Raw genomic sequence first — 45,727 nt, forward strand, 5'->3', positions numbered from 1 at the left:
TGCGCCGCTCTCGAGCATGCGTTCGCGCTCGATCTGCTCCACCAGCCGCCGGGCCGCGCGGGCCGCCGCGTCGACATGGGCCCAGCCCTTCTCGATCTGCGAGAACGCGATCGCCGGAATGCCGAACAGGTAGGCCTCCATGGCAGCGCCGACGGTGCCCGAGTAGATGGTGTCGTCGCCCATGTTGGCGCCGTTGTTGATGCCGGAAACCACCAGATCGGGCCGGTAGTCGAGCAGCCCCTTGAGTGCGATGTGCACGCAGTCGGCGGGCGTGCCGGTCACGTAGCGAAAGCCGTTGTGCGCGGTGTGCACGTAGAGCGGCGCCGCCAGCGTGAGCGCGTTCGACTTGGCGCTGTTGTTGTGCTCGGGCGCGACCACTTCGACTTCCGCCACCTCCTTCAGCGCATCGTGCAGCGCAACGATGCCGGGAGCCTGGAAGCCATCGTCGTTCGAAATAAGTATCTTCATGTCGTCTGTGAGTGCGCGCGATTGTAGGCGGCCGATGCGTCACGGCAGGGACAATGCCGGCCTGCCAGCCCGCCTATCATGGCCCGGATTCATTGCCCCAGAGACCTACCTCAAGGAGACACGAGCATGCACGCATGGCTCTGCGAAAACCCCACCGGCGTCGACGCCCTGACCTGGAAAGAACTGCCGACGCCAACCCCCGGCCCGGGTCAGGTGCTGATCGAAATCAAGGCTGCCAGCCTCAACTTCCCCGATCTGCTCATCGTGCAGAACAAGTACCAGATCAAGCCGCCGCTGCCCTTCGTGCCTGGGTCTGAATATGCAGGGGTGGTAGCGGCGGTCGGCGACGGAGTGACTCATCTGAAGGTCGGCCAGAACGTCGCCTGTCTTTCCGGCACCGGCGGCTTCGGCACCCACACGCTGGCGCCGGCCGCCCTTTGCATGCCGCTGCCCGAGGGCTTCGGCCATGTCGACGCGGCGGCTTTCATCATGATCTACGCGACATCGTGGCACGCGTTGATGGACAGGGCGCAGCTCAAGGCCGGCGAAACCTTGTTGGTGCTCGGTGCGGCAGGCGGCGTCGGGACGGCAGCGATCCAGATCGCCAAGGCCGCCGGCGCCAAGGTGATCGCTGCCGCGTCCACCGATGAAAAATGCGAGCTCTGCAAATCCATCGGCGCCGATCTCACGATCAACTACACGACGCATGCGCTACCCAATGGCTTTCGCGAAGCCATCAAGGCAGCAACCGACGGCAAGGGTCCGGATGTCATTTATGACCCGGTAGGCGGCGATTTCGCGGAGCCTGCATTCCGCTCGATCGGTTGGCGCGGGCGCTATCTGGTCGTGGGCTTCGCCGCCGGTCCCATTCCCTCGCTGCCATTGAATTTGATGCTGCTCAAAGGCGCGTCGCTGGTTGGCGTGTTCTGGGGGGATTTCGCCAAGCGCGAACCCAAAGCCAATGCGCAGATGATGGCCGAATTGGCAAAGTGGTACGGCCAAGGCAAGATCAAGCCGGTGATAGACCGCACCATGCCGATGGCGGAGTTGAAGGCCGCCTACGCGCACATGGGTTCGCGCGGCGTCAAAGGCAAGCTCGTGATGGTCAACTAAGGCCTGCTACACACAATAAAAAAGCCCGCACATGCGGGCTTTTTTACGAGGGACCAAGCGAACCGTCTACTTGATCTCGAAGTCCGACAGCGACTTGCCGGCGGCCAGCGCCTCCGTAATCCAGCGCGGCTTGCGCCCGCGCCCGCCCGACCATGTTTCACCGGTGGGACTGCGATACTTTGCAGCCGCCTTGATCGTGACCACCCCCGTACTGCGCTTGCCGCCACGCGTGCCGAGTTTCAGATCGGCCGCAGTCAAACCGTATTCCGCGATCTTCTTGCGCAGTTCCTCGATGACACCCGCGCGCTCCTGATTGCGCAGCTCCTCGGCTTGTTTGCGCAATTGCGCAATCTGCTCGTCGTGCTTCTTGATCTGGGAATTGATGTCGGCAAGGGTTGAGGCCATCGGTGAAATCCTCCGAATTGGAAAGTAAAAATTCTAATTCAAATCCCAATTGCCGCAAGTGAGGCAACTCCAAAAAAAAAGCGCCGATCGAATGATCGGCGCTTTATGTCAAAGGGGTTTGGGGTGGCTGATGGGACTCGAACCCACGACGACCAGAATCACAATCTGGGACTCTACCAGCTGAGCTACAGCCACCACAGAGCCTGCAATTGTAGCGGCAAAAAACTAGCGCCCGCCGACAACGATCGGATCCACCGGTTTCGGCACCAGGATCTGCGCCTTGAACCTGCTCTTCAGCATGTCGTAGTACGCCGCATTCTCTGCCGCGGCCACGGCCTGGGCGACCTGCTGCGTCTCCTGCTGCGCCGCCTCGGGTGCGGACGGCGTCCGCGGCACCGTCTTGTTGACGCGCACAACGGCATAGCCCTGTGCGCCGAGATCGACGCCAACCAGTGAAGGAAGCTTGGCCGGATCGGCCCGCAATGCGCTCTCGATGACAGGCGCCGGCTGCGACTGGGTCTCGAGCCGCGAAACCGTCACCGGCCCACCAAGGCTCGCGTCGGCCGGCTTGGCTTGCCACGCCGCGAGCTTGGCTTCGCCCTCGGCCTTGGCGAGCGCGGCTGCGCGCTCGGCGACAAGCTGCGTACGAACCTTGTCCTTGACCTCTTCGAAAGGCAACGCCCGAGCAGGGCTGTATTGCGTCACGCGCCCCGATGCGAGCTGGTTGGGCCCGATCTCGATCGCCTCGGTGTTGTGCTTGCGCTCAAGCGAATCGGCGGCAAACAGCGCGTTCAGGAAGTTGCGGCTTGCCAGCGCGCCCGCGGCGCCCGGCGCCGGCATGCGGCCGATCTTGCTCGCGGTCTGGATGGTGAGCTTCAACTTGTCGGCGGCCGGCTTCAGGCTGTCGGGCTGCTGGTAGACGATGTCGGTAAAACTCTCGGCCGCCTTGGCGAACTCCTGCGTGGCCTGTTGGCCGCGCACTTCGTTCTCGATGGCGGCGCGCGCCTGCTCGAAGGGCTGTATCACCGCGGGCTTGATGTCGTTGAGCTGGATGATGTGATAGCCGAACTCGGTTTCGACGACATCGCTGACCTCGCCTTTCTTGAGCGCGAACATCGCATCCTCGAAAGGCTTGACCATGGCGCCGCGCGTCACGAAATCGAGGTCGCCGCCCTTTTCCGCCGATCCGGGATCTTGCGAATTCTTGCGCGCGAGGTCGGCGAAAGTGCCAGGCGCCTTCTTGACGTCGGCCAGCAGCTGCTGCGCCTTCGCACGCGCCTTCTCGCGCTCGGCAGCGGGCGCACTCGCGGGCGCACTGATCAGGATGTGGCTGGCACGGCGTTCTTCCTTGGTACCGAAGCGCGCGGCGTTCTGATCGTAATAGCTGCGCAGATCGGCCTCGTTGATCGCGATGTTCTTCTTCGCTGCTTCGAGGTCGAGCACCAGGTATTCGATGCTCGCCTGTTCGGGCACCTGGAATAGCGCGACATGCTGCTTGTAATAGGCCTCGAGGTCGGCATCGCTCACGCTGACCTTTGCTGCGAAGTCACCCGGGTTGAAGCGTGCGACCTGCACTTCGCGGCGGTCATAGAACGCATTGAGCGTGGCCGCTGCCTGGGCGGGCGTGGCGAATGCCGTTCCCGAAATGCCCAGCAGCACCTGCTGCGTTGCCAGATCGGCGCGCACCGAGGCTTCGTACTGCTCGGGTGTGCGGCCCGTCGCACGCATGAAGCGCTCGCGATCGAACTTGCCGTCGGCCGTACGGAAAGAAGCCAGGCCCGTATCTTCGGCGAACAAGCGCGCGAGCCGCTCTTCGGACACCGTCATGTTCGATTTGGAAGCGGCTGCCGCGAGCACGCGGTCGCGCACCATCCGCTCCAGGGTCGCGTAGCGGGCAGCGTCCGAATCGAGCAAGCCCGGTTCGATGTTGGGTGCCTGCTGCCGGATCCTGTCGACTTCGTTGCGGTGCTGCGCATCCCATTCCGGCCGCGTGATGTCGGTGCCGTCTACGCGTGCAACCTTCTCCCCTTGGCCGCCGCCCTGGTAGCGATCCACGCCGAACAGCACAAAGGACGGAATGATCAGCAAGAACAAGAGCGCCATGATGACCTTGTTGTACTTGCGGAAGGAATCAAACATGCTTGGACACTCTCTGCGGGATGAACGAAACAGCAAACAAAAAAGGCGAACTGAGTGTTCGCCTTTGCATCGGGTGGTGGGTGCTGAGGGGTTCGAACCCCCGACCTACGCCTTGTAAGGGCGCCGCTCTACCAGCTGAGCTAAGCACCCCACCGGGAACCAGTGTCTCAGTTCAGCGCGTCTTTGAGCGCCTTGCCGGGACGGAACTTCGGGATCTTGGCGGCCTTGATTTTAATCGCGTCGCCGGTGCGCGGATTGCGGCCCGTGCGCGCAGCGCGTTTGCCGACTGCAAAAGTGCCGAAACCGACGAGCGATACGGAACCGCCCTTTTTGAGCGTGGTACGAATGGCGCCGATGGTCGATTCAAGTGCGCGCGTGGCAGCGGCTTTGGAGATATCGGCGTTTTTTGCGATGTGCTCAATCAGTTCGGTTTTGTTCACAAGGACCCCTTGCAGGAAAAAATTGTTGATCAGGTAACGTCAGAAACAATGCCGGCCCCATGACGGTGCCATGGGGTGTGATGAATGAAAAAGGATGGCAGTTCTGACGCGCCGGCAGCGCACTGCCGACAAGGATTACAACCACTGGTCCACGGGGTGTCAATACGACACTCAGCCGCGCAATCCAGCGAGGACCGCGATTTTAGTGGTGTTTTGCGCCGGCTCTTTTCAGAGCGCTTGTGCGACCGCACGACCCAGGTCAGTCGTGCCCGCGCTGCCGCCGATGTCAGGCGTACGCGGTGCGCCGCTCGCCGGCGCCAGTACTTTCTCGATCGCTGCCAGGATGGCGTCATGCGCAGCCTTGTGGCCCAGGAACTCCAGCATCATCGCGCCGCACCAGATCTGCCCGATCGGATTGGCGATGCCCGTGCCGGCGATGTCCGGCGCCGAGCCGTGCACCGGCTCGAACAGCGAGGGCGTGGTGCGATCCGGATTGAGGTTCGCGCTCGACGCGATGCCGATCGTGCCGGTGCATGCGGGTCCGAGGTCGGACAGGATGTCGCCGAACAGATTGCTCGCCACCACGACATCGAAGAAGTCGGGACGCTGCACGAAGTGCGCCGTCAGGATGTCGATGTGGAACTTGTCGAGCTTGACACCCGGATAGCTCTTCGCCATCGCGGCGACGCGCTCGTCCCAGTACGGCATGGTGATCGAGATGCCGTTGGATTTGGTCGCGCTGGTGAGGTGCTTCTTCGGTCGCGATTGCGCGAGCTCGAAGGCGAACTTGAGCACACGGTCCACGCCGACGCGCGACATCACGGTCTCCTGGACGACGATCTCGCGCGCCGTTCCCTCGTACATGCGCCCGCCGATGCTCGAGTACTCGCCCTCGGTGTTCTCACGCACGATGTACATGTCGATCTCGCCGGGCTGCCGCGGCGTACCGTCCCGCCGGACCACCGGCGCCACGATGCCCGGCATCAGGCGCGCGGGACGCAGGTTGATGTACTGGTCGAACTCGCGGCGAAACAGCAGCAGGGAGCCCCAGAGCGAGACATGGTCCGGAATCTTCTCGGGCCAGCCGACCGCGCCGAAGTAGATGGCGTCGTGCCCGCCGATCTGATCCTTCCAGTCGTCGGGCAGCATCTTGCCGTGCTTCTCGCAGTAGTCCCAGCTCGAAAAATCGAAATGGTCGAAATGAAGATCGATGCCGAACTTGCGTGCCGCGGCATCGAGCACACGCAGTCCTTCGGGCATCGTTTCCTTGCCGATGCCGTCGCCGGCGATGACTGCGATTCGTTGGGTGCTCATGTCTCAGATCCTTGGAGTGGTGTTGAAGAAAGACAGCGCCTCGGCCAGCAGCTCGCGCGGCGCCTCCTCGGGAATGTAGTGACCGCAAGGCAAGGTCGCGCCCGACACGTCGACGGCACGTTCGCGCCACAGCGAGAGCACGTCGAACCAGCGGCCCACCGCGCCATGCTCGCCCCACAGCACGCGCAGCGGCTGGGTCAGCTTGAGGCCGGCGGCGATGTCCGCGCGATCGTGTTCGAGATCGATCGTGGCCGAGGCCCGGTAGTCCTCGCAGATACCTCGCGCGGTGCCCTCGATCGCAGCACACCGCTCGTACTCGGCCAAGGCCTCGGGTGCAAAGGGCGCGAGACCGGCATGACGGCTGCCCATGACGCTGCGAACGTAGCGCACCGGATCGGCCTCGATCAGCGCTTCGGGCAAGGGCGGCGGCTGGATCAGGAAGAACCAGTGCCAGTAGGCGCGCGCAAAGCCCTCCGAGGTGTTCTGGTACATCGCGAGGGTCGGTGCGATGTCGAGCAGCATGAGCCGTTCGACCGCCTGCGCATGATCCGCCGCGAGCCGGTGCGCCACTCGAGCGCCGCGGTCGTGCGCCAGCACGCCGAAGCGTGAGAAGCCGTGCTGCTGCATGGCATACAGCGCATCGAGCGCCATCTCGCGCTTGCTGTAGTGCGCGTGGTCCGCATCCGCCGCAGGGCGGCCCGAATCGCCATAGCCGCGCAGATCGACCATGACGACCGTGAACTGCTCCACCAGCGCCGGGGCCGTGCGATGCCAGATCGCATGCGTCTGCGGGTGGCCATGAAGCAGCAGCAGCGGCGCGCCGTGTCCGCCGATGCGGCCGTGCAATCGCACGCCGTTGCGCGACAGGTCGAAGGTGGAGAACGAAGTGAACACGGGTCGATTGTGCGTTGCGTGCCGCACAGCATCAAGCAACAATCAGCCAATTGATACTTTCCAAAATGGCAGTAATGGACCGTGGAGACCTGGAACTGGTGATCGCCATCCGCGATCGCGGCAGCCTCGCGGGCGCGGCGGCGGCGCTGGACGTCGTGCCCTCCGTCGTCACCAAGCGGCTCGGGGCGCTCGAGGCACGGCTCGGCCAGCGCCTGTTCGATCGCACCACGCGCCGGCTCAACCTCACCGCCGAAGGCGAAGCCGTGTGCCTGCATGCCAAGAGCCTGCTGGCCGGCTTTGCGGCGCTCGAGAACGAGCTCGGAGAGCGCCAAAACGAGCTGGCCGGCACGATCCGCCTTGTTGCGACTTTCGGTTTCGGCCGGCGCTGGCTCGGCCCCGCGCTCGCGGCTTTTCGCGAGCAGCACCCCGCGCTGCAGTTCCAGTTGCAGCTGATGGAGCAACTCCCCAACCTCGGCGCCGAAGGCCACGACGGCGCGCTCTGGCTGTGGCCGGTGCAGCGTCGCCACGCCGGCGACTGGGTCACACGCAGGATCGCGCGCAATCAGCGCGTGCTGGCCGCAGCGCCGAGCTACCTCGAGCGGCGTGGCAAGCCCGCGGATCTCGCCGCGCTGGCCGCGCACGACTGCCTGGTGGCGCGGGAGAACGGCGACGGCAGCGAACGGGAGGCCGCGCTCTGGACGCTGCGTCACGTCAGGGACGGCAGCACGGCGCGTGTGCGCGTGCGCGGCCCGCTGTCGAGCAATTCGGGTGAGATGGTGCGCGACTGGTGCCTCGCCGGCCAGGGCATCATGCTGCGCAGCCTGTGGGACATCGCCCCGCAGCTCGCATCGGGCGAACTGGTGCAACTGCTGCCGCAGTTCGCGATGCCGGACGCCGACATCCAGTGGATCGCACCCTGGCGCCCGAAGACACCAAAACGAGTGCGCGTCCTGGTCGACTTCCTGATCGAACGCTTTCGCGGCGAGCCGTGGAAACCCGAGGGCAAGCGTTCGCGCTGAGTCAGGCCGACGCCGGGCCGCCCCAAGGCGGCCTGCGGCCCCCTCGGGGGGGGGCAGCGAGTACACGCAGTGACGGAGCGTGGGAGCCGGTTTACCTTTCCCCACGCACGACCAGGCTCACGCCGATGGCCGTCATCGCAATGCCTGCCAAGGTCATCGCCGTGATCGGCTCCGCGAAGAGAAGCCATGCCATTACCGCGGTGCACGGTGGCACGAGATAGAGCAGGCTCGTGACCGCCGTCGCGGTGCCGCGCTGGATCAACATGTAGAGCAGCGAGCTGCCGCCCAGCGACAGCGCCAGCACCGACCAGGCCATCGCGCCGCCCGAGTACAGGTTCCACTGGATGCTGTCGGATTCCAACGCCGCGAAGGGCATCGTGACGATCAGGGCAGCGGCGAGCTGGATGGCGCCCGCGCACCGCACGTCGCAAGGTGCGACAAAGCGCTTCTGGTACAGCGTGCCGGCCGTGATGGAGAACAGCGCCATCAGCGCCAGGCCCATGGTCATCGCACTCACCTCCCCGCCCTCGCCGAACTTGCGCGACACCACCAGCACCAGGCCTGCGAAGCCCAGGGCCAGTCCGGCCCACTGGCGGCGCGTGATCGAGCCGCCCCACATGGACAACCAGACGGCGGTGAGCACCGGCTGAATGCCGACCAGCAAGGCGACGAGCCCCGAGCCCATGCCGGCCCGGACCGCAGCCCAGACGCCGCCGAGGTAGCCCGCCTGCATCAGCACGCCGGTGACCACGAGGTGCCGCCACTGCGTGCGCTGTTCCGGCCAGTTCGCGCGCGCGAGCCGCACCCAGATGAGGAAGCAGAACACCGACAGCGCATATCGCACCGCCAGAAACTTGAGCGGCGGGGCATAGGGCATGCCATAGCGCGCGACGATGAAGCCGGTGCTCCAGATGAGCACGAAGACCGCGGGCATGGCGCGCAGCCAACCCGACGGCCGGGCTGTGCCCGTCATTTCGCGCGGGCCCGGATCTCGGGAATGGCCTTCTGCAGGTAATACACCATCGACCAGACCGTGAGCACGGCCGAGATCCAGATCAGCCATTGCCCCCAGGCCCCGGTGTCGATCAGGCCGAACAAGGTGCCGTTGAAAAGCAGGAAAGGGATCGCGACCATCTGCACCACGGTCTTGATCTTGCCGATCATGTGGACCGCCACGCTCTTGCCGGCGCCGATCTGCGCCATCCATTCGCGCAAGGCGGAAATGGCGATCTCGCGGCCGATGATGATCAGCGCCACGAACACGTCGGCGCGGTTCAGATGCACCAGCACGAGCAGCGAGGCGCACACGAGGAACTTGTCGGCCACCGGATCGAGGAAGGCACCGAAGGCCGAGGTCTGGTTGAGCCTGCGCGCCAGAAAGCCGTCGAGCCAGTCGGTCGCGGCGAACACGATGAACATCACCGTGGCGATGAGGTTGCGCATCGGCTCTGCCAGCGGCAGGTAGAACACGCCCACGATCAGCGGAATCGCGACGATGCGCGTCCAGGTCATGATCGTTGGGAGCGTCCAGAACATTGCGGCGATTGTGTCACGGGGCAGGTATGCCTTCGAGTCGACGGTCAATGCAGCGCGCGATAGATCTCTTCGGCCAGATCGAACGCGATGCCGTCGACCGAGGCGATGTCTTCCACGCTGGCCGCCGCCACCCCGCGAATGCCGCCAAAGCGCTGCAGCAAGCGCGCGCGCCGCTTGGGGCCGATGCCCGGGATGTCTTCCAGCTGGCTGCCGCCCACCCGCACCTTGGCCCGCTTGGCGCGCATGCCGGTGATCGCGAAGCGGTGCGCCTCGTCGCGGATCTGCGCGACCAGCATCAGCGCCGCCGAATCGCGACCGAGGTAGACCTTCTCGCGGCCGTCGGCGAACACCAGCTCTTCGAGCCCGACCTTGCGGCCCTCGCCCTTCTCCACGCCGACGATCAGCGACAGCGGCAGACCCAGCTCGCCGAAGACCTCGCGCGCCATCGACACCTGGCCCTTGCCGCCGTCGACCAGCACCAGGTCGGGCATGCGCGCCGCCCGCGTGCCCGGCCGCGCATCGGTGCCGACGCCGCCTGCGTCGCCGGCAGGTGGCGCGTCCGTCTCCGCTGCCATCGCCTCGGCCAGCTTGCCGTAGCGGCGATGCAGCACCTGGCGCATCGCCGCATAGTCGTCGCCGGGCGTGATGCCCTCGATGTTGTAGCGGCGGTACTCGCGGTTCTGCATCGTGTGGTGCTCGAACACCACGCACGAGGCCTGGGTCGCCTCGCCGGCGGTGTGCGAGATGTCGAAGCATTCGACGCGGAAGTTGTCGAGCTCGTCTGGCGCGAGTTCCAGCGCATCGACCAGCGCGCGCGTGCGCGCCTGCTGCGAGCCCTCCTCGGCGAGCAGGCGTGCGAGCTGGAGGCCGGCATTGGTCTGCGCCATTTCGAGCCAGTGCCGGCGCTGCTCGCGCGGCTGGAACACCGCCGTGACGCGGGTGCCGGCCTGCTGGGCGACCGCCTCGATCAGCTCGCGGCTCACGAGCTCGCTCAACACCAGCGTTGGCGGCACCGGCACATCGATGTAGTGCTGCGCGATGAAGGCCTCGAGCACCTGCACCTCGACCGATTCGGCGGGCGGCGCGGCCTCCTCGCCTTCCATGGCGCTCTCGCCATGCTGGATCTGCGTCGCGTCTTCGACGTGCACCGGGAAGTAAGCGCGATCGCCCAGGTGCCGGCCGCCGCGCACCATCGCGAGGTTGACGCAGGCCTTGCCGCCCTGCACCTTGACCGCCAGGATGTCAACGTCCTTGTCGGAGGCGATCTCGACCGATTGCTGGTGCAGCACGCGCGACAGCGCCGACATCTGGTTGCGCAGCTCGGCCGCCTGCTCGAATTCCAGCTTTTCGGCGTGCGCCATCATGCGTGCCTCGAGCTGGGTGAGCACGGCCTGCGTGTCGCCCATCAGGAAGGCCTCGGCGTTGGCCACGTCCTGCGCATAGGCCTCGGGCGTGATGTAGCCCACGCAGGGGCCGGTGCAGCGCTTGATCTGGTAGAGCAGGCAGGGCCGCGTGCGGTTGGCGTAGACGGTGTCTTCGCAAGTGCGCAGCTTGAACACCTTCTGCAGCAGCTGGATCGACTCCTTCACCGCCCAGGCGCTCGGGTACGGGCCGAAGTAGCGATGCTTGCGATCGACCGCGCCGCGGTAGTAGGCCAGGCGCGGGAAGGTGTGCGATGCGATCTTGAGATAGGGGTAGCTCTTGTCGTCGCGAAACAGGATGTTGTAGCGCGGCTTGAGCGTCTTGATCAGGTTGTTCTCGAGCAGCAGCGCCTCGGCCTCGGAGCGCACCACCGTGGTCTCCATGCGGGCGATCTTCGAGATCATGTGGCCGATGCGCGTGCCGGCGTGGTTCTTCTGAAAGTAGTTGGCGACGCGCTTCTTGAGATTGCGCGCCTTGCCCACGTACAGCACGGCGCCTGCCGCGTCGAAGTAGCGGTAGACGCCCGGCAGTTGCGGCAGTGCCGCCACCTCGCTGAGCAGTTGATCGGAATGCGTCTCGGACATCTGTAGAGTATCTCGCGATGCGCTGGGACATCTTCTGCAAGGTCATCGACAACCACGGCGACGCCGGCGTCTGCTGGCGGCTGGCCCGCGGACTCGCCGCCGGGGGCGAAACGGTGCGGCTCTGGATCGACGACCCGTCGGCGCTGGCCTGGATGGCGCCGGGGGGATGCAAGGGCGTCGAAATCGTCACCTGGAACAGGAGGGATGCCGCGCAACGGGCCGCCGCCGGCCCGCCGCCGGATGTGCTGATCGAGGCCTTCGGCTGCGATCCCGAGCCCGAGCTGATCGCGCGTTTTGCCGAGCCCGTGCGCCCGGGCGGCGCACGCCGCGTGTGGATCAATCTCGAATACCTTTCGGCCGAACCCTATGTCGAGCGCCTGCACGGCCTGCCCTCCCCCGTGTTCAAGGGGCCAGGTACCAGCCTGACCAAGCACTTCTTCTACCCCGGCTTCACGCCCGCGACCGGCGGGCTGCTGCGCGAAGGGGACCTGCTCGAACGCCGCCAGCGCTTCGACCGCGCCGCCTGGCTCGCGCAGCAGGGCATCGCATGGCACGGCGAGCGCCTTGTCTGCCTGTTCTGCTACGAGCCACTGGCCCTCGATGCACTGCTCGCGCAGTTCGAGAGCGCCGGCGAGCCCACGCACCTGCTGGTGACCGCCGGCCGCGCGGCCCGTGCCCTGCCGCCGGGCCCGGCCCGGCGCGGCGCGCTTTCCATCACCTGGCTGCCGCATCTGCCGCAGACCGACTTCGACCACCTGCTCTGGGCCTGCGACCTGAATTTCGTGCGCGGCGAAGACTCGCTGGTGCGGGCTCTCTGGGCCGGGTCGCCCTTCGTCTGGCAGATCTATGCGCAGGACGATGACGCCCACCACACCAAGCTGGGCGCCTTCCTCGACTGGCTGGAAGCCCCGCCTTCGTTGCGCCGCTTCCACCACCTGTGGAACGGGATGGCCGAGGGCGAACTGCCGGCGCTGGACGATGCGGCGCTGGCGTCCTGGGGCGCCGCCTGCGCCGCCGCACGCGCGTGCCTGCTCGCGCAGGATGATCTTCTGACCCGCTTGCTGCGTTTCGTCGCCCAAAAAAGCTAAAATTGTGGGCTTTGCGGATTTCCGGCCGGGGTCAGCCCCGTTTGCCGCACCTTCCGCTGAACCCGCCGCGGTGAATGTGTCAAAGGGATATACGAACCCGATGGCACACCGAGCGGCCAACATCCAGAGACCCTGATTATGAAAATCGCTCAAGAAATCCGCGCCGGCAACGTGATCATGCACGGCAAGGACCCGATGGTCGTCCTCAAGACCGAATACAGCCGCGGCGGCCGCAACTCCGCAACCGTGCGCATGAAGCTCAAGAGCCTGATCGCCAACTTCAACACCGAAGTCGTGTTCAAGGCCGACGACAAGATGGAGCAGATCGTGCTCGACAAGAAGGAGTGCACCTACTCCTACTTCGCCGACCCGATGTACGTCTGCATGGACACCGAGTACAACCAGTATGAAGTCGAAGCCGAGAACATGGGCGACTCGCTCAACTACCTCGAAGACGGTATGCCGGTCGAAGTGGTGTTCTACGACGGCAAGGCGATCTCGGTCGAACTGCCGACCAGCGTCGAGCGCGAAATCACCTGGACCGAACCGGCCGTCAAGGGCGACACCTCGGGCAAGGTCATGAAGCCGGCCAAGATCGCAACCGGTTTCGAGATCGGCGTGCCGCTGTTCGTTGCCCAGGGCGACCGCATCGAAATCGACACCCGCACCGGCGAATACCGCAAACGCGTCTAAACGCCTGCTGCGCCGACAAGGAAGGCTCCCGAGGGAGCCTTTTTTGCGTACGCTTCGTGCCATGAGCACAGCTTCCGTTCGCACCGAGATCGACGGCCCCGTCAGCACCATCGTCATGAGCCGCCCGCGGCAGCGCAATGCGGTGGACCGTGAGATGGCAAGGCAGCTGCGCGAGGCCTTCGAGCGCTTCGAGGCCGACGACAGCCAACGCGTGGCGGTGCTCTGGGGCGAACACGGCGTGTTCTGCGCCGGCGCCGACCTGAGCGCGCTGAACGACCCGGCGCGCCGCAACGAGGTGGATCCCGAAGGCGGCGGCACCGGACCGATGGGGCCGACGCGCATGGCACTGGCCAAACCGCTCGTCGCCGCCATCAGCGGCCATGCCGTGGCCGGCGGCCTCGAACTCGCCCTGCTGGCCGACCTGCGCGTGGCCGAAGACAGCGCCGTGCTCGGCGTGTTCTGCCGCCGCTGGGGCGTGCCGCTGATCGACGGCGGCACCGTGCGGCTGCCGCGCATCGTCGGCATGGGGCGGGCGCTGGACCTGATCCTTACCGGCCGGGCCGTGGCCGCCAGCGAAGCGCTCGCCATGGGCCTGGTCAATCGCGTGGTGCCCGACGGCGGCGCGCGGCAGACGGCTGAACAGCTTGCGCGCGAACTGGCGGCCTTTCCGCAGCAATGCATGCTGGCCGACCGCGCATCCGCCTATGCCCAGTGGGACCTGCCCCTGGCCCAAGCCTTGCAGCAGGAAGGCCGACTGGGCGCACCGATCGTCGCCACCGAGGGTGCGGCCGGCGCGGCCCGCTTCGTCGGCGGCGCGGGCCGGCACGGCCGGTTCTGAGCGACCGCGCGCACAATCCAAGAAAAACCCTTCGCCAGACCATGCACAACAGCACGCACGACCTCCACGACAAACGCCTCGCCGACGCCTGGGCCACCCTTCAGTCCCACGCCGACAAGGGCCTTCCCCTCCATTCCGATCCTTCGCGCCTCGCCTTTGCCGACCCCGAGTTCCTGCTGCGCCGCGAAACGCGCGGGCTGCGCATGCAGCTCGAGCTGATGAAACCCGACCTCGAGATGCGCGCGCACGGCATCGAGAACACGGTGGTGGTGTTCGGCAGCGCCCGCTTTCGCAGCGAGGAGGAATCCGGTGCCCTGATCGCCCAGGCCGATGCCGCCGGCGACGCGGTGGCGGCGGCCCGCTGGCGCAGGCTGGCGCGCAGCTCCCATTACTACGAGAAGGCGCGCGCCTTCGGCAAGCTGGTCGCACAGTACAGCGACGACAAGGATCCGGCGGACAAGCTCTTCGTCTGCACCGGCGGCGGCCCCGGCATCATGCAGGCCGCCAACCGTGGCGCCTACGAAGGCGGCGGGCTCTCGGTCGGTCTTGCGATCGCATTGCCGATGGAAGAGGAAGCCAATCCCTACGTCACGCCGGCGCTCAGCTTCAAGTTCCATTACTTCGCGATCCGCAAGATGCATTTCATGATGCGGGCGAAGGCGCTGGTCGCGTTTCCGGGCGGTTTCGGCACCCTGGACGAACTGTTCGAGGTGATCACGCTGGTGCAGACGCGCAAGGCCAAGCCGGTGCCGATCGTGCTCTTCGGCTCGGACTACTGGAAGCAGCTGATCAATTTCGACTTCCTGGCCGAGGAGGGCGTGATCTCGCCCGAGGACGTGAAGCTGATCGAGTACGTGGACGCGCCGCAGGACGCCTGGGACGCGATCAAGCGCTTCTACAAGCTCTGATCGTGCCGGGGCAGTTGCAAGCCCCACACCGCTCGCGCGCCCAGGGCCACCGCCCCGCCGACCAGCCAGAACACGCCCGCGACGCCGATCAGCGCACCGACCGAGCCGAACAGCATCGGCATCGCGACGCTCGAGGCATTGATGGCCATGAGCCGCAGCCCGAGCGCTTCGCCGTGGCGTGCGTGCGGGGTGATCTGGTGCAGCATGCTCATCACCATCGGCTGCACGGCGCCGAGCGCGAAGCCCAGTACCACCGAGCACACGCCCATCGCCAGCGCCGACGACAACAGCGGATAGACCGCGAACACCAGCGCGGTGACGACCGTCGACGTGGCAATCACGCTGCGCTCCGACGCACGCGAGGCCACGAGCGGCAGCACGATCCGTATCACCGCGGCCGCGATCGCGAAGGCGCCGAGGATCGAGCCGATCACCGAAGCGCCCAGCCCGCGCTCGTGGCCGAGGATGGGCAGCACGAAGGCATGCACGTCCCAGGCCGAAGACTGCAGCCAGTTCACGAACAGCAGGCGCCGGAACATCGACTCGCGCAACAGATCCCAGGCACGCGGCCTGGCGCCGCCGGCCGGCAAGGACACGCGCGGCAGCTCGGGGGTCTTGCGCGCAAAGAACCAGCCCGCAAGCGGCAAGAGCGCCAGCGCCGCGAATGCGATGCGAAAGCCTGGCAGGTCGGCCGGGGTTCGGCCTGCATGATCGATCAGCAATCCGGCGCAGAAGGGCCCCACGAAGTTGGCCACGGCCGGCGCGATCGCGAGCCAGCTGAACACCTTCTTGAGCTGCACCGGATCGGCCGCGGCCCGTCCGACATGGCGCTGCAGCGCGATGACGGCCGCACCGGTGGCGCCGCCGGTCATCAGCGCCGCGAGGCACATCACCGAAAACCACGGAACGACGGCCACGAGCGCCGTGCCCACGGAGGCGGCGATCACCGACAGCATCAGCGGCCGCTTGAGCCCATGCCGGTCGGCAAAGCGACCGGCCGGGAGCGCCAGAAAAACCTGCGTGAGCGCGAACAGCGCGATCAGCAGGCCCACCGCCGCCGCGCTGTAGCCCTGCTGGAGCGCGAGCAAGGGGCCCGCCAAGCGCAGGCCGGTCATTGCCGCATGCAAACAGATCTGGGCCGCGATGAGCTTCAGCAGCTCCGGGGTCATGCAGTCTTGGGGCTCACGGGGCTCCGTCGTCGGTGTCTTCGGGCGATGGCAGCAAGGCCTGCGACTGCGCCTCGGGCAGCGCCTCCACCTTGCGCAGCGCCAGGCGCATCTGCTTGGCGCGCGTGTCGGCCTTGTCGAGCGTGTCGGAGGCCTTGGCCACCTGCTCCTTGATGCGCGCGACCCATTCGCCATAGCGCTCGAACTCGGTCTTGACCGCGCCGAGCACCTTCCACACTTCGGAAGCCTGCTGCTCCAGCGCCAGCGTGCGGAAGCCCATATGCAGGCTGTTGAGCATGGCCAGCAGCGTGGTCGGGCCGGCCAGCGTCACGCGGTGCTGGCGCTGGATCGCGTCCATCAATCCGGGGCGGCGCAGCACCTCGGCATACAGGCTCTCCACCGGCAGGAACAGGATCGCGAAGTCGGTGGTGTGCGGCGCGGCCAGGTAGTTCTCGGCGATCGATCGCGCCTCGCTGCGGATGCGCGCCTCCAGCGCCTTGGCCGCGAGATCGGCGGCGCCAGGGTCGACGCGCTCGTGGGCATCGAGCAGCCGCTCGTAGTCGTCGCGCGGGAACTTGGCATCGATCGGCAGCCAGACCGTCGCGCCGTCGCCGCCACGGCCCGGAAAGCGGATCGCGAAGTCCACGCGCTGCCCGCTGCGCGGCTTGGTCTCGACCTGCTTCGCATACTGGTCGGGCGTGAGCACCTGCTCGAGCAGGGCCTCGAGCTGCACTTCGCCGAACACGCCGCGCGTCTTCACGTTGGTCAGCACGCGCTGCAGGCTGCCGACGCCGACCGCGAGGGTCTGCATCTCGCCCAGGCCCTTGTGCACCTGTTCGAGCCGGTCGGCCACCTGCTTGAAGCTCTCGCCCAGGCGCGCCTCGAGCGTGCTTTGCAGCTTCTCGTCGACTGTCTTGCGCATCTCGTCGAGCTTGGCGGTGTTGCTCTGCTGGAGTTGCGCGAGCTGGGTTTCCATGGTGGCGCGGACTTCGGCAAGCCGCCGTGCATTCGACTCGGAAAGGCCCTGCAGCTGGGTATTGAGCGTGTCAGCCAAGCTCTTCTGCAGCAGCGTGAGTTGCTGCGCGAAGGCATCGATCTGGGCGTTCTGTGTGCGCGTGGCTTCAGCGCTCTGCTGCACCAGCGCCTGCTGAAAGGTCGCGAAGGACTGGGCAGTCTCCTGCCGCGCGCCGCGCGAGGACTCGCCGATCTCGTGGCGCAGCTCGCGTTCGATGCGTTCGTTGGCCGCGCCCAGCGTGGCGATCAGCGTGCTGTGGTCGAGCGCCGGCGGCTTGCGCAGCAGCAGCCAGACGACGAGGATGAAAGTCAGGGCCGCGAGGGCCAGGAGGATCCAGGGTTCCAACGGGGGCATTGCGTCTACTTGCTCGCAAGCACTGCAGGGTTGAGCGGCGTCACCGGCGTGTTGTGGACCAGGAAGCCGATCAGGTTGTCCACCGCCAGATCGGCCATCGCGCGCCGCGTCGGCACGGTGGCGCTCGCGATATGCGGCGTGAGCACGACGTTCGGAACCTGGAGCAGTTCGGGATGCACCTTGGGTTCGCCCTCGAACACGTCGAGTCCCGCCGCGGCGATGCGCTTGTCGCGCAAGGCAGCGGCGAGCGCCGCGTCGTCGACGATGCCGCCGCGCGCGATGTTCACCAGCGTGGCCGTCGGCTTCATCAGCGCGAGCTCGGCGGCGCCGATGGTGTGGTGCGAGGCCGGCGTGTAGGGCACCACCAGCACGACGTGGTCGGCGGTCTTGAGCAGCTCTTCCTTGCTCACGTAGCTGGCCTTGCATTCGGCTTCGAGCTTCGCATCGAGCCGCGAACGGTTGTGATAGATCACCTTCATGCCGAAGCCCAAGGCACCGCGACGCGCGATGCCCTGCCCGATGCGCCCCATGCCGACGATGCCGAGCGTGGCGCCGTGGATGTCGGAGCCGGCGAACATGTCGTAGCTCCACTTCTCCCACTTGCCTGCGCGCAGGAAATGTTCGCTCTCGGTGATGCGGCGCGCGGTGGCCATCAGCAGCGCGAAGCCGAAGTCGGCCGTGGTCTCGGTCAGCACGTCCGGCGCGTTGGTGGCGAGCACGCCGCACGCGGTCATCGCATCGACGTCGAAGTTGTTGTAGCCCACCGCCATATTGGCGCAGATCTTCAGCTCGGGGCAGGCCGCAAGCACCTCGGCATCGATGCGCTCGCTGCCGGTGGTGAAGGCGCCCTGCTTGCCCTTGAGCTTGTCGATCAGCTGGGTCTTGCTCCAGCTCTGGTCGCCCTGGTTGGACTCGACCTCGAAGTGTTCTTCGAGGCGTGCGATGGTCTCGGGAAAGATCGAACGTGCAACAAGGATTTTGGGTTTGCTCATGATCAACGGAAGAAGATGAAGGTGGAGACGACGAACAGCGGCACCAGGATGGCACCCGACCACAGCATGTAGCCGAAGAAGCTCGGCATGCGCACGCCGCGGCTTTCCGCGATGGCCTTGACCATCAGGTTGGGCGCGTTGCCGATGTAGGTGTTGGCGCCCATGAACACGGCGCCCGCCGAGATGGCGGCCAGCGTGGTGGCGTAGGTGGTCATCAGCGCCTGCGGATCGCCGCCGGCGGTATTGAAGAACACCAGGTAGGTGGGTGCATTGTCCAGGAAAGAGCTCAGCACGCCGGTGCCCCAGAAGTACATCGCCGGATCGGGCTGGCCGTCGGGGCGGGTCACGGCGGAGACGACTGCGCCGAAGGGTCCATTCACGCCCGCCTTGAGCATCGCGATCACCGGGATGATGGTCAGGAAGATGCCGGCGAACAGCTTGGCTACCTCGGCCATCGGCTCCCAGGCGAACTGGTTGGCGGCGTGCACCTGGGGCGCGGTGATCTTCAGCGAGAGCAGCGTGATCGCGATCAGGCCCGCATCGCGCACGAGGCCCGGCAGGCCGACCTCGGTGCCGTGGACGTCGAAGCTGACGGGCGACTTCCAGAAGCCGCTGAGCAGCACGAAGAAGATCACGCCCGCCAACAGCCAGAAGTTGACCGCGCCGTCGAAGCCGATCTTGCGCGTGTCGGGCGTGGGGTCGATCGTCAACACGCCTTCCTTGCGGTAGTACCAGGTGTCGATCGCATAGAACAACGCGAGCAGGATGCCGACGATGAACAGCGTGTCGGCAAGGATGTTCTGTGCGGTCCAGAAGAAGTCCACGCCCTTGAGAAAACCCAGGAACAGCGGCGGATCGCCCATCGGCGTCAGCGAGCCGCCGACGTTCGACACGATGAAGATGAAGAACACGATCACATGAGCCCTGTGCAGGCGGTTGTCGTTGGCGCGGATCAGGGGGCGGATCAGCAGCATGGAGGCGCCGGTCGTGCCCATGAGGCTCGCGAGCACCGCCCCGATGGCGAGGATCGCCGTGTTCAGCCCCGGCGCACCGTGCAGGTTGCCGCGCACATGGATGCCGCCGGCCACGGCGAACAGCGCGATGAGCAGGATGACGAACGGGATGTACTCGGCCAGCAGCGCATGGACGAACTGCGCCCCCGCCAGCGCGACGCCGTAGATCACGGCAAAAGGCAGCAGGAAGGCCAGCGCCCAGCCGGCAGAAACCTTGCCGTAGTGGTGGTGCCAGAACGACGGCGCCAGCAGCGGCATCAGCGCGATCGACAGCAGGATGCCGGCGAAAGGCAGGCCCCACAGGGGCGACAGCACGCTGCCGTCGAAATCGGCAGCGAAGCTCGTTGCGGGGGCCAGCGCCAGCAGCGCGATGGCCATCGGCCGGTGCAGAACGCCTCTCACCGCGCCGAGCCAGGCCGCTCGGCAGGCTGGGCAATCTCGAACACCTGCCGCAGATAGGCCAGATACCTCTCGTCGTCGCACATGTTCTTGGAAGGCGTGTCGGACAGCTTGGCCACCGGCTGGTCGTTGCAGCGGACCATCTTGATCACGATCTGCAGCGGCTCGTAGCCCAGGTCGTTGGTGAGGTTGGTGCCGATGCCGAAGGCCAGCTGGCAGCGGCCCCGGAACTGCTGGTAGAGCTCGATGGTTCGCGGCACGGTAAGGCTGTCGCTGAAGATCAGGGTTTTGGTGCGCGGATCGACGCGATTCGCAATGTAGTGGGCCAGCATGCGCTCGCCCCACTGGAAGGGGTCGCCGCTGTCATGGCGCGCGCCGTCGAACAGCTTGCAGAAGTACAGGTCGAAGTCGCGCAGGAACGCGCTCATGCCGTAGACGTCCGACAGCGCGATGCCGAGGTCGCCGCGGTATTCGCGCGCCCACGACTCGAAACCGAAGACCTGGCTGTCGCGCAGGCGGGGCCCGAGCGCCTGGCAGGCCTGGAGGTATTCGTGCGCCATGGTGCCCAGCGGGATCAGTCCGAGCTTCATGGCGTACAGCACATTGCTGGTGCCGGCGAGCTGCGGCAGCTTGGCGGCCCGCTGCGGCGGCGAGCTGACGGCGCCAAGCCTGGTAGCGAGCGTGCGCAGCACTTCCTCGTGCCAGTCATTGGAGAAGCGCCGGCGCGTGCCGTAGTCGGCGATCTTGAGGTCCTCGAGGCCTGCCGCCTGCAGCTGCTCGATCTTGGTTTCGAGGCGCCGGCGCCCTTCGGCAATGTCCGGCTTCGGTTGCCTGTTGCGGAAGTAGACCTCGTTGACGATCGCCAGCACCGGGATCTCGAACAGGATGGTGTGCAGCCACGGCCCCTCGATGCGGATGTCGAGCTCGCCCGAGGCCTGCGGGATGATCTTGATGTACTTCTCGTTCAGGCGGAACAGGCCGAGAAAGTCGACGAAGTCGCTCTTGATGAAGCGCATGGAGCGCAGGTAGCTCAGTTCGGGATCCCTGAACTGGAGCGAGCAGAGATGGCGGACCTCTTCGCGGATCTGGGCCGCGAACTGCGCCAGGTCGACGCCGGGGTTGCGGCACTTGAAGCGGTACTCGACGCGGGCGCCCGGAAAGTGATGCAGCACGACCTGCATCATCGTGAACTTGTAGAGGTCGGTGTCGAGCAGGCTTTGAATGATCATGGTGCGGCGCGCTGGTGTCCGGGTTCGGCGTGCGGTCGATTATCACGGGCCGCGTCGGCATGTGCCTACGGCCCCTTCCCCGAGCGTCCTACCGTTCGATCCACCCCCCCCACGCCAGAGTCATTTCACGCCGGCCACAAGCATTCGGGCAGGCGACAAAACCCGCTTATCTGAAGGAGATACGTCGATGAACAAGGACACCGTCGAAGGCAACTGGAAACAGCTCAAAGGCAAGGTGAAGGAGCAGTGGGGCAAGCTCACCGACGATGACTTCGACGTCATCGCCGGCAAGCGCGACCAGCTGCTGGGACGCATTCAGGAGCGGCACGGCATCAGCAGGGAAGAGGCCGAGAAGCAAGTTAGCGAATGGGAGACGCGCGATGGCCGCACGCCCGCTGCGCTGTGGTTCGAGAAGTATTGAGTTCGATAACACCAAAGGAGTACATCCCATGAAAAAACATCTGCTCATGCTCGCGATCGCATCCTCCTGCCTTGTTGCAACGCAAGCCGGTGCGATGAGCCAGGACGAGTACAAGGTCGCCAAGGAAAAGATCGAAGCCGACTACAAGGTCGACAAGACCAAGTGCGATGCCATGAAGGACAACGCCAAGGACGTCTGCGGGAAGGAAGCCAAGGGCAAGCAGAACGTTGCCAAGGCGGAACTCGAACAGCAGTTCAAGCCCAGCGAGAGCAATTCCCGCAAGGTAGCTGAAGAGAAGGTGAAGGCGAGCTACGAAGTCGCGAAGGAAAAGTGCGACGACCAGAAGGGCGCCGCCAAGAACGCTTGCGAGAAGGAAGCCAAGGCCGAGGAAGCCAAGGGCAAGGCCGACATCCGCGCGATGGCGAAGCCCGCCAAGATGCAATAAGCCTTCAAGCCGGTTGCCGGGCCGAGCGGCGTCTGCGGACGCCGCTTTTCTTTGGGCGACTCAGACGCGCAGTTCGTCGAGCACAGCCAGCAGCGCCGCCGGCAGCTTGACCGGACGTTGCGTCGCCCGGTCGACGTACACGTGGATGAAGTGGCCCTGCGCTGCCGCGGTCTCGGCCCCCTCGGCGAACAACGCGATTTCGTAGCGCACGCTGGAGCCGCCCGCATGCGCGACCCTGACGCCCGCCTCCACCGTCTGCGGGAACGCGAGCGGCGCAAAGTAGTTGCACTGGGTTTCGACCACGAAACCGATGGTGTCGCCGCCATGGATGTCGAGCGCGCCGCGCTCGATCAGGAGCGCATTGACGGCGGTGTCGAACCAGCCGTAGTAGACGACGTTGTTGACATGCCCGTACATGTCGTTGTCGGCCCAGCGCGTCGGGATGCTGCGAAAGGCGCGGTAGCTGCTGCGGTGGTGGGGCGTGGGTCTGGCGCTCATGGGTGCGATCTCGGCGCGGCATTCTGCCACCGCCGCCAGTAGTCGAAGGCCACGCGGAAGGTGCCGAGCTGCACCTGCACGGTCTCCGCAATGTCGCTCGCATAGCCGCCGGCCATCGCGAACGCGAGCGGAATCCGGCGCTGCCAGGCAAAGTCGAACACGCGCCGGTCGCGCGCCTCCAGGCCATCGAAACTCAGCTTGAGGCGTCCCAGCCGGTCGCGCTCGAAGGGATCGGCGCCCGCGAGGTAGATCACGAGGCCGGGCGAGAAGCGCCGGTCGAGTTCGTCGAGCGCGTGCTCGAGCGCTGCCAGGTACTCGGCATCGCCGCAGCCGTCGGGCAGTTCGACGTCGAGATCGCTCGCCTCCTTGTGGAACGGGAAGTTCTTCTGGCCGTGCATCGACAGCGTGAACACGCTCGGATCCTCTCGGAAGATGCGCGCGGTGCCGTTGCCCTGGTGCACGTCGAGGTCGATCACCGCCACCTGGAAAGGCAGGCGCCCCCGCCTGCCGTGCTCCGCCTGCATGAGCCGCGCGGAGACCGCCGCATCGTTGAAGACGCAGAAGCCCCCGCCCCTGTCCGCGCTCGCATGGTGGGTACCGCCGGCCATGTTGGCCGAGATGCCTTCCGCCAGGGCCGCCCGGCAGGCGGCGATGGTGGCGCCGGCCGATCGGCGCGAGCGCTCTGCCATCGCCTCGCTCCATGGAAAACCGATTTCGCGCATGGCCTGCGGATCGACACTGCCGTCGCTGATGGCGGCAATCCATTGCGGCGTGTGGGCCAGCGCCAGTTCGCCGTCGCTGGCGCGCGGTGCCTCGAACATCTGCACTGCGGGCAAATGCTGCTGGAGCCGCTCGCGCAGCAGCGCGTACTTCCCCATCGGAAACCGGTGGCCGCTGGGAAGCGGCAGCACGAAATGGCCTGAGTAAAACGCACGCATCGGAACATTGTCGGCGGCGCCTCTGCCTTTTAGAAAGCGCGTTCTAAATTGCTGCATGGCAACAAATTTTCACTTGATCGAAACGCTTGGCTGCCTATACTTCAGGCCATGCTGCACCGCAACAAAATAAAGAGGGGCAGCTCATCCGCGACCGACCTCTTTCATTCATCAACTGGAGCATCCACATGGCACTGACCGCTGACCAACTCATCGCTTCCCACAAAGCCAACCTCGAAACCCTGTTCGGCCTGACCACCAAGGCCTTCGAAGGCGTCGAGAAGCTGGTCGAACTGAACGTGACCGCCTCCAAGGCTGCGCTGGTCGAAGCCGCCGGCACCACGCAAGCGATTCTCAGCGTCAAGGACGCGCAAGAGCTGCTCGCCCTGCAAGCCGGCCTGTTCCAGCCCCTCGCCGAGAAGACCGCTGCCTACAGCCGTCACCTGTATGACATCGCCCAAGGCACCGGCGCCGAGTTCACCAAGGCTTTCGAAGTGAAGGCTGCTGAAGCCCAGCAAGCCTTCGTCGGCCTGGTCGACAGCGCTGCCAAGAACGCCCCCGCCGGTTCGGAAACCGCCGTCGCCGTGATGAAGAGCGCCGTGGCTGCTGCCAACAACGCTTTCGAATCGGTCCAGAAGGCCGTCAAGCAAGCGTCCGACGTCGCCGAAGCCAACTTCCAGGCCGTTTCGACCACGGCCGTGAACGCTGCCAAGAGCACCGCTCAAACCGCTTCCCGCAAGCGCTGATTGTCTCCTTGGGTCCTTCGGGATCCAATTCAGGGCCCTGTTCTCGGACGGGGCTTTTTTTTTGCGCTCTATGATCGCCGGCAACGTTTTTTCAGGAGACATCCCATGCACATCGACGGCAAGGTTTTCATCGTCACCGGCGGCGCTTCGGGCCTCGGCGAAGGCACCGCACGCATGCTGGCGGCGAACGGCGCCAAGGTGGTCATCGCCGACATGCAGGCCGACAAGGGCGAAGCGGTCGCCAAGGAAATCGGCGGCACTTTCGTCAAGTGCGACGTGAGCCAGGAGGCCGACGGCCAGGCCGTGGTGGCTGCCGCCCAGAAGCTGGGCAAGCTGATGGGGCTGGTCAACTGCGCAGGCATCGCGCCGGCCGAAAAAACCGTCGGCAAGACCGGGCCGCACGCGCTCGCCGTGTTCAGCAAGACCGTCACGGTCAACCTGATCGGCAGCTTCAACATGATCCGGCTGGCGGCCGACGCCATGAGCAAGAACGAGCCCGAGGCCACCGGGGAGCGCGGCGTGCTGATCTCCACCGCCTCGGTGGCAGCCTACGATGGCCAGATCGGCCAGGCCGCCTACAGCGCCTCCAAGGGCGGCGTGGTCGGCATGACGCTGCCGATCGCGCGCGACCTGGCGCGCAACGGCATCCGCAACATGACGATCGCGCCCGGCATCTTCGGCACGCCGATGCTGTTCGGCATGCCCCAGGAGGTGCAGGATGCGCTGGCCGCCAGCGTGCCCTTCCCTTCGCGCCTGGGCACGCCCGAGGACTATGCGAAGCTCGCCAAGCACATCATCGAGAACGACATGCTCAACGGCGAGGTGATCCGGCTCGACGGGGCGATTCGGCTGGCGCCGCGCTGACCTTCGAGATCTCGGCCGGCAGCGGAGTCGCGTTGCCGGTGCGCTCCAGGCGCTCGTACTGCGCGATCACCTGGGCACCGAACAGCACCAGCGTGGCGGCGATCTCCAGGCTCAGCAGCACCACGATCGCGGTGGTCAGCGAGCCGTAGACCACGTTCACCTGCGACAGCGTGGCGAAGTAGAGCACCAGCACGCGGCGCGTGATCTCCCACAGCAGCGCCGCAGTCACGCCGCCCAGCAGCGCGTGCCGCAGCCGCAGCCGCCCCACCGGCATCACCAGGTAGAGGGAGGTCAGCATGAAGATCTCGCCGCCCAGCCCGAGCAGGTACAGCAGCACCCCCGACACGCCCGACAGCGACCAGCTGCGGCCGAAAAGCTCGACGCTTTCCTGCCCGATCACCTGCAGCGCGCCGGACACCAGCGTCACCAGCAGCAGCCCGACGCACAGGCACAGGATGTAGATGTAGGGCATCACCGCAGAGATCAGGAAGTGGCGGGAATGGTCGGCCTTGCGGTGGTGGAAGATCACCGCCATGGCACTTTCCAGCACGGTGAAGGCGAGCGAGCTGAAGAAGATCATCGTCACCAGCAGCACCGGCCCCAGCACGTCCCGATGGGCCAGGAAGTTCGACAGCTCGGCGACGATGGCCCGCGACTGGCCCGGCAACAGCCACTCCAGATAGCGTCCGACCGCGCTCAGCAGTTCTCCCTGGTCGATGAAATGCGACAGCGCGATCACGCTCACGATCAGGAGCGGCACGATCGACAGCAGCGCGTAGTAGGCGACCGCGCCGGCCAGCAGCAGGCCCTGGTTGGCCCGGAAGGCCTTGAGCGCCTCCCAGGCGAACCGGAGGGGATGGCGCAGCAAGGGCACTGCGTGGCGGACGGTGTGGCGAATCATGCGGATGCGGCGCGGGATTCGAAGCGACCAGTATGCCGCCGGCCCGCGGTGGCATGAGGTCTTGCGTATGATTTGCCGCTCTCCGCCTACATGACCATCCCCGCCTCTTTCATCCAGGAACTGATCGCGCGCGCCGACGTGGTGGAAATCGTCGGCCGCTATGTCCAGTTGAAGAAGGCCGGCGCCAACTTCATGGGCCTGTGCCCGTTCCATGGCGAGAAGTCGCCTTCGTTCTCGGTCAGCCCCACCAAGCAGTTCTATCACTGCTTCGGCTGCGGAGTGCACGGCAACGCCATCGGCTTCCTGATGGAGCACGCCGGCATGGGCTTCGTCGAGGCGGTGCACGACCTGGCCGGCCAGTACGGCCTGCAGGTGCCCGAGGACGACGCCTCGCCCGAGGAGCGCGCCCGCGCTGCCGGCCAGCGCCAGAAGCAGGCCACCCTGTCCGAGGTGCTCGAGAAGGCCGGCGACGCCTACAAGAAGCAGCTGCGCCAGTCGCCCGCGGCCATCGACTACCTCAAGGGTCGCGGCGTCTCGGGCGAGATCGCCCGGCAGTTCGGCATCGGCTACGCCCCCGCGGGCTGGCGCACGCTGGCCGGCGTGTTCCCCGACTACGACGATCCGCTGCTCGCCGAGAGCGGGCTGGTGATCGCCGGCGAGCCGGACGACAACGGCGACGGCAAGCGCTACGACCGCTTCCGCGACCGCGTGATGTTCCCGATCCGCAACGTCAAGGGCGAGTGCATCGGCTTTGGCGGGCGAGTGCTCGGCGACGAGAAGCCCAAATACCTCAACTCGCCCGAGACCCCGGTGTTCAGCAAGGGCCGCGAGCTCTACGGCCTCTACGAAGCCCGCGCCGCCTTCCGCGAACGCGGCTACGCGCTCGTGACCGAGGGCTACATGGACGTGGTGGCGCTGGCGCAGCTGGGCTTTCCGAACGCGGTCGCGACGCTGGGCACCGCCTGTACGCCGGAACACGTTCAAAAGCTGTTCCGCTTCACCGAATCGGTCGTGTTCAGCTTCGACGGCGACGCGGCCGGCCGGCGCGCCGCCCGCAAGGCGCTCGACGGCGCCCTGCCCTATGCCAGCGACGTGCGCAGCGTCAAATTCTTGTTTCTGCCGGCCGAGCACGACCCCGACAGCTTCATCCGCGAGTTCGGCGCCGATGCCTTCGCGCGCTTCGTGAACGAAGCCACGCCGCTGAGCCGCTTCATGCTCGAAGCCGCGCGCGAAGGCTGCGACCTCGGGACGGCCGAGGGGCGCGCCCACATCGCCAGCAATGCGCGGCCGCTCTGGAGCGCATTGCCGGAAGGCGCGCTCAAGCGCCAGCTGCTCGGGGAGATCGCCGAGATGGTCCAGTTGAGCACCCAGGAGCTGTCTGAACTGTGGACGCCGGCGGCTGCCGCACGCGCCCCGGCCTCCTCGCCTCGCGAGCGGGGCGAAAGCGAGGGCTATGGCCGGCCGCGGGAGGGCCGCCGCGCCTCCGCCCCCCGGCGGCCCTCCCGCGGCCGCACGCTGCCGCCCGGCCGGGCGGATGTGGCCGCGCGGCTGCTGCTGTCGAACATGGCCGAATGGGAGGGGCTTTCCCATGAGCTGCACGGCCTGCTGTGCGACCTGCCGGGCGAGCACGGGCAGCTCTTCGCCTGGCTCGACAGCCAGTTGCACGAGCACGGCGTGCAGCCCTGGGCCGCGCTGCGCGAAGGCATGCGGGGCACCGCCTTCGAGGCCTTGGCCGAGCGCGTCATGACCAGCCCCGACGGAGGGCCCATCGGCGAGGCGGAGGGCGAACAGGCAGCCGATGCCGCCCGGGAACTGCGCAACGTGCTCGACTTCATGCTGGACGACCTGCTCAAGGCTCAGCAAAGCGAGGCCATTGGCGCCGTAGGGAGCGATCCGCGTGCCCTGCAGCGGTACAAGGCGTTGGAGGCGCGCCGCCTGGAACTGCGCGCACGGCTCCAGGCCGGATCGAACCTTGCTTGAAAAATGCGCAACGCGCTATAATTTAAGGCTTCGCTATACGCGAAACGGCAAGAGCGACAGCAGCACCTCCGGGCCGACCCTCCAGCGCAACGCACTTCCCCACGGGAAAAAGGGTCAATACACCGCAAGGACTGCACACCAAATGTTCGCCCGACATCTTGCCTTTTTGAAGCGTGCTTGAGGATTTGCCTCCTCTTCGCTCCATTGTTTGTGCTCCCGCCCGCGCCGGCTTGTTGGCGTCTGTGATTCCGCTTGTTCATTCTTGTTGTACCGAGGTTGTATGCCCAGTTCAAAGAAGCCTGCCGCGTCCGCCGCCAAGAAGCCCATTGCAGAAAAACCGTTGAAAGCGGCCGCCCTGGCGGCAACTAAGTCAGGTGTCGCCGCGTCCAAGGCGACAGCCGCAACGAAAGTGAAAACCGTGCCCACGAAATCGACCCCCATCGCCGAAGCCCCGAAACCCGCCGCCAAGAAGGTCGGTCGTCCTCCCAAGGCCGCCGGCGCGCCCGCCGCTGCAGGCGGCGCCAAGCGCGGCCGCAAGCCCAAGGCCGGCAACGAGGCGCCGGCGAGCGACGTCGACCTGTCCGACATCGAAGACGAGTTGATCGGCGACGAACCGGCGGCGACGACCGAAGAAAAGGTCAAGCCGCTGCGCATGAAGATCAGCAAGGCGAAGGAACGCGCCTTGATGAAGGAGTTCGGCCTCGACGAGACCGTGCTCTCCGAGGAAGACCTGGCCAAGCGCCGCTCGCGCCTGAAAACCCTGATCACGCTGGGCAAGACGCGCGGCTACCTGACGCACGGCGAAATCTCCGACCACCTGCCCGACAAGCTGGTCGACGCCGAGACCATGGAAGTCGTGGTCACCATGCTCAACGACATGGGCGTGGCCGTCTACGAGCAGACGCCGGACGCCGAAACCCTGCTGCTGAACAACACCGCGCCGACGGCGACCACGGTCGAGGAAGCCGAGGAAGAAGCCGAAGCGGCCCTCTCGACCGTCGACAGCGAATTCGGCCGCACCACCGACCCCGTGCGCATGTACATGCGCGAGATGGGCACGGTCGAGCTGCTGACGCGCGAAGGCGAAATCGAGATCGCCAAGCGCATCGAGGGCGGCCTGATGGCCATGATGGAGGCCATTTCGGCTTCGCCCGCGACCATCGCCGAGATCCTGCGCCTGGGCCAGGAGATCCGTGACGGCAAGGTCGTCATCTCGACCATCGTCGACGGCTTCTCGAACCCGAACGAGGCCGACGACTACGTGGCCGAAGAAGACTTCGACGAGTTCGACGAGGAAGACGACGACGACGGCAAGGGCGGCTCCAAGGCGCTGACCAAGAAGCTCGAGGAACTCAAGCGCGACGCGCTGGAGCGCTTCGATCGCATCGCCGCGCTGTTCGAGAAGGTCCACAAGATCTACGACAAGGAAGGCTACGGCACGCCGGCCTACCAGAAGGCGCAGCATTCGCTGTCCGAAGAGCTGATGACCATCCGCTTCACGGCCCGCACGATCGAGAAGCTGTGCGACCTGGTGCGCACGCAGGTCGACGACGTCCGCAAGAAGGAGCGCGAGCTGCGCCGCATCATCGTGGACAAGTGCGGCTTCCCGCAGGAAGAGTTCATCCGCGACTTCAGCGGCTACGACAAGAACGGCAACCGCGTGGCCTCCAACCTGCTCAACCTCAAGTGGGTCGAGAAGCAGGCGGCCGCCGGCAAGCCCTGGAGCACGGTGCTGGCACGCAACATCCCGCCGGTGCAGGAGCTGCAACAGAAGCTGGCCGACATCCAGTCGCGCGTGGTGGTGCCACTGGCCGAGCTCAAGGACATCAACAAGCGCATGAACGAAGGCGAATCGTCCTCGCGCGATGCCAAGAAGGAAATGATCGAGGCCAACCTGCGCCTCGTGATCTCGATCGCCAAGAAGTACACCAACCGCGGCCTGCAGTTCCTCGACCTGATCCAGGAAGGCAACATCGGCCTGATGAAGGCGGTCGACAAGTTCGAATACCGCCGCGGCTACAAGTTCTCGACCTACGCGACCTGGTGGATCCGCCAGGCGATCACGCGCTCGATCGCCGACCAGGCGCGCACCATCCGCATCCCGGTGCACATGATCGAGACCATCAACAAGATGAACCGCATCAGCCGCCAGCACCTGCAGGAGTTCGGCTTCGAGCCCGACGCCGGCATCCTGGCCGCGAAGATGGAGATCCCGGAAGACAAGATCCGCAAGATCATGAAGATCGCCAAGGAGCCGATCTCGATGGAAACCCCCATCGGCGACGACGACGATTCGCACCTGGGCGACTTCATCGAGGACAGCAGCAACACGGCGCCCATCGAGGCCGCGATGCAGGCCGGCCTGCGCGACGTGGTCAAGGACATCCTCGACAGCCTGACGCCGCGCGAAGCCAAGGTGCTGCGCATGCGCTTCGGCATCGAGATGTCGACCGACCACACGCTGGAAGAAGTCGGCAAGCAGTTCGACGTGACGCGCGAGCGCATCCGCCAGATCGAAGCCAAGGCGCTGCGCAAGCTGAAGCATCCGAGCCGTTCCGACAAGCTGCGCAGCTTTATTGATACGCTCTGATCCTTCAGCGGATCTTCGAGCCCGAACGCCCGCTTTGCCTTCACCGGCGGCGGGCGTTTTGTATTCCCGCGCACAACAAGCAAGAACGGAGACCTCTCGCATGAACCCCGACGCAGACAAACTCTGGCACGCCCCGCGCTGGGCGCTCGCCGTGCTGCTGGCGGTGCTGGGCATGCTCGGTCCGTTCTCGATCGACACCTACATCCCGGCCTTCTCGGGCATCGCCAGCAGCATCGGCGCGACGCCGGCCCAGATGCAGCAGACGCTGTCGGCCTACCTGTTCGGCTTCGCCTTCATGAACCTGTTCCACGGCGCGCTGTCGGACAGCTTCGGCCGCCGGCCCGTGGTGCTGTGGGGCCTGGCCGTGTTCACCATCGCCTCGCTGGGCTGCGCGCTCGCGCAGACCATCGGCGAGCTGGTGTTCTTCCGCGCGCTGCAGGGACTGTCGACCGGCGCCGGCATCGTGGTCTCGCGCGCCGTGATCCGCGACATGTTCCCGCCGGCCGAAGCGCAACGGGTGATGAGCCAGGTCACGATCTATTTCGGCATCGCGCCCGCGATCGCGCCGATCGTGGGCGGCTTCCTGTTCGTGCACCTGGGCTGGCACAGCGTGTTCTGGTTCCTGGTGGCGGTGGGCGTGGTGCTGTTCGCCGCCAATTGGAAGCTGCTGCCCGAAACGCTGCACCAGAGCCAGCGCCAACCCTTCGAGGTGCGGCACCTGATGCGCGGCTACTGGGACCTGTGCTCCGATCCGCGCTTCCTGCTGCTGGCGCTCGCGAGCGGCGTGCCTTTCAACGGCATGTTCCTCTACGTGCTGGCCGCGCCCGCCTTTCTCGGCGACCACCTGGCGCTCGCGCCCACCCAGTTCTTCTGGTTCTTCCTGCTGACCATCGGCGGCATCATGGCCGGCGCCTGGGCCAGCGGACGCATGGCAGGCAAGGTCGCGCCCAAGCGGCAGATCCGCGACGGCTTCGTGATCATGCTGGCGACCTCGCTGCTCAACGTCGTAGCCAATGCCTTGTTCGCGCCGCACCCGGCCTGGGCGCTGTGGCCCATCGCGGTGTTCGCCTTCGGCTGGGCGCTGATGGTGCCGGTGGTGACACTGCTGGTGCTCGACCTGCATCCCGAGCGCCGCGGCATGGCCTCCTCGCTGCAGGCGGTGATCGGCTCGACCGCCAATGGCATCGTGGCCGGCGTGATTGCGCCGCTGGTGATGCATTCGACGCTGGCGCTGGCGTTGACCTCGCTCCTCATGATGAGCGTGGGCCTGGTTGCCTGGGTCTGGCTGCACGGGCGCTGGCCCGAGATCGGGCGCAGGTTCGCCGGCGAGGTGGCCTGACGACGATGCGCTGGGACGATCTGCGGACTTTCGCGCGCGCCTGGCTGCCGGCGCGCACCAACGTCAACGCACGCGAAAGGCTGCGCGCCGTCGCCGGCGCGGGGCTGGGGCTTCTGCTCACGGCGCTGCTCTCCCAGATGACAGGCTCTTCCATCGACAGCCGCTGGCTGGTCGCCCCGCTGGGCGCCAGCGCAGTGCTGGTGTTCGCGCTGCCGGCCAGTCCGCTGGCCCAACCCTGGTCCGTGATCGCCGGCAACACGTTCTCGGCGCTCGTCGGCGTGGCCTGCGCACGCTGGATGCCGGACCCGGTATGGGCCAGCGCACTCGCGCCCGCGCTGGCCATCGCGCTGATGTTCGCGATGCGCTGCCTGCACCCGCCCGGCGGCGCGGTGGCGCTGTTCGCCGTGCTGAGCCACACGACGCATTTCCCTTTCTCGCTCTATCCGGTGCTGGCCAACTCCGTGCTGCTGGTGCTCGCCGGCGTGCTCTACAACAGCCTGACCGGCCGGCGCTACCCGCATGTGCAGCTCGCGCCGCGCGAACCCAAGGCCGATGCGCGCTTCAGCTCGGCCGACATCGATGCGGTGCTCGCGCGCTACAACCAGGTGCTCGACATCAGCCGCGACGACCTCGAATCGCTGATCCGGCAGACCGAGCTCGAGTCGTACAAGCGCCGCCTCGGCACCGTGCGCTGCGCCGACATCATGTCGCGCGACCCGGTGATCGCCGAGTTCGGCACGCCGCTGCAGGAGGCATGGTCCTTGATGCAGCAGCGGCGCATCAAGGCGCTGCCGGTGATCGACCGCACGCGCCGCGTGGTCGGCATCGTGACGCAGGCCGACTTCTTTCGCCACATCGACCTGGAGCATCACGAGGGGCTGGGCGGACGGCTGCGCGATTTCGTCCGCGCGACGCGAACCGTGATGTCGAGCAAGCCCGAGGTGGTCGGCCAGATCATGACGCGGCAGGTGCGCGTGGCGAGCGAGGAGCGGCCGATGGTCGAACTGGTGCCGCTCTTCTCCGAGGGCGGCCACCACCATATCCCGATCATTGATGGTGAAAGGCGGCTCACCGGCATGATCACGCAGTCCGATTTCGTGCGCGCGCTGTACCGCGCCGTCGGCCCGGAAAGCTGAGCCGACTACTCCAGCGTCACGTTGGCCTTCTTCACGAGCGCAGCGTACCTGTCGGCCTCGCTGCGGAAGTACTTCGCGGCCTCTTCCGGCGTGCTCGGCTTGATGATGTTGCCCTGCTTGGCCATCGCCTCCTGCACCTCGGCGCTGGAGAATGCGGCCACCACCGCATCGTGCGCGCGCTTCACTTCCGCCGCCGGCAGCTTGGCCGGTCCGATCAGCGCGAACCAGCCTTCGACGCTGTAGTTGGGCAGCCCCTGCTCGGCAATCGTCGGGATGTCGGGCGCGGCCGGCGAGCGCGCGGGCCCGCACAGGCCGATCGCGCGCAAGGCGCCGCTCTTGATGTGCTGCTGCACCGCCGGCAGCGCGACCACGCCGATCTCGACCTGGCCCGCGATCATGTCGGTCACCATCGGGCCGGTGCCCTTGTAGGGGATGTGACGCGCCTTGACGCCGGCCTCGTCCATGAACATCTCGCCGGCCAGGTGAATGATGGTGCCGTTGCCCGAGGACGCGTAGTTGTAGCCGTCGGGCTTGGCCTTGAGCAGCGCGACCAGTTCCCTCACGTTCTTCGCCGGCACCTTCGGGTTCACCAGCAGCACCAGCGGCGTCGCGCCGACCACGCTGATGGGCGTGATGTCGTTGATGGCGTCGAAGGGCATCTTCTTGTAGACGCTCGGGTTGATCACGTGGTTGTTCGACACCATGCCGAGCGTCTGGCCATCGGGCACGGCCTTGACGACGACCGAGGCGCCGGTGATGCCGCCGGCGCCCGGCAGGTTCTCGATCACCACCGGCTGGCCGAAGGCCTTGCCGAGCGCCGGTGCGGCGGCGCGCGCAATGGTGTCCACGCCCGAGCCGGCGCTGATCGGCAGGATGATGCGCACCGGCTTGTCGGCGCCTTGGGCGAATGCGGGAAGCGCCGCGGCCGCCAGCGCGGAAGCGCCAAGGCCGAGCACCGTGCGGCGCGAAAGGGTGGGGTTCATCTTTTGTCTCCTTGGTCTCGAAAACTTATGTCAGGCAGCTTCGCGTGCCGCCAGTTGCGACAGCACCTCCTCAGTGTGCTCGCCCACGCGCGCCAGCGCTTGCCGCACGCCGGGGCGCCGGCCGCCCATCAGCAGCGGCAGCAACACCACCTCGGTCATGCCGCCATCGTCGCACTCCATCGGCACCAGGCCGCCGCTGGCCTTGAGGTGCGGATCGTCCATCAGCTGGTCGGGCCGCACGATCGGCGCGTAGGGAATGCCGGCTTCCTCGAGCTTGGGTGCCAGTTCCTCGACGCGATGCCGCGCGAGGATCTCGCCCAGCCGCTTCAGGAGCGCTGGCCGCACCGCGACGCGCAACGCGTTGTTGGCCAGTGCCGGATCTTGCGCCAGTTCAGGCGCATCGATCACGCGGCACAAGGTCAGGAACTGCTTGTCGCTCACCGCGCCGATGAAGAGCTGCTCGCCTTCGGCCAGCGTGAAGACGTCATAGACGCTCCAGGCCGACACGCGCGAGGGCATCGGCGGCGGCGGCTCGCCGGTCATCGCGAACTGCTGCATGTGCTGCGAGGAGAGGAACACGCAGTTCTCGAACAGGGCGCTCTGCACCTCCTGCCCCCTGCCGGTGCGCTCGCGCTCGCGCAGCGCGGCCAGCACGCCGATCGCGCCGAACATGCCGCCCATGATGTCGTTGACCGAGGTGCCGGCGCGCAGCGGCCGGCCTTCGGGGCCGGTCATGTAGGAGAGCCCGCCCATCATCTGCACCACCTCGTCGAGCGCCAGGCGGTTCTCGTAAGGCCCGGGCAGGAAGCCCTTGTGCGTGACGTAGATCAGGCGCGGGCATTTCGCCGAGAGCGTCTGGTAGTCCAGGCCGAGCTTGCTCATCAGCCCCGGGCGGAAGTTCTCCAGCACCACGTCGCATTGGCCGATCAGCTCGGTTGCGGTCGCCCGGCCTTCTTCCGTCGTGATGTCGAGCACCACGCTCTTCTTGTTGCGATTGAAGGAGCGGAAGAAGCCGATGCCCAGACCCGGCAGCTTGCGCGTCTTGTCGCCGCCGGGTGGCTCGATCTTGATCACCTCGGCGCCGAGGTCGGCCAGGATCATGCCGCAGGTCGGGCCCATCACCATGTGCGTGAACTCGACGACGCGGACGCCGGCGAGCGGGAGCTTGTTGTCTTCAGCGTTCATGAGGGGCTTTCGGTCAGGCGAGCGCGGTTTCGGTGGCAAAGGTCTTGGGCAGGCCGGCGCGCCAGAGCGTGCCGTGCAGCGTCTCGCCGCCGAGCCACTCGGCCACGCGCTGGCGCAGCGCGAGCAGCTCGTCGATGTCGACCCCGGTGGCGATGCCCATGCTGCCCAGCATGTAGGCCAGGTCCTCGGTCGAAACATTGCCGCTGGCGCCCGGCGCATGCGGGCAGCCGCCGATGCCGGCCAGGCAGGCATCGAAGCGCGCGACGCCGACTTCGAGCGCCGCATAGACGTTGGCCAGGCCCAGGCCGCGCGTGTCGTGGAAGTGGCCGCACCAGAAGCGATCGCCCGCGATCTTCAAGGCCTCCTCGAACAGCTCGCGCACCATGGCCGGATCGGCATAGCCGACCGTGTCGGCCAGGCTCACGCGGTCGGCCCCGGCATCGAGCAGGGCCTGCATGAGGCGCAGCACCTCGCGCTTCTCGACCAGGCCCTGGATCGTGCAGCCGAAGGCCGTGCCTACGCCGCCTTCGATCAGCGTCTTCGAGCCGGCCGCGTCGCGCGCCGCGCGGATGCGGGCCACTTCCGCCACCACTTCGTCGGGCGTCTTGCGCAGGTTGGCAAGGCTGTGGGCATGGCTGGCCGACAGCGGCACGATCATCAGGTCGGCCTGGCCGGCAATGGCGCCCTCGGCGCCGCGCAGGTTGGGCACCAGCACCGAGACGAAGAGGCCCGGCAGCGTCTTCGCGAACGCGAGCAGTTCGGCCGTGTCGGCCAGTTGCGGCAGGAGCCTCGCCGGCACGAAGGAGCCGACCTCGATCTCGCGCTGGCCGGCGGCATGCGCCGCGCGGATCCATTCGCGCTTGTGCTCGGTGGGAAGGATGGTCGCGATGCTCTGCAGGCCGTCGCGCAGGCCGACTTCGCGAATGACGGCGGCGCGCGGCAGCCGCGGGTTGGGCATTGGCATGAGTTCTTGTCTCCAGGCGCATCGGCAGGGGCGCCGATGTGATGCGTGGACTTTAGACATTCCGTATTGCTTGCAAAAGCGGTAATCTGGAACGCCCAACATTCCGAACTGGAACTTCATGCGCGACCTGGACCTCACCAGCCTGCGCCTCTTCGTCGCGGTCTGCGAAACCCGCAACATCGCCCGCGCCGGCGAGCAGCAGCACATCGTGGCCTCGGCGATCAGCAAGCGCCTGGCGCAGCTCGAAGACGTCGTGGGCGAGACGCTCTTCGAGCGCCGCCGCCGCGGCGTGACGCCGACCGCCGCCGGCGAGATCCTGCTGGAACACGCGCGTGCCATGCTCGCGAGCGCCGACCGGGTGGCCCGCGACATGGCCGACCATGGCCGCGGCGTGAAGGGACAGGTGCGCCTGCTGGCCAGCATGTCCTCGATCGCCGAGTTCCTGCCCGACGACATCGCGGACTTCCTGCGGACGCCGGCGCACCACGACATCCGCGTCGACATCGAAGAAGCCTTGAGCCGCGACTTGGTGCGCGCGTTGCGCGAAGGCTCGGCGCCGGTGGGCGTGTGCTGGGATGCGGCGGATCTCGAAGGGCTGCAGGCCTGGCCCTACCGGCGCGACCGGCTGGCCATCGTTGCGCATCCTTCGCACGCCATCGCGCGCCGGCGGCGCTGCAGCTTCGAAGAGACGCTGGCGTTCGATCACGTGGGCCTGCCCGCCTCCACCGCGGTCCACACCATGCTGGCGCGGGCGGCCGCGATCATCGGCCGGCCGCTCAGCTACCGCGCGGCGGTGTCGACCTTCGACGCGGCGCTGCGCTGCGTGCGCGCGAACCTCGGCATCGCCGTGGTGCCGCGCGAGGTGATCGATCCGCTCGCGGCCAGCTTCGGCCTGCGCGTGGTGCCGCTCTCCGACGCCTGGGCCGAGCGCCGCTTCGCGATCTGCTTTCGCAGCGAGGCCAACCTGTCGCCCGCCGCCAAGCTGCTGGTTGCGCATCTGCGCGGCCGCGCCGCGGCGTCTGCGCTCAACGCTTCTTCCTGAGCGTCGCGGCTGCGGCCGGCGGCCAGTAGCGCGCGTCGGCAAAGCGCGCCGCCAGAAAGTCGAGCATCGCGCGCAGCGCGGCCGGCATCTGGCGGCGTGAGCTGTAGACGCCGTAGACCCCCATCGTCTGGGGCCGCCAGTCGGGCAGGAGCGCGACCAGCCGGCCGCTTGCGATCAGCGGCGCGGCCGAGTACTCCGGCTGCATCGCGATGCCCGCGCCTTCGAGCACCGCCGTCAGCAGCACCGACGATTCGTTGGCGCTGAGATTGCCGCCCACCGGCACCGCGATCTGCCGGCCCTTGTGCTCGAGCTGCCACAGGCTCTTGCCGAAGTACGAATAGGTCAGGCAGTTGTGAAGGGCAAGCTCCTGCGGCGCGCGCGGCGTGCCGTGCTCGGCAAGGTAGGCCGGCGTCGCGCACACCACCGAGCCGCAGCTTCCCAGCGGCCGCGCGATCAGGTTGGGATCGAGGTCGTTCGTGATGCGGATCGCGAGGTCGATGCGCTCTTCCACCAGGTTGACGGTGCGGTCGCTGATGTGCAGGTCGATGGCGGTTTGCGGATGGCGGCGCAGGAAGTCCGCCACGGCCGCGGCCAGCACGTCCTGCGCGATCGACTGGGCGCAGGTCAGGCGCAGCAGGCCTTGCGGCACATCGGCCTGCGCATCCACGGCAACCTGCATCTGCTCGGCGACCTCGAGCATCTGCCGGCAACGCGACAGGGTCTGCTCGCCTGCGGAAGTGAGGCTGATCCGCCGCGTCGTGCGATGCAGAAGGCGCGCGCCAGCCCATGTTTCCATGTGCGCGAGGTAGCGCGTGACCATGGCGCGCGACATGTCGAGCGCCTCGGCCGTGGCCGTCATGCTGGCGCGCTCGGCGACGTTCACAAACACTTTGGCGGCGGTGATGCGGTCCATGATTTGATCGATTCAAGCAACAAATATTTGCATCGTATGCGGTTTTTTGATCGGATTGAGAAACATAAGATTCCGTCCATTCCCACCCATCAGGCGCCACATGATTCGCAGAACCCTCCTCGCCGCAGGCATGGCCTCGCTCGCAGCCGTTCACACCCTGCCGGCCTCGGCCGCCGAAGCTGCATTGCAGCTCGAGGTCTACAACCCGGGCGACAAGGCCATCTTCCCGGTGTCCTCGGAAATCGTGAGCGGCCGCAACGAGGCCGTGCTGATCGACGCGCAGTTCCAGCGCAACGACGCCGAAGCCCTGGTGCAGAAGATCAAGGCCACGGGCAAGAAGCTCCGCACCGTCTACATCAGCCACAGCGACCCCGACTTCTACTTCGGCCTGGACGTGATCAAGGCCGCCTTTCCCGACGCGAAGATCGTGGCCACGCCGCAAACGGTGGCGGCGATCAAGGCCTCGATGGACGGCAAGCTCGCGTACTGGACGCCGATCCTCAAGGACAACGCGCCCAAGGCGCTGGTGCTGCCCGAGCCGCTGGAAGGCGACACCATCCTGCTCGAAGGCCGCAAGCTCGAAGTGAAGGGCCTCCAGGGCCCGAGCCCGGCGCGCAGCTATGTCTGGATTCCTTCGCAGAAGACCGTGGCCGGCGGCGTGCCCGTGTTCCACAACACCCATGTGTGGGTGGCCGACACGCAGACGCCGGCCGCGCGCCAGGCCTGGCGCAAGACGCTCGACAGCATTGCAGCGCTCAAGCCCGTGACCGTGGTGCCGGGCCACTACCTGGGCGATGCGCCGAAGGGGCTGCAGGCCGTGAAGTTCACCGCCGGCTACCTGGAGACCTTCGAGCGCGAAGCCGCGAAGGCCAAGGATTCGGCAGAGCTCATCGCCGCCATGAAGAAGCACTACCCCGGCCTGGGTCAGCAGTCGTCGCTCGAGCTGAGCGCCAAGGTCATCAAGGGCGAGATGAAGTGGCCGGCGCAATGAGCCGCCGGGCCGTTCCCAAGGCGAATACCGTAGCGCGCAGCGCGGAGGTTGTTCAATGAGCGACAGCCCCATCCTGCACTACCTGTTCGACCCGCTGTGCGGCTGGTGCTACGCGGCCGCGCCGCTGGTCCAGGCGGCACGCACGGTGCCGGGCCTCGCGATCGCGCTGCACGGCGGCGGCATGATGACCGGCGCCAACCGCCGGCCGATCACGCCCCAGTGGCGCGACTACGTGATGCCGCACGACCGGCGCATCGCGCAACTCACGGGCCAGCCCTTCGGCGAGGCCTACTTCGAAGGCCTGCTGCGCGACACCACGGCGGTGATGGATTCCGAACCGCCGACCACAGCCATCCTCGCGGCCGAAGCGCTCGGCGGCCGCGGGCTCGATCTGCTCCAGCGCCTGCAGCGTGCCCACTACGTCGAGGGGCGCCGCATCGCCGACACGGCGGTGCTGCATGAACTCGCGATCGACATCGGGCTCGACGGCGACGCGTTTGCGGCCCTGTTCGCACAACAGGCGAGCGAAGGCACCCGGCAACACATCGCCGACAGCCGTGCGCTGCTGGCACGCGTCGCCGGCGGCGGCTTTCCGACCTTCGCGTTGGCGCGCGGCGACGGCCGCCTCGAACGCATCGACGCCAGCGCGTGGCTGGGCCGGCCCGAGGCCTGGCGAGAGCAGCTGGCGCAGATGACGCAGCAAGCAGCCTGAGCCCTCGACTTTTTCCGTTTTCGTTCAACCAGGAGTCATTTCATGAGCAACATCGCCATCCTCGGCATCACGGGCCGCGCCGGCTCGCGCATCGCTACCGAACTGCTGCAACGCGACCACACCGTCACCGGCATCGCGCGCAACACCGCGAAGGCCGAAGCCAAAGCGGGCCTCAGCCTCCAGCAGGCCGACGCCACGCAGCTCGACGCGCTGGTGCCGCTGCTGCGCGGCCACGACGCCGTGATCAGCTCAACCCACTTTGCGGGCGGCATCGATGCAGCAAGCGCCATCGCTGCCGCGAAGAAGGCCGGCGTGCCGCGCCTGCTGGTGGTCGGCGGCGCCGGCAGCCTCGAAGTAGCGCCCGGCAAGGCGCTGGTGGACACGCCCGAATTTCCCGCCATCTACAAGACGGAAGCGCTGGCGGGCCGTGCGTTTCTCGAGGCACTGCGCGCCGAAAAGGAGCTGGACTGGACCTTCATCTCGCCCTCCGCGTTCTTCGAGCCCGGCGAGCGCACCGGCAGCTACCGCCTCGGCGTCAACCAGTTGCTGGCCGACGCCAACGGCAAGAGCTGGATCTCGATGGAGGACTACGCGATCGCGATGGCCGACGAGATCGAAAATCCGGAGCATCCGCATCAGCGGTTCACCGTGGGGTATTGACTAACCCCCAGGCTTGCTCGCTTCGCGTAGCCGCCAACCCCCTTCCAGGGGGCGCCGCCTGCGGCCCGGCGAAGCCGGCTCCGCGGCGGCTCCCGATGGGAGCGCGCCGCTAAGCCTCCAGCGTCATCTTCATGACGCGCATGCCCTCGTCGATCATCGCGCCGATCGCGCCTGCCGCCTCGTGCGGCAGCAGATCGGCGATCCAGACCATCCGGCTGCGCTGGTCGCCCTCGGCGAACACCTGCATCGATGCGTTGTAGTGCGTGAGCTGGCCGCCGGTCGCCGACCACGCCAGCCGGCGCGCGGCATCGTCGAGATCGACGATCGCCTCCCGCACCACCAGGCCGTTGCCGAAGGTGACGATGCGGGCCTCGCCCTTGCTCTCGAGCCGGCAGTCGGTCACGAAGCCCGGCACCAGGCGGTGGTGAATTTCGCCGATGTCGCGCACGACTTCCCAGATCTGCTCGGCGCTCGCCGCGACCTGTATTTCGCGTCGAATGGATGCCATGGACGTTCTCCTTTCAGTTGCATGCGAAGGATGTCTCATTCCAGAAACACCGCGGAACCGGCTCCGCCGGGCCGCTGGTGTTGCCCCCGGTGAGGGGGTTGGCGGCCACACGAAGTGGGCAAGCCTGGGGGTGAGCCTCACCTCAGCAGTTGATCGACCAGGCGCTGGTCTTCGTCGTAGATCCAGCACTCGGCGAGCCGGCCGTCGCGCACGCTGTATCGCAGCAGCCGCTCCAGCACATGCGTCGCGCCATCGCGCTCGAACTGCTCGACCGCGACGATCACCCCGAAGTGCTCGCCCGCGAGCACGTCGCGGATGGACACAAGCCGCCGGTTCGTCTTCTCCTGCACCTGCTTGAGCAAGGCCAGGCAGGCCGCCTTGCCCTGGTGAACGCCAGCCAGCGGCCCGCCGCCGAAATAGTGGAAGACCACCTCGTCGTGGTAGCAGTCGAATATGGTCTTCAGATCGTTGGCCGCCCAGGCGTCTGCGTAGCGCCTGACAACCTCGCGCACCGCGCTTTCGGATGACGAGCTCATGAATCCTCCAGACGGATGAACCGATCCTAGGCGTGCAGGGCCAGGCGTTCTTGGAAAATCTTGCGGTCGCCGCGCGCCGCCTGCCTGAAGCGCCGCGGCGACACGCCGGCCGCGCGATGAAAGCTGCGCACGAAGTTCGAGAGATCGCTGAAGCCGACGTCGAGCGCCACCTCCGTGACCGGCCGCGCGCCCGTTGCCAGAAGTTGCGCGGCATGCCGAAGGCGCGTGCGCACCAGGTACTGGTGCGGCGTGACGCCGAGCACGCGCGAGAACAGGCGCAGGAAATGGAAGGAACTGAGGCCGACCTGCTGCGCTGCCTGGTCGAGATCGATCGCTTCGTGCGAGCGGGCCTCCAGCCAGAGCGCCGCCTCGACCGCCCGGCGCCGATCGAGGGCAGTCACCTGAATCGCGCCGGGCTCGCGTTCACCGGCGAGTGCGACGAAGCGCGCGGTGAACAGCAGCGCGACCTCGTCGAGCCCGAGGTCGTTGCCGCCCTCGATCGCCGCCTGCGCCAGCTCTCCCAGCACCATCAGTTCAGGCAGCGGCGGCAGGCCGATGGTGCGCCAGATGCCGCGGCGTGAACCGATCTCGTCCATCAATTCCGGCGACAGATGAAAGGACAGGCACTCGTCGCCGCGCTGGTGGTGCTCGTGGGTGCAGACGTACTCGTCGCCCGAGCGGCCGACCAGCACCGAGCCGGCGACCATGTCGAACAAGCGGCCGCCGCAGCGGTAACCGAAGCTGCCCTTGCGCACGTACGAGACCGAGTTGTTGCAATGCAGTTCGGCAAACACCAGGTCGGATGGACCCGCGTCGCAGCGGTAGTCGATGACCGAGATCGAACCTTGGTGAAGCGCCTTCGTCGTGACCATGATCGAGCCAGTGTAGGCCCGATCATTGTTCAGCGCGCGACGCCCAGCAGCCGCTCCAGCACCTCGGGCTGCGTTCGCAGCGTGGCCGCGCGATCGGCATGCACCACCGTGCCGTGGTCGAGCACCACCGCCTCGTCGGAGATCGCGAGGATGGCCTGCGGATGCTGCTCGACGATGATCGCCGCTAGCCCTTCGTCCTGCGTGATGCGGCGGATCGCGCGCAGCAGCTCTTCGACGATGATCGGCGCCAGGCCTTCCAGGGGCTCATCGAGCAGCAACAGCCGCGGGTTGACCACCAGCGCGCGCCCCACCGCCAGCATCTGCTGTTCGCCGCCCGACAGCTGCGTGCCGAGATTGCTCTTGCGCTCGGCCAGGCGCGGGAACATCTCGTAGACGCGTTGCGGGTTCCACTTGCCTGGTCGCTCGACTGCGCTCAGGTTCTCGTGCACCGTGAGCGACTTGAAGATATTGCGCTCCTGCGGCACCCAGCCAATGCCGGCCGCCGCGCGCTGGTGTGGCGAGAGCTTGTGCAGCGCCACGCCGCCGAGCGCGATGCTGCCGCCATGCTGGCGTGTCGCACCGGCCAGCGTATTGATCAGCGTGGTCTTGCCGGTGCCGTTGCGGCCCAGGAGCGCCAGGGTCTGGCCTTCGCCGAGGGTGAGTGTGATGTCGTGCAGGACCACGGCTTCGCCGTAGCCGGCACTGAGCTTCTCGATGCGCAGCAGCTCAGACATGGACAGCCCCCTGACCCAGATAGACCTCCTTGACCTTCGGATCGTTCGCGATCGTGTCGGGGTCGCCCTCGGTGAGCAAGGCTCCGTTGACCAGCACCGTCATGCGGTCGGCAAAACTGAACACCAGGTCCATGTCATGCTCGATCAGCAGCACCGACACGTCGGCCGGCAAGGCCGCCACGGTCTGCAGCAGCTCCTCGCGCTCGCCGGCCGGCACGCCGGCCACCGGCTCGTCGAGCAACAGCACGCGCGGTTCGCAGGCCAGCGCGATCGCGATCTCGAGCAGGCGGCGCTTGCCGTAGGCCAGCTGCCGCGTCTGCTGCTGCGCAACGTCACCCAGATGAAACTGCTCCAGCAGTTGCGCAGCCCGCTCCGACACCCTGGACGAAGAGCCCAGCGGCCGCCACCACTGCGCGGCCAGCCCGGCCTGCTGCGAGATCACGAGCGCCAGCGTTTCCAGCGGCGTCATCGAGTCGAAGAGCTGGTTGATCTGGAAGGTGCGCACCATGCCGCGCGCCACGCGGCGGTGCGGCGCCAGGCGCGTGATGTCCTCGTCTTCCAGCACGATGCGGCCGGCCGTGGGCGTGAGCACGCCCGTCAAGAGGTTGATCAGCGTGGTCTTGCCGGCGCCGTTGGGGCCAATCAGCGCGTGGCGCGCGCCGCGCTTCAGGTTCAGCGTCACGTTGTCGGTGGCCGTGATGCCGCCGAAGCGCATCACGAGGCCGGTGGCCGAGAGAACGATGTCGTTCATGGCTTGGCACTCCGGCGCGCGCCGAACCAGGTCCAGGGCTTCAACAAGCGGTCGCGTCCTACCAGCACCAGCAGCACCAGGATCAGCCCGATCCAGAACATCCAGTACTGCGGCGTCACCGCCGAGAGCCAGTTCTGCAGCAGCTTGAACACGATCGCACCCGTCACGCCGCCGTAGAGCCAGCCGACGCCGCCGATCACCAGCATCAGCAGCACGTCGGCCGAGCGGTCGAAGGCCAGCACGTCGAGCGAGGCGAAGCCGGTGGTCTGCGCGAGCAGTGCACCCGCGGCGCCGGCGACCGCGGCGGCCACGGTGTAGATCACCGCGATGCGCGAGATGACCGGAACGCCGATCGCCATCGCGCGCAGGCGGTTGTCGCGAATGGCCTTCAGCGTGGCACCGAAGGGCGAATGCACGATCCGCCGCATCAGCAGGAACAAGACCCCCATTACGGCCAGCGAGTACCAGGCCGCCGTGCGGCCGTAGAGATCGAACTCGAACAGTCCCAGCACCGGCCCCATCACCACGCCCTGCAGGCCGTCGGCGCCGCCGGTCAGCCAGTCGAGCTTGTTCGCAAGCTCGAGCAGCAGCAGCGCGGTGCCGAGCGTGACCATGAGCCGCGTGAGATCGCTGCCGCGCAGGATCGTGATGCTCGCCAGCGCGCCCAGCGCGGCGCAGAGCAGCACCGCAACGACCAGGCCCACCGTCGGATCGGGCATCACGAGCTTGGCGAACAGCGCGGCCGTGTAGGCGCCGAAGCCGAAGAAGGCCGCATGCCCCAGCGACACGATGCCGGTGTAGCCCAGGATCAGGTCGAGCGACATCGCGAACAACGCGACGATCGCGATCTCGTTGATCAGCAGCGCGTGCGACGGAAAAATACCCGGCAGCACGAAGGCCACGGCCCAGACCGCGAACTCCCACGGCCGCCAGCGCGCCTTCTGCACGAGCGACTTCTGGAAATCCATCACTTCCCTCCCCTCCGGGTGAACAGGCCCTGCGGCCGCCACATCAGGATCAGGATCATCAGCAGGTAGACCGTGAAGGCGCCCATCTTCGGAATGAAATACTTGCCCGCCACGTCGGCAATGCCAAGCAGCAGCGCGGCCAGCAAGGGCCCGGTGATCGACGAGGTGCCGCCGACCGAGACCACGATCAGGAAATAGATCATGTACTTCAGCGGGAAGGTCGGGTCCATGCCGAGAATCTCGGCGCCGAGCGCGCCGCCCAGGCCCGCGAGCCCCGAGCCGACCGCGAAGGTCAAGAGGAACACCACGTTGACGTTGATGCCGAGCCCGGCCGCCACGCGCGGATCGTCCACCGCCGCGCGCAGCCGGCTGCCGAAGCGCGTCTTCGACAGGATCAGCTGCAGCACCACGGTGAGCACCGCGCACACGGCGATGATGAAGAGCCGGTAGTGCCCCATGCCCAGCAGCCACGGATCGGCCCCGATCTCGGTGCGGCCGCGCAGCCATTCGGGCAGGTGGATGTTCTGCTGCGAGGAGCCGACGAAGTAGTCGATGGCGGCCACCGCCATGAAGGCCAGGCCGATCGAGAACAGCACCTGGTCCAGGTGCGGCTTGCCGTACATCGGCCGGTAGAGCGTGCGCTCCAGCAGCGCGCCCGCCAGACCGACGACGATGAAGGCAAGCGGCAGGCAGGCCAGGAAGGGCAGGCCCAGCTTCTGCATCGCGAACACCGTGAGATAGCCGCCGGCCATCGCGAAGGCGCCGTGCGCGAGGTTGATGAAGTTCATCAGGCCCAGCGTCACGGCCAGGCCGACCGCGAGCACGAACAGCAGCATGCCGTAGGCGATGCCGTCGAAGAGGATGGTGAGCATGCGGCTGTCCGGGCGCCTTACTTTGCTTTGCCTGGATCCTTGACTGCCTTGATCACATCGAACTCCACGTTGTAGAGCTGTCCGTCCTTCTTCTCGACCTTGCGCAGATACACGTCCTGCACGATGTCGCGCGTCTGCGCATCGATCAGCAC

At 66.8% G+C, this 45,727-nt stretch carries 46 protein-coding genes, 2 tRNA genes and 1 pseudogene (1 of these 49 running past the window's edge); 18 read left to right on the forward strand and 31 right to left on the reverse strand.

Going from position 1 to position 45,727, the window contains the following annotated elements:
* Positions 1-468, reverse strand: the 5' portion of a protein-coding gene (gene surE, locus BLS74_RS25020) for a 5'/3'-nucleotidase SurE (protein WP_093109855.1). It extends 297 nt beyond the left edge of the window; 468 of the gene's 765 nt are visible here — the first part of the coding sequence; the start codon lies at positions 466-468; its stop codon lies beyond the left edge, outside the window.
* A 126-nt stretch (positions 469-594) separates the two neighbouring features.
* Between surE and BLS74_RS25025 the strand changes: the two genes are divergently transcribed.
* A complete protein-coding gene (locus tag BLS74_RS25025; protein ID WP_093109856.1) occupies positions 595-1,581 on the forward strand; it encodes an NADPH:quinone oxidoreductase family protein in 987 nt (328 codons plus the stop codon).
* A gap of 66 nt (positions 1,582-1,647) precedes the next feature.
* On the opposite strand, the gene BLS74_RS25030 is transcribed toward BLS74_RS25025, so the two are convergent.
* The 7 genes from BLS74_RS25030 to BLS74_RS25060 form a co-directional block, all read right to left on the reverse strand.
* Positions 1,648-1,986 (reverse strand): H-NS histone family protein, encoded by a 339-nt coding sequence (locus tag BLS74_RS25030; protein WP_093109857.1) that lies wholly within the window; start codon positions 1,984-1,986, stop codon positions 1,648-1,650.
* 119 nt (positions 1,987-2,105) lie between these two features.
* A tRNA-His gene (locus BLS74_RS25035) sits at positions 2,106-2,181 on the reverse strand.
* Positions 2,182-2,211: 30 nt separating this feature from the next.
* Positions 2,212-4,125 (reverse strand): SurA N-terminal domain-containing protein, encoded by a 1,914-nt coding sequence (locus tag BLS74_RS25040; protein ID WP_093109858.1) that lies wholly within the window; start codon positions 4,123-4,125, stop codon positions 2,212-2,214.
* Positions 4,126-4,199: 74 nt separating this feature from the next.
* Positions 4,200-4,275 (reverse strand) — tRNA-Val (locus tag BLS74_RS25045).
* A gap of 17 nt (positions 4,276-4,292) precedes the next feature.
* Complete coding sequence (locus tag BLS74_RS25050; protein WP_007830705.1) at positions 4,293-4,565, reverse strand: HU family DNA-binding protein; 273 nt, start codon at positions 4,563-4,565, stop codon at positions 4,293-4,295.
* Between the two features lie 228 nt (positions 4,566-4,793).
* On the reverse strand, positions 4,794-5,879 hold the full coding sequence (locus BLS74_RS25055; protein ID WP_093109859.1) for a tartrate dehydrogenase: 1,086 nt from the start codon (positions 5,877-5,879) through the stop codon (positions 4,794-4,796).
* 3 nt (positions 5,880-5,882) lie between these two features.
* A complete protein-coding gene (locus BLS74_RS25060) occupies positions 5,883-6,773 on the reverse strand; it encodes an alpha/beta fold hydrolase (RefSeq protein WP_093109860.1) in 891 nt (296 codons plus the stop codon).
* Between the two features lie 74 nt (positions 6,774-6,847).
* Between BLS74_RS25060 and BLS74_RS25065 the strand changes: the two genes are divergently transcribed.
* A complete protein-coding gene (locus BLS74_RS25065) occupies positions 6,848-7,792 on the forward strand; it encodes a LysR substrate-binding domain-containing protein (RefSeq protein ID WP_093109861.1) in 945 nt (314 codons plus the stop codon).
* Between the two features lie 91 nt (positions 7,793-7,883).
* Here BLS74_RS25065 and BLS74_RS25070 read toward each other — a convergent pair whose 3' ends face one another.
* Genes BLS74_RS25070 through uvrC form a run of 3 tightly spaced genes read right to left on the reverse strand, consistent with a single transcriptional unit; the run spans position 7,884 to position 11,334 of the window.
* The gene (locus BLS74_RS25070; RefSeq protein WP_093109862.1) at positions 7,884-8,765 is read right to left on the reverse strand and encodes a DMT family transporter; all 882 of its coding nucleotides are present in this window, start codon (positions 8,763-8,765) and stop codon (positions 7,884-7,886) included.
* On the reverse strand, positions 8,762-9,328 hold the full coding sequence (pgsA, locus tag BLS74_RS25075) for a CDP-diacylglycerol--glycerol-3-phosphate 3-phosphatidyltransferase (protein WP_093109863.1): 567 nt from the start codon (positions 9,326-9,328) through the stop codon (positions 8,762-8,764). Before pgsA ends, BLS74_RS25070 begins: the two co-directional genes overlap by 4 nt.
* A 44-nt stretch (positions 9,329-9,372) precedes the next feature.
* Complete coding sequence (uvrC, locus tag BLS74_RS25080) at positions 9,373-11,334, reverse strand: excinuclease ABC subunit UvrC (RefSeq protein ID WP_093109864.1); 1,962 nt, start codon at positions 11,332-11,334, stop codon at positions 9,373-9,375.
* Positions 11,335-11,351: 17 nt separating this feature from the next.
* Here uvrC and earP point away from each other — a divergent pair, with 17 nt between their 5' ends.
* From earP to BLS74_RS25100, 4 genes are all read left to right on the forward strand, one after another.
* On the forward strand, positions 11,352-12,422 hold the full coding sequence (earP, locus tag BLS74_RS25085) for an elongation factor P maturation arginine rhamnosyltransferase EarP (RefSeq protein ID WP_093109865.1): 1,071 nt from the start codon (positions 11,352-11,354) through the stop codon (positions 12,420-12,422).
* 138 nt (positions 12,423-12,560) lie between these two features.
* Entirely contained in the window at positions 12,561-13,115 is a 555-nt protein-coding gene (gene efp / locus BLS74_RS25090) for an elongation factor P (RefSeq protein ID WP_093109866.1), read from the forward strand.
* Positions 13,116-13,176: 61 nt separating this feature from the next.
* Positions 13,177-13,953: a crotonase/enoyl-CoA hydratase family protein gene (locus BLS74_RS25095; protein WP_093109867.1), complete on the forward strand. Its 777-nt coding sequence runs from the start codon at positions 13,177-13,179 to the stop codon at positions 13,951-13,953.
* 41 nt (positions 13,954-13,994) lie between these two features.
* Entirely contained in the window at positions 13,995-14,861 is an 867-nt protein-coding gene (locus tag BLS74_RS25100) for an LOG family protein (protein ID WP_093109868.1), read from the forward strand.
* Here the strand turns inward: BLS74_RS25100 and BLS74_RS25105 are convergent.
* Genes BLS74_RS25105 through pncB form a run of 5 tightly spaced genes read right to left on the reverse strand, consistent with a single transcriptional unit; the run spans position 14,849 to position 21,029 of the window.
* Positions 14,849-16,030, reverse strand: coding sequence for an MFS transporter (locus tag BLS74_RS25105; RefSeq protein WP_093109869.1), 1,182 nt, complete (start codon positions 16,028-16,030; stop codon positions 14,849-14,851). The two genes, BLS74_RS25100 and BLS74_RS25105, sit on opposite strands and share 13 nt — an antisense overlap.
* A gap of 13 nt (positions 16,031-16,043) precedes the next feature.
* Positions 16,044-17,396 (reverse strand): DNA recombination protein RmuC, encoded by a 1,353-nt coding sequence (gene rmuC, locus BLS74_RS25110; protein WP_093109870.1) that lies wholly within the window; start codon positions 17,394-17,396, stop codon positions 16,044-16,046.
* Between the two features lie 5 nt (positions 17,397-17,401).
* Complete coding sequence (locus tag BLS74_RS25115; RefSeq protein ID WP_093109871.1) at positions 17,402-18,388, reverse strand: 2-hydroxyacid dehydrogenase; 987 nt, start codon at positions 18,386-18,388, stop codon at positions 17,402-17,404.
* A gap of 2 nt (positions 18,389-18,390) precedes the next feature.
* Positions 18,391-19,779: a sodium:proton antiporter gene (locus tag BLS74_RS25120; protein ID WP_093109872.1), complete on the reverse strand. Its 1,389-nt coding sequence runs from the start codon at positions 19,777-19,779 to the stop codon at positions 18,391-18,393.
* Between the two features lie 20 nt (positions 19,780-19,799).
* A complete protein-coding gene (pncB, locus tag BLS74_RS25125) occupies positions 19,800-21,029 on the reverse strand; it encodes a nicotinate phosphoribosyltransferase (RefSeq protein WP_093109873.1) in 1,230 nt (409 codons plus the stop codon).
* Positions 21,030-21,216: 187 nt separating this feature from the next.
* On the opposite strand from pncB, the gene BLS74_RS25130 reads away from it, so the two are divergent.
* Entirely contained in the window at positions 21,217-21,450 is a 234-nt protein-coding gene (locus tag BLS74_RS25130; RefSeq protein WP_093109874.1) for a CsbD family protein, read from the forward strand.
* A 28-nt stretch (positions 21,451-21,478) separates the two neighbouring features.
* Positions 21,479-21,895 (forward strand): hypothetical protein, encoded by a 417-nt coding sequence (locus BLS74_RS25135; RefSeq protein ID WP_093109875.1) that lies wholly within the window; start codon positions 21,479-21,481, stop codon positions 21,893-21,895.
* Positions 21,896-21,955: 60 nt separating this feature from the next.
* Here BLS74_RS25135 and BLS74_RS25140 read toward each other — a convergent pair whose 3' ends face one another.
* Both BLS74_RS25140 and BLS74_RS25145 read right to left on the reverse strand, forming a co-directional pair.
* Positions 21,956-22,393, reverse strand: coding sequence for an acyl-CoA thioesterase (locus BLS74_RS25140; protein WP_093109876.1), 438 nt, complete (start codon positions 22,391-22,393; stop codon positions 21,956-21,958).
* Complete coding sequence (locus tag BLS74_RS25145) at positions 22,390-23,331, reverse strand: histone deacetylase family protein (protein ID WP_093109877.1); 942 nt, start codon at positions 23,329-23,331, stop codon at positions 22,390-22,392. The genes BLS74_RS25140 and BLS74_RS25145 overlap by 4 nt, the downstream gene beginning before the upstream one ends.
* Positions 23,332-23,516: 185 nt before the next feature.
* Between BLS74_RS25145 and BLS74_RS25150 the strand changes: the two genes are divergently transcribed.
* Together BLS74_RS25150 and BLS74_RS25155 are read left to right on the forward strand one after the other, a co-directional pair.
* Positions 23,517-24,074 (forward strand): phasin family protein, encoded by a 558-nt coding sequence (locus BLS74_RS25150; protein ID WP_093109878.1) that lies wholly within the window; start codon positions 23,517-23,519, stop codon positions 24,072-24,074.
* 105 nt (positions 24,075-24,179) lie between these two features.
* Positions 24,180-24,938, forward strand: a complete 759-nt coding sequence (locus tag BLS74_RS25155; protein WP_093109879.1) for a 3-hydroxyacyl-CoA dehydrogenase — start codon at positions 24,180-24,182, stop codon at positions 24,936-24,938.
* On the opposite strand, the gene BLS74_RS25160 is transcribed toward BLS74_RS25155, so the two are convergent.
* Positions 24,886-25,839 (reverse strand): YihY/virulence factor BrkB family protein, encoded by a 954-nt coding sequence (locus BLS74_RS25160; protein WP_093109880.1) that lies wholly within the window; start codon positions 25,837-25,839, stop codon positions 24,886-24,888. The two genes, BLS74_RS25155 and BLS74_RS25160, sit on opposite strands and share 53 nt — an antisense overlap.
* 90 nt (positions 25,840-25,929) lie before the next feature.
* Here BLS74_RS25160 and dnaG point away from each other — a divergent pair, with 90 nt between their 5' ends.
* The 4 genes from dnaG (at position 25,930) to BLS74_RS25180 (ending at position 32,884) form a co-directional block, all read left to right on the forward strand.
* On the forward strand, positions 25,930-27,819 hold the full coding sequence (dnaG, locus tag BLS74_RS25165; RefSeq protein WP_093109906.1) for a DNA primase: 1,890 nt from the start codon (positions 25,930-25,932) through the stop codon (positions 27,817-27,819).
* A 280-nt stretch (positions 27,820-28,099) separates the two neighbouring features.
* Complete coding sequence (rpoD, locus tag BLS74_RS25170; protein WP_093109881.1) at positions 28,100-30,409, forward strand: RNA polymerase sigma factor RpoD; 2,310 nt, start codon at positions 28,100-28,102, stop codon at positions 30,407-30,409.
* 100 nt (positions 30,410-30,509) lie between these two features.
* On the forward strand, positions 30,510-31,748 hold the full coding sequence (locus BLS74_RS25175; protein ID WP_093109882.1) for a multidrug effflux MFS transporter: 1,239 nt from the start codon (positions 30,510-30,512) through the stop codon (positions 31,746-31,748).
* Between the two features lie 5 nt (positions 31,749-31,753).
* Entirely contained in the window at positions 31,754-32,884 is a 1,131-nt protein-coding gene (locus BLS74_RS25180) for an HPP family protein (protein ID WP_093109883.1), read from the forward strand.
* 5 nt (positions 32,885-32,889) lie between these two features.
* Here BLS74_RS25180 and BLS74_RS25185 read toward each other — a convergent pair whose 3' ends face one another.
* From BLS74_RS25185 to BLS74_RS25195, 3 genes are read right to left on the reverse strand one after another with little or no spacing between them, the layout of a single operon-like run.
* Positions 32,890-33,867 (reverse strand): tripartite tricarboxylate transporter substrate binding protein, encoded by a 978-nt coding sequence (locus BLS74_RS25185; RefSeq protein ID WP_093109884.1) that lies wholly within the window; start codon positions 33,865-33,867, stop codon positions 32,890-32,892.
* 30 nt (positions 33,868-33,897) lie between these two features.
* Entirely contained in the window at positions 33,898-35,052 is a 1,155-nt protein-coding gene (locus tag BLS74_RS25190; protein ID WP_093109885.1) for a CaiB/BaiF CoA transferase family protein, read from the reverse strand.
* 13 nt (positions 35,053-35,065) lie between these two features.
* A complete protein-coding gene (locus BLS74_RS25195) occupies positions 35,066-36,016 on the reverse strand; it encodes a hydroxymethylglutaryl-CoA lyase (protein ID WP_093109886.1) in 951 nt (316 codons plus the stop codon).
* Positions 36,017-36,134: 118 nt separating this feature from the next.
* On the opposite strand from BLS74_RS25195, the gene BLS74_RS25200 reads away from it, so the two are divergent.
* A complete protein-coding gene (locus BLS74_RS25200) occupies positions 36,135-37,058 on the forward strand; it encodes a LysR family transcriptional regulator (protein ID WP_093109887.1) in 924 nt (307 codons plus the stop codon).
* Here BLS74_RS25200 and BLS74_RS25205 read toward each other — a convergent pair.
* Complete coding sequence (locus BLS74_RS25205; RefSeq protein ID WP_093109888.1) at positions 37,042-37,971, reverse strand: LysR family transcriptional regulator; 930 nt, start codon at positions 37,969-37,971, stop codon at positions 37,042-37,044. The genes BLS74_RS25200 and BLS74_RS25205 overlap by 17 nt on opposite strands.
* Before the next feature lie 100 nt (positions 37,972-38,071).
* On the opposite strand from BLS74_RS25205, the gene BLS74_RS25210 reads away from it, so the two are divergent.
* Genes BLS74_RS25210 through BLS74_RS25220 form a run of 3 tightly spaced genes read left to right on the forward strand, consistent with a single transcriptional unit; the run spans position 38,072 to position 40,334 of the window.
* Entirely contained in the window at positions 38,072-38,962 is an 891-nt protein-coding gene (locus tag BLS74_RS25210; RefSeq protein ID WP_093109889.1) for an MBL fold metallo-hydrolase, read from the forward strand.
* A gap of 55 nt (positions 38,963-39,017) precedes the next feature.
* Positions 39,018-39,674, forward strand: coding sequence for a DsbA family protein (locus BLS74_RS25215; protein ID WP_093109890.1), 657 nt, complete (start codon positions 39,018-39,020; stop codon positions 39,672-39,674).
* 42 nt (positions 39,675-39,716) lie between these two features.
* Entirely contained in the window at positions 39,717-40,334 is a 618-nt protein-coding gene (locus BLS74_RS25220) for an NAD(P)-dependent oxidoreductase (RefSeq protein WP_093109891.1), read from the forward strand.
* A 109-nt stretch (positions 40,335-40,443) separates the two neighbouring features.
* Here the strand turns inward: BLS74_RS25220 and BLS74_RS25225 are convergent, their stop codons facing one another.
* The 8 genes and pseudogenes from BLS74_RS25225 to BLS74_RS35185 form a co-directional block, all read right to left on the reverse strand.
* On the reverse strand, positions 40,444-40,842 hold the full coding sequence (locus BLS74_RS25225; RefSeq protein ID WP_093109892.1) for an SRPBCC family protein: 399 nt from the start codon (positions 40,840-40,842) through the stop codon (positions 40,444-40,446).
* A 137-nt stretch (positions 40,843-40,979) separates the two neighbouring features.
* Positions 40,980-41,378, reverse strand: coding sequence for a nuclear transport factor 2 family protein (locus BLS74_RS25230; protein ID WP_093109893.1), 399 nt, complete (start codon positions 41,376-41,378; stop codon positions 40,980-40,982).
* A gap of 26 nt (positions 41,379-41,404) precedes the next feature.
* Positions 41,405-42,250, reverse strand: coding sequence for a helix-turn-helix domain-containing protein (locus BLS74_RS25235; protein ID WP_093109894.1), 846 nt, complete (start codon positions 42,248-42,250; stop codon positions 41,405-41,407).
* Between the two features lie 29 nt (positions 42,251-42,279).
* Positions 42,280-42,984, reverse strand: a complete 705-nt coding sequence (locus BLS74_RS25240) for an ABC transporter ATP-binding protein (protein WP_093109895.1) — start codon at positions 42,982-42,984, stop codon at positions 42,280-42,282.
* Complete coding sequence (locus tag BLS74_RS25245) at positions 42,977-43,735, reverse strand: ABC transporter ATP-binding protein (RefSeq protein WP_093109896.1); 759 nt, start codon at positions 43,733-43,735, stop codon at positions 42,977-42,979. Before BLS74_RS25245 ends, BLS74_RS25240 begins: the two co-directional genes overlap by 8 nt.
* Positions 43,732-44,703, reverse strand: a complete 972-nt coding sequence (locus tag BLS74_RS25250) for a branched-chain amino acid ABC transporter permease (protein WP_093109897.1) — start codon at positions 44,701-44,703, stop codon at positions 43,732-43,734. The genes BLS74_RS25245 and BLS74_RS25250 overlap by 4 nt, the downstream gene beginning before the upstream one ends.
* The gene (locus tag BLS74_RS25255; RefSeq protein WP_093109898.1) at positions 44,703-45,575 is read right to left on the reverse strand and encodes a branched-chain amino acid ABC transporter permease; all 873 of its coding nucleotides are present in this window, start codon (positions 45,573-45,575) and stop codon (positions 44,703-44,705) included. Before BLS74_RS25255 ends, BLS74_RS25250 begins: the two co-directional genes overlap by 1 nt.
* A gap of 17 nt (positions 45,576-45,592) precedes the next feature.
* Positions 45,593-45,727, reverse strand: a pseudogene (locus BLS74_RS35185) (ABC transporter substrate-binding protein); the annotation flags it as partial.

It is taken from the genome of Variovorax sp. CF079 (genome assembly GCF_900101545.1).
GTDB lineage: Bacteria > Pseudomonadota > Gammaproteobacteria > Burkholderiales > Burkholderiaceae_C > Variovorax.

What these genes read in the sequence shown, in the direction of transcription:
- BLS74_RS25115 (WP_093109871.1), bottom strand. Translation starts at nt 18,388, where the DNA reads ATGAGCAAACCCAAAATCCTTGTTGCACGTTCGATCTTTCCCGAGACC.
- BLS74_RS25195 (WP_093109886.1), bottom strand. Translation starts at nt 36,016, where the DNA reads ATGCCAATGCCCAACCCGCGGCTGCCGCGCGCCGCCGTCATTCGCGAA.
- uvrC (WP_093109864.1), bottom strand. Translation starts at nt 11,334, where the DNA reads ATGTCCGAGACGCATTCCGATCAACTGCTCAGCGAGGTGGCGGCACTG.
- rpoD (WP_093109881.1), top strand. Translation starts at nt 28,100, where the DNA reads ATGCCCAGTTCAAAGAAGCCTGCCGCGTCCGCCGCCAAGAAGCCCATT.
- BLS74_RS25040 (WP_093109858.1), bottom strand. Translation starts at nt 4,125, where the DNA reads ATGTTTGATTCCTTCCGCAAGTACAACAAGGTCATCATGGCGCTCTTG.
- BLS74_RS25105 (WP_093109869.1), bottom strand. Translation starts at nt 16,030, where the DNA reads ATGACCCCGGAGCTGCTGAAGCTCATCGCGGCCCAGATCTGTTTGCAT.
- earP (WP_093109865.1), top strand. Translation starts at nt 11,352, where the DNA reads ATGCGCTGGGACATCTTCTGCAAGGTCATCGACAACCACGGCGACGCC.
- BLS74_RS25095 (WP_093109867.1), top strand. Translation starts at nt 13,177, where the DNA reads ATGAGCACAGCTTCCGTTCGCACCGAGATCGACGGCCCCGTCAGCACC.
- BLS74_RS25180 (WP_093109883.1), top strand. Translation starts at nt 31,754, where the DNA reads ATGCGCTGGGACGATCTGCGGACTTTCGCGCGCGCCTGGCTGCCGGCG.
- BLS74_RS25225 (WP_093109892.1), bottom strand. Translation starts at nt 40,842, where the DNA reads ATGGCATCCATTCGACGCGAAATACAGGTCGCGGCGAGCGCCGAGCAG.
- BLS74_RS25160 (WP_093109880.1), bottom strand. Translation starts at nt 25,839, where the DNA reads ATGATTCGCCACACCGTCCGCCACGCAGTGCCCTTGCTGCGCCATCCC.
- BLS74_RS25235 (WP_093109894.1), bottom strand. Translation starts at nt 42,250, where the DNA reads ATGGTCACGACGAAGGCGCTTCACCAAGGTTCGATCTCGGTCATCGAC.
- pgsA (WP_093109863.1), bottom strand. Translation starts at nt 9,328, where the DNA reads ATGTTCTGGACGCTCCCAACGATCATGACCTGGACGCGCATCGTCGCG.
- BLS74_RS25200 (WP_093109887.1), top strand. Translation starts at nt 36,135, where the DNA reads ATGCGCGACCTGGACCTCACCAGCCTGCGCCTCTTCGTCGCGGTCTGC.
- BLS74_RS25065 (WP_093109861.1), top strand. Translation starts at nt 6,848, where the DNA reads ATGGACCGTGGAGACCTGGAACTGGTGATCGCCATCCGCGATCGCGGC.
- BLS74_RS25175 (WP_093109882.1), top strand. Translation starts at nt 30,510, where the DNA reads ATGAACCCCGACGCAGACAAACTCTGGCACGCCCCGCGCTGGGCGCTC.
- dnaG (WP_093109906.1), top strand. Translation starts at nt 25,930, where the DNA reads ATGACCATCCCCGCCTCTTTCATCCAGGAACTGATCGCGCGCGCCGAC.
- BLS74_RS25070 (WP_093109862.1), bottom strand. Translation starts at nt 8,765, where the DNA reads ATGACGGGCACAGCCCGGCCGTCGGGTTGGCTGCGCGCCATGCCCGCG.
- BLS74_RS25215 (WP_093109890.1), top strand. Translation starts at nt 39,018, where the DNA reads ATGAGCGACAGCCCCATCCTGCACTACCTGTTCGACCCGCTGTGCGGC.
- BLS74_RS25030 (WP_093109857.1), bottom strand. Translation starts at nt 1,986, where the DNA reads ATGGCCTCAACCCTTGCCGACATCAATTCCCAGATCAAGAAGCACGAC.
- BLS74_RS25185 (WP_093109884.1), bottom strand. Translation starts at nt 33,867, where the DNA reads ATGAACCCCACCCTTTCGCGCCGCACGGTGCTCGGCCTTGGCGCTTCC.
- BLS74_RS25120 (WP_093109872.1), bottom strand. Translation starts at nt 19,779, where the DNA reads ATGGCCATCGCGCTGCTGGCGCTGGCCCCCGCAACGAGCTTCGCTGCC.
- BLS74_RS25025 (WP_093109856.1), top strand. Translation starts at nt 595, where the DNA reads ATGCACGCATGGCTCTGCGAAAACCCCACCGGCGTCGACGCCCTGACC.
- BLS74_RS25205 (WP_093109888.1), bottom strand. Translation starts at nt 37,971, where the DNA reads ATGGACCGCATCACCGCCGCCAAAGTGTTTGTGAACGTCGCCGAGCGC.
- BLS74_RS25100 (WP_093109868.1), top strand. Translation starts at nt 13,995, where the DNA reads ATGCACAACAGCACGCACGACCTCCACGACAAACGCCTCGCCGACGCC.
- BLS74_RS25240 (WP_093109895.1), bottom strand. Translation starts at nt 42,984, where the DNA reads ATGTCTGAGCTGCTGCGCATCGAGAAGCTCAGTGCCGGCTACGGCGAA.
- BLS74_RS25145 (WP_093109877.1), bottom strand. Translation starts at nt 23,331, where the DNA reads ATGCGTGCGTTTTACTCAGGCCATTTCGTGCTGCCGCTTCCCAGCGGC.
- efp (WP_093109866.1), top strand. Translation starts at nt 12,561, where the DNA reads ATGAAAATCGCTCAAGAAATCCGCGCCGGCAACGTGATCATGCACGGC.
- BLS74_RS25150 (WP_093109878.1), top strand. Translation starts at nt 23,517, where the DNA reads ATGGCACTGACCGCTGACCAACTCATCGCTTCCCACAAAGCCAACCTC.
- rmuC (WP_093109870.1), bottom strand. Translation starts at nt 17,396, where the DNA reads ATGCCCCCGTTGGAACCCTGGATCCTCCTGGCCCTCGCGGCCCTGACT.
- BLS74_RS25140 (WP_093109876.1), bottom strand. Translation starts at nt 22,393, where the DNA reads ATGAGCGCCAGACCCACGCCCCACCACCGCAGCAGCTACCGCGCCTTT.
- BLS74_RS25130 (WP_093109874.1), top strand. Translation starts at nt 21,217, where the DNA reads ATGAACAAGGACACCGTCGAAGGCAACTGGAAACAGCTCAAAGGCAAG.
- BLS74_RS25210 (WP_093109889.1), top strand. Translation starts at nt 38,072, where the DNA reads ATGATTCGCAGAACCCTCCTCGCCGCAGGCATGGCCTCGCTCGCAGCC.
- BLS74_RS25220 (WP_093109891.1), top strand. Translation starts at nt 39,717, where the DNA reads ATGAGCAACATCGCCATCCTCGGCATCACGGGCCGCGCCGGCTCGCGC.
- BLS74_RS25245 (WP_093109896.1), bottom strand. Translation starts at nt 43,735, where the DNA reads ATGAACGACATCGTTCTCTCGGCCACCGGCCTCGTGATGCGCTTCGGC.
- BLS74_RS25055 (WP_093109859.1), bottom strand. Translation starts at nt 5,879, where the DNA reads ATGAGCACCCAACGAATCGCAGTCATCGCCGGCGACGGCATCGGCAAG.
- BLS74_RS25190 (WP_093109885.1), bottom strand. Translation starts at nt 35,052, where the DNA reads ATGAACGCTGAAGACAACAAGCTCCCGCTCGCCGGCGTCCGCGTCGTC.
- BLS74_RS25250 (WP_093109897.1), bottom strand. Translation starts at nt 44,703, where the DNA reads ATGGATTTCCAGAAGTCGCTCGTGCAGAAGGCGCGCTGGCGGCCGTGG.
- BLS74_RS25135 (WP_093109875.1), top strand. Translation starts at nt 21,479, where the DNA reads ATGAAAAAACATCTGCTCATGCTCGCGATCGCATCCTCCTGCCTTGTT.
- BLS74_RS25155 (WP_093109879.1), top strand. Translation starts at nt 24,180, where the DNA reads ATGCACATCGACGGCAAGGTTTTCATCGTCACCGGCGGCGCTTCGGGC.
- BLS74_RS25255 (WP_093109898.1), bottom strand. Translation starts at nt 45,575, where the DNA reads ATGCTCACCATCCTCTTCGACGGCATCGCCTACGGCATGCTGCTGTTC.
- BLS74_RS25230 (WP_093109893.1), bottom strand. Translation starts at nt 41,378, where the DNA reads ATGAGCTCGTCATCCGAAAGCGCGGTGCGCGAGGTTGTCAGGCGCTAC.
- pncB (WP_093109873.1), bottom strand. Translation starts at nt 21,029, where the DNA reads ATGATCATTCAAAGCCTGCTCGACACCGACCTCTACAAGTTCACGATG.